The sequence below is a fragment of the Agathobacter sp. genome (genome assembly GCF_977054825.1).
Genome location: NZ_CDRTEH010000014.1, coordinates 1 through 57671 on the forward strand (window position 1 = coordinate 1; position 57671 = coordinate 57671).

General features: G+C 43.7%; 44 protein-coding genes and 1 other RNA gene (1 of these 45 running past the window's edge). 2 read left to right on the top strand and 43 right to left on the bottom strand.

Annotated features, from left to right (window positions below; all coding sequences use genetic code 11):
* Window positions 1–175: 175 nt before the first annotated feature.
* The 26 genes from ACW6PM_RS10430 to pyrB form a co-directional block, all read right to left on the bottom strand.
* Complete coding sequence (locus ACW6PM_RS10430; RefSeq protein ID WP_368200118.1) at window positions 176–604, bottom strand: hypothetical protein; 429 nt, start codon at window positions 602–604, stop codon at window positions 176–178.
* A gap of 61 nt (window positions 605–665) precedes the next feature.
* Window positions 666–1565: an NAD-dependent epimerase/dehydratase family protein gene (locus ACW6PM_RS10435; RefSeq protein WP_055238462.1), complete on the bottom strand. Its 900-nt coding sequence runs from the start codon at window positions 1563–1565 to the stop codon at window positions 666–668.
* A 140-nt stretch (window positions 1566–1705) separates the two neighbouring features.
* Window positions 1706–1828 carry a hypothetical protein gene (locus ACW6PM_RS10440; RefSeq protein WP_418917265.1) on the bottom strand — a complete coding sequence of 41 codons (123 nt, stop codon included), beginning with the start codon at window positions 1826–1828 and terminating at the stop codon, window positions 1706–1708.
* 65 nt (window positions 1829–1893) lie between these two features.
* On the bottom strand, window positions 1894–3648 hold the full coding sequence (locus tag ACW6PM_RS10445) for an ABC transporter ATP-binding protein (protein WP_456057111.1): 1755 nt from the start codon (window positions 3646–3648) through the stop codon (window positions 1894–1896).
* 3 nt (window positions 3649–3651) lie between these two features.
* Entirely contained in the window at window positions 3652–5400 is a 1749-nt protein-coding gene (locus ACW6PM_RS10450; RefSeq protein ID WP_456057112.1) for an ABC transporter ATP-binding protein, read from the bottom strand.
* 207 nt (window positions 5401–5607) lie between these two features.
* Window positions 5608–5973 (bottom strand): metal-dependent transcriptional regulator, encoded by a 366-nt coding sequence (locus ACW6PM_RS10455; protein WP_308657621.1) that lies wholly within the window; start codon window positions 5971–5973, stop codon window positions 5608–5610.
* Window positions 5974–6281: 308 nt separating this feature from the next.
* The gene (locus tag ACW6PM_RS10460) at window positions 6282–7430 is read right to left on the bottom strand and encodes a MalY/PatB family protein (protein ID WP_456057113.1); all 1149 of its coding nucleotides are present in this window, start codon (window positions 7428–7430) and stop codon (window positions 6282–6284) included.
* Between the two features lie 3 nt (window positions 7431–7433).
* Window positions 7434–8285 carry a DUF3737 family protein gene (locus ACW6PM_RS10465; RefSeq protein WP_456057114.1) on the bottom strand — a complete coding sequence of 284 codons (852 nt, stop codon included), beginning with the start codon at window positions 8283–8285 and terminating at the stop codon, window positions 7434–7436.
* A 176-nt stretch (window positions 8286–8461) separates the two neighbouring features.
* Window positions 8462–9433 carry an L-lactate dehydrogenase gene (locus ACW6PM_RS10470; protein WP_448754509.1) on the bottom strand — a complete coding sequence of 324 codons (972 nt, stop codon included), beginning with the start codon at window positions 9431–9433 and terminating at the stop codon, window positions 8462–8464.
* Window positions 9434–9598: 165 nt separating this feature from the next.
* A complete protein-coding gene (locus ACW6PM_RS10475; protein ID WP_448754510.1) occupies window positions 9599–11593 on the bottom strand; it encodes a 2-isopropylmalate synthase in 1995 nt (664 codons plus the stop codon).
* A 167-nt stretch (window positions 11594–11760) separates the two neighbouring features.
* Window positions 11761–12648: a DegV family protein gene (locus tag ACW6PM_RS10480; protein ID WP_448754511.1), complete on the bottom strand. Its 888-nt coding sequence runs from the start codon at window positions 12646–12648 to the stop codon at window positions 11761–11763.
* 33 nt (window positions 12649–12681) lie between these two features.
* Window positions 12682–13908, bottom strand: a complete 1227-nt coding sequence (locus tag ACW6PM_RS10485; RefSeq protein WP_448754512.1) for a GNAT family N-acetyltransferase — start codon at window positions 13906–13908, stop codon at window positions 12682–12684.
* On the bottom strand, window positions 13895–17215 hold the full coding sequence (locus ACW6PM_RS10490; protein ID WP_448754513.1) for a diguanylate cyclase: 3321 nt from the start codon (window positions 17213–17215) through the stop codon (window positions 13895–13897). The genes ACW6PM_RS10485 and ACW6PM_RS10490 overlap by 14 nt, the downstream gene beginning before the upstream one ends.
* 109 nt (window positions 17216–17324) lie before the next feature.
* Entirely contained in the window at window positions 17325–17969 is a 645-nt protein-coding gene (locus ACW6PM_RS10495; RefSeq protein ID WP_456057115.1) for a thiamine diphosphokinase, read from the bottom strand.
* A gap of 37 nt (window positions 17970–18006) precedes the next feature.
* Entirely contained in the window at window positions 18007–18657 is a 651-nt protein-coding gene (rpe, locus tag ACW6PM_RS10500; protein ID WP_443595000.1) for a ribulose-phosphate 3-epimerase, read from the bottom strand.
* A gap of 28 nt (window positions 18658–18685) precedes the next feature.
* The gene (gene rsgA / locus ACW6PM_RS10505; protein ID WP_448754516.1) at window positions 18686–19594 is read right to left on the bottom strand and encodes a ribosome small subunit-dependent GTPase A; all 909 of its coding nucleotides are present in this window, start codon (window positions 19592–19594) and stop codon (window positions 18686–18688) included.
* 397 nt (window positions 19595–19991) lie between these two features.
* The gene (pknB, locus tag ACW6PM_RS10510; protein ID WP_448754517.1) at window positions 19992–22145 is read right to left on the bottom strand and encodes a Stk1 family PASTA domain-containing Ser/Thr kinase; all 2154 of its coding nucleotides are present in this window, start codon (window positions 22143–22145) and stop codon (window positions 19992–19994) included.
* A gap of 16 nt (window positions 22146–22161) precedes the next feature.
* Window positions 22162–22890 carry a Stp1/IreP family PP2C-type Ser/Thr phosphatase gene (locus ACW6PM_RS10515; RefSeq protein ID WP_308651754.1) on the bottom strand — a complete coding sequence of 243 codons (729 nt, stop codon included), beginning with the start codon at window positions 22888–22890 and terminating at the stop codon, window positions 22162–22164.
* Entirely contained in the window at window positions 22891–23958 is a 1068-nt protein-coding gene (rlmN, locus tag ACW6PM_RS10520) for a 23S rRNA (adenine(2503)-C(2))-methyltransferase RlmN (protein ID WP_448754518.1), read from the bottom strand.
* 68 nt (window positions 23959–24026) lie between these two features.
* A complete protein-coding gene (gene rsmB / locus ACW6PM_RS10525; protein WP_456057116.1) occupies window positions 24027–25436 on the bottom strand; it encodes a 16S rRNA (cytosine(967)-C(5))-methyltransferase RsmB in 1410 nt (469 codons plus the stop codon).
* 105 nt (window positions 25437–25541) lie between these two features.
* On the bottom strand, window positions 25542–26246 hold the full coding sequence (locus ACW6PM_RS10530) for a zinc metallopeptidase (protein WP_109258142.1): 705 nt from the start codon (window positions 26244–26246) through the stop codon (window positions 25542–25544).
* An 89-nt stretch (window positions 26247–26335) separates the two neighbouring features.
* Window positions 26336–27268 carry a methionyl-tRNA formyltransferase gene (gene fmt / locus ACW6PM_RS10535; protein WP_456057117.1) on the bottom strand — a complete coding sequence of 311 codons (933 nt, stop codon included), beginning with the start codon at window positions 27266–27268 and terminating at the stop codon, window positions 26336–26338.
* 55 nt (window positions 27269–27323) lie between these two features.
* Window positions 27324–27800 carry a peptide deformylase gene (gene def / locus ACW6PM_RS10540; RefSeq protein WP_308499496.1) on the bottom strand — a complete coding sequence of 159 codons (477 nt, stop codon included), beginning with the start codon at window positions 27798–27800 and terminating at the stop codon, window positions 27324–27326.
* Window positions 27801–27821: 21 nt separating this feature from the next.
* Window positions 27822–30083, bottom strand: coding sequence for a replication restart helicase PriA (gene priA / locus ACW6PM_RS10545; RefSeq protein WP_456057118.1), 2262 nt, complete (start codon window positions 30081–30083; stop codon window positions 27822–27824).
* Window positions 30084–30091: 8 nt separating this feature from the next.
* Window positions 30092–30523 carry an aspartate carbamoyltransferase regulatory subunit gene (locus ACW6PM_RS10550; RefSeq protein WP_308499498.1) on the bottom strand — a complete coding sequence of 144 codons (432 nt, stop codon included), beginning with the start codon at window positions 30521–30523 and terminating at the stop codon, window positions 30092–30094.
* A gap of 11 nt (window positions 30524–30534) precedes the next feature.
* Window positions 30535–31455, bottom strand: a complete 921-nt coding sequence (gene pyrB / locus ACW6PM_RS10555; protein WP_308651720.1) for an aspartate carbamoyltransferase — start codon at window positions 31453–31455, stop codon at window positions 30535–30537.
* Between the two features lie 200 nt (window positions 31456–31655).
* Between pyrB and ACW6PM_RS10560 the strand changes: the two genes are divergently transcribed.
* Window positions 31656–32117: a PH domain-containing protein gene (locus ACW6PM_RS10560; RefSeq protein ID WP_456057119.1), complete on the top strand. Its 462-nt coding sequence runs from the start codon at window positions 31656–31658 to the stop codon at window positions 32115–32117.
* A 69-nt stretch (window positions 32118–32186) separates the two neighbouring features.
* Here the strand turns inward: ACW6PM_RS10560 and ACW6PM_RS10565 are convergent, their stop codons facing one another.
* From ACW6PM_RS10565 to ACW6PM_RS10620, 12 genes are all read right to left on the bottom strand, one after another.
* Window positions 32187–33191 (bottom strand): type II TA system antitoxin MqsA family protein, encoded by a 1005-nt coding sequence (locus ACW6PM_RS10565; RefSeq protein ID WP_456057120.1) that lies wholly within the window; start codon window positions 33189–33191, stop codon window positions 32187–32189.
* A 19-nt stretch (window positions 33192–33210) separates the two neighbouring features.
* On the bottom strand, window positions 33211–33555 hold the full coding sequence (locus tag ACW6PM_RS10570) for a hypothetical protein (protein WP_456057121.1): 345 nt from the start codon (window positions 33553–33555) through the stop codon (window positions 33211–33213).
* Between the two features lie 88 nt (window positions 33556–33643).
* Window positions 33644–36235, bottom strand: a complete 2592-nt coding sequence (locus tag ACW6PM_RS10575) for a transglutaminase-like domain-containing protein (protein WP_456057122.1) — start codon at window positions 36233–36235, stop codon at window positions 33644–33646.
* Window positions 36223–37317 (bottom strand): DUF58 domain-containing protein, encoded by a 1095-nt coding sequence (locus tag ACW6PM_RS10580; RefSeq protein WP_456057123.1) that lies wholly within the window; start codon window positions 37315–37317, stop codon window positions 36223–36225. Before ACW6PM_RS10580 ends, ACW6PM_RS10575 begins: the two co-directional genes overlap by 13 nt.
* Before the next feature lie 27 nt (window positions 37318–37344).
* Entirely contained in the window at window positions 37345–38292 is a 948-nt protein-coding gene (locus tag ACW6PM_RS10585; RefSeq protein WP_456057124.1) for an AAA family ATPase, read from the bottom strand.
* A gap of 3 nt (window positions 38293–38295) precedes the next feature.
* The gene (locus ACW6PM_RS10590) at window positions 38296–39141 is read right to left on the bottom strand and encodes a class C sortase (protein ID WP_456057125.1); all 846 of its coding nucleotides are present in this window, start codon (window positions 39139–39141) and stop codon (window positions 38296–38298) included.
* A gap of 263 nt (window positions 39142–39404) precedes the next feature.
* Window positions 39405–41507 (bottom strand): SpaH/EbpB family LPXTG-anchored major pilin, encoded by a 2103-nt coding sequence (locus tag ACW6PM_RS10595; protein ID WP_456057126.1) that lies wholly within the window; start codon window positions 41505–41507, stop codon window positions 39405–39407.
* A gap of 59 nt (window positions 41508–41566) precedes the next feature.
* On the bottom strand, window positions 41567–47230 hold the full coding sequence (locus tag ACW6PM_RS10600; RefSeq protein ID WP_456057127.1) for a SpaA isopeptide-forming pilin-related protein: 5664 nt from the start codon (window positions 47228–47230) through the stop codon (window positions 41567–41569).
* Window positions 47231–47711: 481 nt separating this feature from the next.
* Window positions 47712–49262 carry a response regulator transcription factor gene (locus tag ACW6PM_RS10605; protein WP_456057128.1) on the bottom strand — a complete coding sequence of 517 codons (1551 nt, stop codon included), beginning with the start codon at window positions 49260–49262 and terminating at the stop codon, window positions 47712–47714.
* A 198-nt stretch (window positions 49263–49460) separates the two neighbouring features.
* Complete coding sequence (locus ACW6PM_RS10610; protein WP_456057129.1) at window positions 49461–50189, bottom strand: DnaJ domain-containing protein; 729 nt, start codon at window positions 50187–50189, stop codon at window positions 49461–49463.
* The gene (locus tag ACW6PM_RS10615) at window positions 50186–51037 is read right to left on the bottom strand and encodes a DUF5685 family protein (protein WP_456057130.1); all 852 of its coding nucleotides are present in this window, start codon (window positions 51035–51037) and stop codon (window positions 50186–50188) included. Before ACW6PM_RS10615 ends, ACW6PM_RS10610 begins: the two co-directional genes overlap by 4 nt.
* Window positions 51038–51077: 40 nt before the next feature.
* The gene (locus tag ACW6PM_RS10620; RefSeq protein WP_306783021.1) at window positions 51078–51473 is read right to left on the bottom strand and encodes a hypothetical protein; all 396 of its coding nucleotides are present in this window, start codon (window positions 51471–51473) and stop codon (window positions 51078–51080) included.
* Window positions 51474–51697: 224 nt separating this feature from the next.
* Here ACW6PM_RS10620 and rnpB point away from each other — a divergent pair.
* Window positions 51698–52043: RNase P RNA component class A (gene rnpB / locus ACW6PM_RS10625), an RNA gene on the top strand.
* 159 nt (window positions 52044–52202) lie between these two features.
* Here rnpB and ACW6PM_RS10630 read toward each other — a convergent pair.
* The 5 genes in view from ACW6PM_RS10630 to dnaG are tightly spaced (at most 13 nt apart) and all read right to left on the bottom strand, a layout consistent with a single transcriptional unit that may run on beyond the window.
* A complete protein-coding gene (locus ACW6PM_RS10630; RefSeq protein ID WP_456057131.1) occupies window positions 52203–53015 on the bottom strand; it encodes an alpha/beta hydrolase in 813 nt (270 codons plus the stop codon).
* A complete protein-coding gene (locus ACW6PM_RS10635; RefSeq protein WP_456057132.1) occupies window positions 53008–54747 on the bottom strand; it encodes a nucleoside kinase in 1740 nt (579 codons plus the stop codon). The genes ACW6PM_RS10630 and ACW6PM_RS10635 overlap by 8 nt, the downstream gene beginning before the upstream one ends.
* Window positions 54734–55477 carry a tRNA (adenine(22)-N(1))-methyltransferase gene (locus tag ACW6PM_RS10640; RefSeq protein ID WP_306779884.1) on the bottom strand — a complete coding sequence of 248 codons (744 nt, stop codon included), beginning with the start codon at window positions 55475–55477 and terminating at the stop codon, window positions 54734–54736. The genes ACW6PM_RS10635 and ACW6PM_RS10640 overlap by 14 nt, the downstream gene beginning before the upstream one ends.
* 1 nt (window position 55478) lies before the next feature.
* Entirely contained in the window at window positions 55479–56735 is a 1257-nt protein-coding gene (gene rpoD / locus ACW6PM_RS10645) for an RNA polymerase sigma factor RpoD (protein WP_117686310.1), read from the bottom strand.
* Window positions 56736–56748: 13 nt separating this feature from the next.
* Window positions 56749–57671, bottom strand: the 3' portion of a protein-coding gene (dnaG, locus tag ACW6PM_RS10650) for a DNA primase (RefSeq protein ID WP_308795996.1). The gene runs 850 nt beyond the window's last position; the window shows 923 of its 1773 coding nt (coding positions 851–1773); the start codon falls outside the window, past its right edge; its stop codon occupies window positions 56749–56751.

Sequence of the window (57671 nt, forward strand, 5' to 3'; positions counted from 1 at the left end):
CAATGTTCTCCATATCGTGGATGAGATGTCAATCCTAATATGCATGGATAATTTTTACCAATAATTGTTCTAATTCTATCTCCCCAACTATATGTATTTGCAGTTACTGTAGTTGGTTTATAGTATTAGTTTGATATTAAATTGTTGTGAGTCCGACAAACTTGAATCTGTCGCTTTAATACCCGTGGTCAACATGTTCCCAATTTCCACTGTCATTCCTAATTAGAATCCATTTCCAATCATCATATGTTGAATCCGGATTAAGCGAACCATTCCCGCCTGATGAGTCTACATCGAAAGATGATAATATTACGATTGCTTCATCCGCGTCATATTGTTCAGCCCATTCATAAAATTCATCGGCGTATGTATCTCCGGGATAGGTCAGTTTTGTCAGTGTGCAGCCGTCAAATTCGTTGCCGAAATAGTCTTTTACTGTTTGGAAAGCCGCCTCAATATCACTGTCTGAATATATTTCCGATGGTTTCCAATCAGGAATTTGAACATTGTCAATATTCCCACCACTATTCTTTCCACCACAGCCGGCAAGAACAAAAATCATTATCAAAGCTGTCAGAAAACAGAATATAGTTTTCCTATTCATTTTTCGATACCTCCTACGAATTCAAAGTTTCTCGTGTTTACCAAAATGGAATTGAATTGACTTAACACAAAGTGTTGTCTATGTACTCGATAAGAGGCTTTCTATTTACCTTATCCTTATTGTGGATATACCAAGCATAGGCTTCTTCCAACCCCTGTTCTAATGATTTTACATCGCCCATTAGTTCATACTGCAAGGAAACATCCAAGCAATACTCATACTCATAAAAACTAAAATAATTCCTTTGTTCAATATCTTGATGAATTTCTACAAATGTAGCTTGTTTTCCAACAACAGCGTAGCATAACTCTACCCACTTACGAATCGAAACACCTTCCTTATTTCCTACGTTAAAGATACGCTGTGACGGTTTTACTTTCAACAGAACATCAATGAACCTACATAAATCATGAACATGGAAGAATTGCAACTTCATATCACCAGCTTTAGGTAAATAGAATTTTCGGTCAGCCAATGCACAATCAAAAACAAACGCTTCTCTATATACATTGTTCATTGGACCATATAAGTATGGAGGTCTAAGAATATATGCGTTTGGATTTCGTTTTAGCAAAACAGTTTCTGCATCTATTTTATCTGTTCCATACTTGCCCCAATACTTGTTGATAGAAAGATGAGCATATTCCTTGAATGGTTGTGGAGCATATTCTGGATATACGGCACTTGAACTGATAAGAATATAGTTTTCATAGTCTCCCAAAGCGTTAAGCAACAGTTCTACATCATCACCAGTATATGCCGTATCTATTACTGTATCAAAACGATATTCGCGAAGGGTCTCACCAAGATTATGCCTGTCAGCTTCAATAAGTGTTACGCCCTTTGACTGTTCTTTAGTGTTTCGATTAAGCACGTATACATCGTAGCCTTTAGTAACATAATACTCTGCAATATACCGACTAACAAATACCGTTCCACCTGTTACAAGTATCTTTTTCATATCTGCATTCTCCTTCAACTTCAAATTCGTCACATCACTTTCATTGGAACTATTTTCCCAAATTAGAACATTGTAATTTAATTGCCTGTATAGAAGTGCGCTCTTAGCTTTGCTAAAAGAATTATGCCGTATCCGGCGTGTTATCTTTTTTCGATTTCTTCTACTTTCTTCTGATAAAGTTTCATCAATTCTGCAACACAGGCTGCTTCGCTTTTATACGCTTCACTGCCTTTTGTAAATTCGTATGCCTGCATGACTGCCATATCATTCTGGTGATGTGCTTTTCTCAACTCCGGCGGCTTATGCCCCGTATTTCTATAGCCCTATACTATGCAAACTGGCTATTGTAGAGGTTCGCATAAAATCCGTCCGCTGCAAGTAGGCTCTCATGATTGCCCTGTTCTATAATCTTTCCGTCTTTCATAACAAGGATAATATCCGCTTCCCTGATGGTGGACAGACGATGAGCCACTATAAAGCTTGTCCTGCCCTGCATCATGGTAAGGAACGCTTTTTGAATCTTAATCTCTGTACGTGTATCAATCGATGATGTAGCCTCATCCAATATCAGCATAGGCGGTAAGCAGAGCATGACTCTTGTGATGCATAATAGCTGCTTCTGTCCCTGTGACAGGATGCCGCCGTCCTCACCGATTTCAGTGTCATAGCCCTTCGGCAGACGTCTGATAAAGCTGTGTGCATGAGATGCCTTTGCTGCTGCAATGATTTCCTCATCTGTAGCATCAGGCTTTCCCATTATGATATTGTCACGGATTGTACCCTTCTTGAGCCATGTCTCCTGAAGCACCATACCATAGTTGTCACGAAGACTCTCTCGTGTGATTTTTCTGATATCGTGTCCGCTCACCTTAATTGTTCCACTGTTTACATCATAAAACCTCATAAGCAGATTGATTATAGTAGTCTTTCCACAGCCTGTCGGACCTACGATAGCCACGCGCTGTCCCGGCTTTACATGGAGGTTGAAATCCTCAATAAGCTTTTTATCCGGCACATATGAGAAATAAACATCCTCTATGTCCACGCGTCCGTCTGCCTCACCAAGTGTTACCGCATCCGAAGCATCCGGTAGCTCCTTTTCCTCTTCAATAAGCTCAAAGATACGCGCAGCACAGGCAAGTGCGTTCTGAAGCTCTGTGATGACACCTGATATCTCGTTGAACGGCTTGGTGTACTGGTTGGCATATGATAAGAAGCATGAAAGCTGTCCTACTGTGATTCCGCCGGTGAGTGCACTCATGGCGCCAAAGATTCCGACTCCGGCATACACGAGACTGTTCACAAAACGTGTACTCGGATTTGTAAGACTTGAGAAAAATGTTGCCCGCAGTGAGCATTTCTGTAATCTGTCATTTATCTCGTCAAACTGCTCCAGAGCCTCATCCTCATGATTGAAGGCCTGTACTACCTTTTCATTTCCCACTATCTCGTCGATGAGTGATGTCTGCTCTCCCCTTGTTCTGGTCTGCAGCTGAAACATGGAATATGTCTTTTTAGTGATAAAGCTTGCCACAAAAAGCGACAAAGGTGTGATGAGCACTACAATGCATGATATCTTCACATCTATCGTGAGCATGAAAATAAGCGTGCCTGCTATTGTTGCAATTCCTGTAAAGAGCTGTGTGAAGCCCATCAGAAGTCCCTCTGAAAATGTATCTACATCGGCGATGATACGGCTGACCATATCACCGTGTGAGTGGCTGTCAATATAGGACAGCGGCATTTTTTCAATGTTTAAAAATGCATCATGCCTTATGTCCCTCACTATGTTGTAGGTCATCTTGTTGTTGCAGATATTTGTAAGCCACTGAGCTGCTGCCGCTATGACTACTATTATCGCTGCCCTTGTAAGGATGGCTGTCATAGCCGAAAAATCAACCTTTCCTTTTCCTACAATCAAATCAATAGCGCGTCCTGTGAGGATTGGAAAATAAAGCGTAAGCGCCACTGTAACAACAGACAGGGCAAGAGAAATCACAAGCAAAGGGATATATCTTTTCATGTAGCTTAGTACCTTGCGCATTGTGCCAGCTTTATTCATCTTCGCATTATCCGTAGCCATTCTCTACACCTCCTTTTGTTTAGTCATATCCGACTCTTTTTTAAACTGTGAATCATATATCTCTTTGTAGGTCTCGCATGTCTCAAGCAGCTTTTCATGCGGTCCGAAGCCAACCATCTGTCCGTCGTCAAGCACTATGATATTGTCCGCAAACTGGATAGATGAGGTACGCTGTGACACGATAAATATTGTCTTGTCACCATGCATATCCTTTAATGCCGCGCGAAGGCTCGCATCTGTAGCAAAATCAAGTGCCGATGCACTGTCGTCAAGTATCAGTATATCAGGATCCTTTACAACCGCCCTGGCAATTGTAAGACGCTGCTTCTGACCGCCTGATAGGTTCTTGCCGCCCTGCTCTATCATGTAGTCAAGACCGCCCTCTTTGCCCTTTACAACCTCTGTGGCCTGTGCTATATCAAGCGCCTTCCACATTTCCTCCTCTGTGGCATCATTTTTGCCCCAGCGCAGGTTGTCGGCTATCGTTCCTGCAAAAAGCACTGCCTTTTGCATTACGACACCGATTTTGTCGCGAAGCTGCACTGCATCGTAATCATTTATATCATTTCCCTGAATCCTTATAGTGCCCTTTGTGGCATCATAAAACCTCGGAATGAGATTTACAAGGCTTGATTTTCCTGAGCCTGTACCACCGATGATACCGATCGTCTGCCCCTTTTGCACTGTAAAGCTTATATCTGTGAGTGTCTCATCGGCTGCCCCCTCATAGGTCATGCAGACATGGTCAAACTCAACCTCAGCAGCCCCTTCCTTTGCATCAATAAGCTTAGGATTTTTCTCAGGAAGCTTGGATGGTATGGAAAGCACATCCGCTATACGGTTGCCGCACGCCACAGCCTTTGTCACCTGTACGATGAGGTTTGCAAGCTTTATCAGCTCGACAAGTATCTGTGACATATAGTTTACAAGTGCCACAACCTCGCCCTGCGTGAGTATTCCTGCGTATACCTGCTTGCCGCCCAATACGATAACCGCGATTGTTGCAATATTTATAATGATAAATGTAAGAGGATTGGTGAGTGCTGAGATTCTTCCTACAACCTGCTGCATATTGGTTAAAAGCTTATTGTCCCTGTTGAAGCTGTCAATCTCATCATTTTGCTTGTTGAACGCTCTTATAACCCTGGTTCCCTCTAAATTCTCCCTGGTGTGCGAAAGCACTGTATCAAGAGAGCTCTGCACCTTTTTGTAAAGCGGAAGACTTGCAACCATGACTGAGAATACCACTATTGAAAGCAGAGGTATAGTAACTACAAAAACCATTGCCGCTCTTACATTTACTGTAAAAGCCATCGCCATAGCTCCAAACACAATAAATGGCGAGCGAAGGAAGAGGCGAAGCACCAGATTGACTCCTGACTGTACCTGGTTTATATCGCTTGTCATCCTCGTGATAAGTGTCGATGTGCCCACTGTATCCATCTTTGAGAATGACAGTGACTCTATCTTTTCAAACAATATATGGCGAAGCTTTGTTGAAAAACCAACTGCCGCCTTGGCCGCAAAATACTGCGCTGTGACTGAGCTTATCAGGCCGACTGCCGCAAGCAGCACCAGCACGCCTCCCATCTTCCATATATATGGCTTGTCCGAAGCCGCAATTCCGTTATCAATGATTGCCGCCATAACAAGCGGTACTATAAGCTCGAAGGATGCCTCGAGCAGCTTAAACAGCGGAGCACAGATGCATTCCTTTTTGTACTCCTTCAAATATTTTAATATCTGTTTCATCTTTTCCCCTTCCAGATTTTATGTTACCGTTTACGACTCTGTATAACAGACAACGTTAACAGCTTCACTATTATAGATTATTTTTCTCATATATACAAGCAAAACGATACACAAAAAAACCAGTGCCCTGCGGTACTGGTTTCATTCGCCAAATCGTTTGCCACACCCAAATGTAACAAATAACGATTACAGTTAAAATAAATTATTCTAACACTTATGTATATGCTTCTTGATTGCTTCAAAGCTCTCAGGGCTTATGACATGCTCTATACGACATGCGTCCTCTGCGGCAATCTCCTTATCTACACCAAGCTTCTCTAGACACTCTGACAAAAGCTCATGTCTTTCGTATATCATCTCTGCTATCTGTCTTCCTGACTCTGTGAGTGTGATAAAGCCTGCATCACTTACTGTGATATTGTTCTTTTCCCTAAGGTTCTTCATGGCTATACTCACGCTGGATTTCTTAAATCCAAGCTCGTTTGCTATATCAACTGAGCGTACCACAGGAAGCTTCTTGCTGAGAATAAGTATGGTCTCTAAATAGTTTTCTGATGATTCGTTGTTTCGCATTTCGAATACCCCCGTGAGTTTATTTTCGTTCGTTTTCATTCAGTTATATTATTATAACATACATTTTATTGTTTGCAAAACTTTTCTTTTTGATTTGTACGTGATTTATGAAAATCCGAAAAAATCACAAAAATCCGCTTTTGTTATTGACTTCTAATTTATGTTAGTGTATACTAACTATCGAATCAGAAAACAAACGTATGCATGATATATTTCTAAATCTTGTATGCCATAAATGTTTAATTATACCAGATAAGACCGGCCGATCACCGGTCTTATTTATTTTATAAAAAAGGTAACTATTTAGCTCATGCGAGAGCTCTCTTTAGCCTTTCCAGACCTTCCATAAGCACTGACCTAGGGCATGCGATATTTAATCGCACAAAGTACCTGCCGTTGCCTCCAAACTCGGCTCCCTCCGACAGATAAAGACCTGTTTTTTCGCGAATCATCTGCGTAAATGCCACAGAATCATCTGTGAGTGCGCTGCAGTCAAGCCACATGAGGTATGTCGCATCGGCATCCACTATGTGTATCTGCGGCAGGTTTTCTTCCACAAAGTCACATACTTTTTTGCGGTTTTCCCAGAGATATGTTCGAAGCTCCTCAAGCCACGGCTCACCCTTTGTGAACGCCGCAACTGCTGCAGTAATTGCAAATGCATTTGGCTCTGCCACCTCGTCTGTATTTAATGCTCGCCATATCTTGTGACGCAGAAGCTTATTTGGCACCATCACTGCCGCAGTCTGTAAGCCTGCCATATTGAAGCACTTGGTCGGTGCCATGCAGGTGATGCTGATATCGGCGCAGTCCTCTGATGCTGCAGCAAACGGCACGTAGGACTTTCCCGGTGCTGTGATGTCACAGTGTATCTCGTCGGAAATGACTGTCACATTGTGCTTCTTGCAGAGTGCTCCTATTTTCGCAAGCTCCTCCCTTGTCCAGATGATGCCACATGGATTGTGAGGGTTGCAAAATATCATAAGCGTGGTCTGTGGATTGGAAAGGTCATGCTCGAACCTGTCATAGTCCACGAAATACCTTCCGTTTTCGTACCCAAGCGGGCTTTCTTGCACATTTACGCCGTTATTGAATATGGAATTAAAAAATATATTGTATACAGGTGTCATGATAAGCACATTCTCACCGGGTGTGGTGAGCTTTCGCACTGTAGATGATATGGCCGGTACGACTCCTGTGCAAAAAATCAGGCTGTCCCTTTCGATTTTAAGCCCATGGCGTCGGTCCCACCACGAAATATACGCATCATTCCACTCATCCGGAATGATGGAATAGCCAAACACTCCGTGAGAAACACGCGCTGAAATTGCATCTATTATCTGCGGTGCTGTCTTAAAATCCATATCTGCCACCCACATCGGGAGCTCATTTTCCGCCACATCCCACTTTAGTGAGCCTGTATTTCTTCTGTCTACAACGGTATCAAAATCATACATAGATTATTTTCCCTCACATATTATCTTTGTCTTTGATGGGTCAACCTTGTCCTTTTCGATAGTCAGTGTGCCAATCTCCTTAGCCCTTATCACTCCGCTTGTCGGATTCAAAACACTGTCCACCCTGCTGCAAATCTCCGCATCTACCGATGAATACTCAAAGGCAAGCGTAGTGTTTATCAGCTTGCAGTTTTTCATGACGAGATTGTCGATGTAGCAAAGCCCCTGCAAGCTCTCGATTGTACAGTTTATCAGTGTCAGATTCTTTGCATTCCAGCCAAGGTATTCGCCTGTGATAAATGAATCATAGACTGTGACATTTTCCGTATTCCAGAAAGCATCCTTTGAGATAAGCTTTGAATCGTGCACCTCTACATTTCTTGAGCCGTCAAACGAATAGTTGCCGACAAGCTGAAAATTCTTCATGGAAAGATTATTTGTATTCATACCAAAATAATCTCCCTTTGCCGAAACATTCTCGATATCGACATGATCACAGCTCCAGAGTGTCTCCTGGGCATTCGGAAACGTCACATTTTTAAGCTTTAAATTATTGCAGCGCCTGAAATTCTTAGGTGCCTCAACTATTGAATCTGTGACTGAGATATTGTCTGTATACCAGACTCCCGCACGCGCCATGTCAAACCATGTACAGTCCTTTACTTCTATGTCACTGCAATACCACAGCGGATATTTCCAACGGAAAAAGCAGCCTGTCAGACTAATGCCATGGCTCTCCTTAAGAGGTGACTCTCCATCATCAAAAATTGTATCATATATATCCATGTCGTTGCTTGCAAACAGTGCTCTTTCGCCTGTCAGAAACTCCTGATGGATTTGTTTTCTTTCGCTCATTATATATACTCCTTTTGCTCTAAGTTGTCCTAAAGTTATCTGTCATTAACTAAAAGAACTGCCAGGCACATAAGAATATGCAGCCCGACAGTTCTTTATTATACCCCAAATCCTACTTGATTCATAGTATTTTATATAAGTTTAATATTATAAAATTAATATTAAAAGCCTGATATTTACAGCTCAAGCCCATCGATAATATTCTTGAGTGCATCAGCAGACTCCTTGAGCTTTAAAGCCTCCTCACCGTTTAACTCGATCGGGATATCGCTCTCCACTCCGTTTGCTCCAACGATTGCAGGCATTGAGAGAACCACATCATCGATGCCGTACTGTCCGTGCATCATGTGTGAAACAGGAAGAATCGACTTCTCATCGCGCATAATCACCTCGCAGATACGTCTGACAGACATTGCGATACCGTAATATGTCGCATGCTTTCTGTTGATTATCTCGTAAGCACTGTTCTTTACGTTTGCAGCGATTTCCTCTGTATTCTCCTTGTGCTTGTAATGACCTCTCATCTCGCACATCTTGTGAAGCTCTACTCCGGAAACATTGGCTGATGACCATGCAACCACCTCACTGTCTCCATGCTCACCTACGATGAATGCATGTACGCTTCGGCTGTCCACCTCAAGGTGCTCTCCGAGCGCATACTTAAGTCTTGCACTGTCAAGCACTGTGCCCGAACCGATGACACGCTCCTCAGGAAGCCCTGAAAGCTTCTGCGCTACCTGTGTCAAAATATCTACAGGGTTTGCTACGATAAGTAAGATTCCACCGAAGTTTCTCTTTGCAATCTCCGGAATGATGCTCTTGAAGATTGCAACATTTTTATTTACCAGATCAAGCCTTGTCTCGCCCGGCTTTTGTCCTGCGCCTGCAGAAACAACAATGATAGCAGCATCTGCCACATCATCATAGCCACCTGCATATATCTTCATAGGTCTGGCAAAAGGAATACCGTGGCTTATATCCATAGCCTCTCCCTCTGCCTTATCCTTATCAGCGTCAATAAGAACTATCTCAGAAAAAAGACCGCTCTGCATAAGTGCAAAAACCGATGCCGAACCAACGAATCCACATCCGATCATGACAGCCTTTCTTGGGTTTGTCTTAACAACTGCGCTAGTTTTATTGCTCATGTTAGTTCCTCTCTTTCTAAAACTGTAATTAAAATAGTTGCTTTTCTTTTATTTATATTATACCCGCATTGTACAGATAATCCGTTGTAAAAACAACAAATTACTTGATAAAATACAATCAATAGCCCATTGTTCCTATTTTTATACAATTTTAGCTGCAGCAGCTTATTTTGTGCTTGAATTTCTGTACTCAAGCGGTGTCATTCCATACAGCTTCTTGAACTGTCTGTTAAAATGCTCCACATTCTGATATCCTGCCTCGATTGCGATATTCTCAACAGTTGTAATGCTGTTTCTAAGCAGTGTGCGTGCCTTCTTCATCTTGGCATTGGTGACCAGCTCTCCGAAGGTCTTGCCTGACTTCTCCTTTATGTACTTGGAGATATAAGGCTCTGTCAGGTTGAACTGTGCAGCCATATCTGCAAGCGATACTGTCTTGTAGTTGGCCTGGATGAAGTTGAGCATGGCGATATAGCGCTCATCCTTCACATGGCTGTCAGCCTTGGTGGCAAGGTAATGGTTTACTGCAACAACAAGCGCTCCGATTGATGCCTTGATGATATCCTCATCCACACCTGCGCCCCAGAACATCTTGCCGTCAACTGTGATACCCACGTATGCCATAGCCTTTGATGAAGAGCCGTGTGAAAGCGCATGCTCCTCGTATACGGTAAGCTCAAAGCTGATGTCAAAATACTGCTTTATAATATTGCTGACTGCATCGAGACGGCCGTTTCCGTTGGCATCTACCTTTCTGGTGCTGTCATTGTGTAAAATGACTGCCTCTGCAAAAATACCGTTCACCTGCTTAAAGTGGCACTCCGGTATAGTGAAATATGGATGGAAATCCACATAATTGTCTGTAAAGATACTGTGTACCCAATCAGGTGAAAGCTCCTTGTGCTCCTCGTCAGATACCTGCTTGACCATGTATCCTACCTGCTCTCTCATCTGCTGTGGCACATTGATACCGAAGCTCTGCTTAAGGATATAAGCCACTCCGCCCTTTCCTGACTGGCTGTTGATACGGATAACATCGGCCTCATATGTCCTGCCGACATCCTTTGGATCTATAGGCAGATATGGAACTGTCCACTTATCAAGCTTCTTTTCCTCTCTCCATGCCATGCCCTTTGAGATAGCATCCTGATGTGAGCCTGAAAATGCAGAGAATACAAGGTCTCCCACATATGGCTGTCTCTCGCCTACCTTCATTCTGGTATATGTCTCATACTTCTCCCTGATCTCAGGCAGATTTGAAAAATCAAGCTGTGGATCCACTCCGTGTGAGTAAAGATTCATGGCAAGTGTCACTATATCGACATTTCCTGTTCTCTCACCGTTTCCAAACAGTGTACCCTCTATCTCCTCAGCTCCTGCAAGCACGCCAAGCTCTGATGTGGCAACACCGCAGCCTCTGTCATTATGAGGATGTAAGCACAGCACTACTCCGTCTCTGTACTTAAGATGCTTGTCGATATACTCTATCTGTGTGGCAAAAACATGTGGCATAGCATTCTCTACCGTGGTAGGGATATTGATGATGGCCTTATTATCAGCCTTTGGCTGCCATACATCAAGCACTGCGTTGCACACATCAACCGCATAATCCACCTCAGTGCCCGAAAAGCTCTCCGGTGAATACTGGAAGCGGAAATTACCGTCAGTCGCAGCCGCAAGGTCTCTCAGTAAGATGGCACCGTCAACCGCAAGCTGCTTTATCTCTTCCTTTGACTTCTTAAACACCTGCTCACGCTGTGCAACAGATGTGGAATTGTACAGATGTACAACCGCTCTCGGTGCTCCCTCAAGTGCCTTGAAGGTCTTCTTGATGATATGCTCTCTGGCCTGTGTCAGCACATGTATAGTGACATCATCCGGAATCATATCCCTCTCAATAAGAGCTCTTGTGAAATTGAACTCTGTCTCAGAGGCTGCCGGGAAACCTACCTCGATTTCCTTAAAGCCTATATCTACAAGCATCTTAAAGAAGTCAAGCTTCTCCTCAAGGCTCATCGGCTCGATAAGAGCCTGGTTGCCATCACGTAAATCAACCGAACACCACAGTGGTGCTTTATCTATATAATCCTTCTTAACCCAGTCATAAGTGCATTCAGGAGGCAGAAAATAACTGCGCTCGTATTTTTCATATCCTTTCATCTTAAAACCTCTTTTCGTTTGAACTGATATAATTGTAACACATAAGCGCAGTTATTGGAATGATTATATTTAATCACTTTGGTTGATGTAATTTAACTTTTTATAAAAATATAATCAACTTTATTGATTTTGATTATTCTAATCAGATATTTTGGTCAAAAATCTGACTAATCCTCTCTCTTATTGCCCCAGAAAAACAATGCAACTGTTCCGGGACCGGTGTGGCTTCCTATTGTCGTACCGATATCATTTATCTCTACCTTGCCATTCATCTTAGGAAAGGCAGCCTCTATCAGATCAGCTACGGCTTTAGCATCCTCATAGCATGCGGAATTTGATATGTAGACCTTATCTGAATAATCGGCACCGTCCTTGCAGAGTGCCTGCATCTTCACAAGCATCTCCTTTATCGCCTTCTTTTTGGTACGGATTTTCTCACGCACAATAAGCTTTCCCTCATTGCTCACATTCATGAAAGGACAGATATTCAGCACATTTCCCACGAAGCCCGCGGTCTTTGAGATACGGCCTCCCCTGATAAAAAATGTAAGGTCTGATGAGAAGAACCAGTGATTCACCTCAAGTCTGTGCTCCATAGTCCAATTTGCCAGTGTATCGATATCCATGCCGCTATCCCTAAAGTCAGCGAGCTTATCCATCAAAAGGCCAAAGCCAGACGATGCTGCCAGCGAATCAATCACATATATCTTTCTGTCAGGGTATTCCTCCTCCAAAGCCTCCTTTGCAAGCCTTGCTGAGTTGACTGTACCTGATATACCGGAGCTTAGTGCGCAGTGAAGCACATCATATCCCTCATCCAGAAACTGTCTGAAGTACTCCATGTACTCCTCCTGATTGATCTGCGAGGTCTTTGTCATGGCACCGGCTTCCATTGCCTTGTAGAAATCCGGCAGTGGCATGGACTGTCCTAAATCATCCATATATTCTTTGCCGTCGAGCTCATAGTGAAAGCACGCGTACTTAATGTCTCTCTCAAGCATATGTTCTTTTGTAAGGTCTGCTGTCGAGCAGCAGCTAATCACATAATTTGACATATTATTTTCCTTTATTTTAGTTATTGTTTTTTATTATATATAGTCAGACACATATGGTATCTCATGGTACAAAATATCATCAAGCTTTGCAACAGCATCATATGTAGTCTGTATTTTGCCCATCTGCAAAAGCTTCTCAGCACTCTTGTAGCCTAGAAGCAGTGTGGTAAATGTGCCAATAGACATGTTAAGGCGATACTGCGGCTTTTTGTCGGTGAGAGCACAGTGCCCTTTCTCAAAATCAATGACGAATGTGCCATTGTTCCACGGCAGAAGCTCATCCTCTATCTCGAAGCTAAAGCAGCCGCTTGGACCATCCGGGTCACAGTTGTACTGTGAAATAAACTGCGCCACATCGATGATTCTGCCCATGGCGTATGGTCTGATCGTCTCCTTTATATCACTATCGTCGAGCTCAAAAGCGATAGGCTCGCTGTAATAGTTGTTGCCTCTGACCTCATCTATCATGGAATCGTGGGCATGAATGTATTCCCACAGGCCAAGCTGTGCCTCACGGTTTAAGTAGATGAGCTCCTTGATGTGCATGACATCGGAGCTGATAAGATACACCATATAGCCACACGGTTCATCATCCTCGTTGTAGTAGATGGCGACCATCGTATCGTCCTCATCCCAGCGGAAGTACTCCTCCCAAGCCAGATTATTTCTGTACAGACAACCGTGCGTCTTTGCGGCAAAGTGAGTATGAAGCTTCTTAAACTGCTCGTCATCCCACTGCACACGGCGCACATAGCCGGGCTCCTTAAGCTTTGTTGGAATCTGTCTGTCCTTTATCACATATGTCATCTTGTTTGAGATAATCTCCCAGCCAAGCCCTCTGTAAAGAGGTATGGAGTATGGGTACAAAAGAGCAAACGACTTGTTGCTGTCGCGCATTCTCGTAAGACTCTTTCTCATGAGCTTTTTCATGAGACCATGACCGGTATACTCAGGATACGTGCAAACACTTGTGACAAAGCCCACCTCGTAGCGCTCGCCGTATATATTCATATCGAGCGGATATACCGCAAACTGAGCCACAAGCTCCTCTTTTTTGTCAATGATATTGAAGCAGCCGAGCACATCAGCTCTCTCAAGCACCGGAAACTTCGACTGCTTGATTTCGTCATCCTTCCAGCCTGTCTCGGCAAGATCTGCCTCTGTCACCTGAAAAGCATAACGAAGCAGTGCATTGTACTCCTCCGCATCATCCTTTGTCAGTACTCTTATCTTAAATTCATCTGATTTAAAAGAATGCATAGTGTCCTTTCTCGCCTGTCTTTACTGTATACATCAGATCGTCCGCCTTCTTAATGAGCTCGGTAATCTGACTCTCACTGGTAACATTTCTCTCATATGAAATACCGATGGAACAGGTGATATTCTTCTCCTCATTAAACTCTACGTCATGGTTGAGATATTTCTTTATCTGGCTGCTAAAGCCGTCTGCCTCTGCAATCCTTGCATAAATATCCTTTGCGATATTCTCAAGCTCGTATCTGGCGCATGACTCAATAACTATGATGAACTCATCACCGCCATATCTGCTCACAAAGCCTCTGTCCTTAGCAACTTCCTTGAACACAAAGGCCATCTCCTTAAGTATCAAATCTCCCACATCATGACCATATGTATCATTATAATGCTTGAAATTGTCCAGGTCAATAAACATAAGCCCCACATCCATGCCACCTGATGTCACACTTATGCGCTTTTCAAGCTTTTCAATCTCCTGATACATACCTGCTCTGTTATAGATACCGGTAAGCATGTCAGTGACAGCTGCCTGCTTCAGCTTCTTGTTCATCTCATTAGCCTTCTCATTGGCCTCAATACGGGCAATGGAATACTCAAGCTCTCTGAACAACAGCTTGAAAATGCTCAGATCATCCTCATTGAGCATGTATCGCTCGATTGAGCCATGCCAGTTGTCCTTCATGCGCACATATGCTATGAGCACACTTGAAAGCGCATCATTCTTGATAAAAGGCACTGCGACAAATGAGCATACATCATCCACGCCGAAGTACGAGATGACATTTTCATACTCGTAGAAGCCCTCTCCAATCTTTGATGTGGCAATGCCCTCCGGATAGTCTATCATGATATCACATATACCCTTTATAACCTCATCTGTCATATCACAGCCCGTATCATTATAAAGTACCTGCGGCTCCTTCGCGTGCAGATCTATGATCAGCGCACAGTCAAGACTGAAATGATTGATGAAATTGCTCATGGCATTTTCAATCATGGTGTCCTTCTTCTGGTCATTGACATCGATAATGGTCTGCCATATGGAAATAAACTCCATCTGCCGCTTTGAGCCCTGATAATCCTTTTCGAGCCCATGCTGCTTTACAAGCATATTAATCTGCCGCTCATTGATATGGCCATCACTCAGTGATTCCAGGTTGATATTTTTTAACATGTCAAGCGGAGCTGCCTCTGCTATTTCATGCATCCTTTTATTGTGTGCCTCCAGAAGCATTTTCTCATGCTCTATAAGCTCATTTTTGCCGAGCAGCGCAAACAGCTTCATCCTGCTTTCCCTGTATATCGAATATGCAAAAAATTCATTTCCCTCGGCATTAACGAGATATCTCTCCGCATCCTCAAAACGTAAAAAGGCTTCTTCCTTTTTATCATCGTGCCACAAGAGCATAGCCGATGCAAAGGAGTAAAGGAACATCTCATCATCGCACCTGGAATAGTCATGGACTGCCTCAGTTCTTGTGGTGTCAATTACTCTGTAGATGACATAATTAAGAAACTGCTTGCAGCTGAGCAGATAGCGCTCACAGCTGAATCTGTCACCAGAAAATATAGATGCAAGCGCAAGAAGCGCATATACCTTACTCGTGTTGCACACCCTTAAGCTGTTTAGATGAAGCTTTATAATAGTCTTCATGGCAACTAAAAGTGCATGGACAGCCTCCTTATAATTGCCCTGCATGATATAGTTAAGAGACTTGTTATAATACACCTCAGCTATATCCTCCGGCAGCTTCAGGTAATATAACATATTGATTGCAGCATTGTAATAATCATCAACCAGCTCATTTTTACCCATAGCACTTAAATTGTAGCCTATAGACGTAAGCACTCTCGCAACATATATATTGCCGTGTCCCTTCATGAACTCGTATGTACGGATAACATATAAAAAGGCTATCTCATTGAGACCGCTTGTGCTGGCAAGCATGATAGTCTTCTGATATGCATCATACACAAGCTGCTCATTTCCTATCTCCTTCGCAAGCTCAAGCCCCTTTGTAAAATGCTTTAGTAATGATTCATCATAAAAGGACTGCTTCACCACATCACGGCTATTGTCGTATGCGTAAATATATATATGTGCCAGATGATTCCTGTAGCCGTGCTTTATGAGCTTTTCTATAATTTCATCACTGACAGGTATATCCTGTACACAGAAGAATATATTGTACCAGCCTGACATCTTTATCATGACTGACAAAAGCTCTGCCTTAAATATCAGTATGTCATCCTCTGCCAAAACTGCATAGTCATAGGCACTCTTTGCACTGTTTCCGGCCTTCTCAAGCTTGCCCTGATACATATAGCAGGTGCCCTTCATGAAATAATACAGTGAAAGATAATGCTCACTGTCATTTTCCGGTATCAGCGCTTTGTATTCATTCGTGAGCTCAATCGCTTTGGACATCTCTCCAAGTAAAACACAGGTCCTGGCATAGACCAAATAAAAACGTCTCAGACTCTTTTCATCAATCCATGCATCCTCAAACTTAAGCTTATGCTCTATGATGCGGCAGCCTCTTCTTGCCTGCTCAAAATCCAGAAACTCCATGATATTTGATGCTTCCTGAATGCTCTGCTCAAAGTTTGTAGTGATATACAGCTCATCATCATTCGTGTTTTTTATGTTATTTTTAAGCGATCCGGCACTGCCTATATAGTATATGGCACTCCTGTCCTCAAGCGACTCAACTATACGATCCCACACCTCAACAGTACTGTCAGTACCCTTGACCATGGCATTAACACCTAACACGATACCGATATTGGTACACGGATTGTCAATCAGATACTTGATGGTCTCAATAGAGCTCTTTGACGCCATCTGGAATCTGTTTATCACAATCATCAATGGCCTCACTTCTGAAAGCCTCTTAAGCATATCAACTATAGCCATAGTCATACGTCTCTGCTCGTATGCTACCTCATTTAACAGCACTGTTTCCTCTCTGAAGCACTCACCGGTCTCATAATAGCTGTTTAACACCTGTCTGTGCAGATAGTACACACCGCACTCCTTCTGGAAATCATCAAAGCTTCCGCCTATAAAGCGCCTGTGCATATTGCATATGATGTCCAAAAATGGCTCATAAGCTCCGACCAGCGTATTGTAAGAGAACTCACTGTATGCAAAAAAGACGTTATCCTCATTGCTTTGATAACGTCTTATAACCTCAAGATTTTCAATCGAAAAATCATTGCTATAATTCGCCATTACGATATTTCGAGTCTCTTTTCCTATGCGATTGTAAATCTGCTCGATTACCCCGCTATAATACTTCTCTATCATCTAATTACCCCATCATGTTCCAAAGCCGACACAGTGTATATCAATCCTCCTGTAATCAAGCTTTTCCGAAATAATCCTAAAACCATAGTAGACCAAAACTCCTAAAAAGTCAATCTTTTGACTCAATAATGATAAATTTTCCTCTATGGATATCAATCAGTGCATGATCATCGACTATTTCATTGGATATGCCAAGCGATGTAAACCTGTCAAAGGAATAATCAGTAACAGGATACTTAAAGCCCTTAAGGCTTACCTCATTGTCGTCTGTCAGTGCTATAAGTGAGACAAACCTGCCATACTGTGCTGATTTTTCAATGGTTACAGGCTTATCTGCCATCCTTATGCGGTTGTTTGTATCGATAATGCGGATGTCAGTTCCACTTTCCAGGCCTATTCCCAAAAGTGAAATATTTCCAAGCACATGGTCTATTCTGCTGCCTGTTGCTCCAAGCACCACTATGCTTCGTGCACCCTCGCTTATTGCCAGTCTTATGGCGTACTCTGTATCAGTATCATCCTTTACGGGATTGAGCCTGCGTATCTCAGTCTGTCCCTTTCTCTCAAAATACTCCAATGCATTTGTCTTAGTCGAATCGAAATCACCTACAATTATATCAGGTGTGACACCGTTTTCGTACAGAAAATCCATTCCGCTGTCAGCTGCAATTATGGCATCTATTCCGTCAGTCTTTATCTCGTTTAAGCCAAATTCCTTATCTATTTTTCCACCACATACAATCAGATACCTCATTTTATCCACCCTCTCCTTAATAACATATCCACATCTGCTACATCATAGTGTTGAGAAAACCTGTCACATTTTCTTCTATATCTCCGCTAAACACCGCACTTCCCGCAACAATGATATTGGCACCTGCCGCAAGCAGTGTCTCAACATTCTCCAGATTGACACCACCGTCCACCTCTATATCAGCCTTATTTCCTGTTTTCTCAAGAAGTGCCTTTAAGTCGCGTACCTTGTCTACCGTGTACGGAATAAGCTTTTGTCCTCCGAAGCCCGGATTTACCGTCATGATAAGCACCATGTCCACCTTAGGAAGCACATACTCTATAGCAGACAGCGGAGTAGCCGGATTTAATGCTACGCCTGCCAATATGCCCTTTTCCTTTATTGCCTCGATTGTCCTGTCAAGATGCTTGCACGCCTCCGCATGGACTGTGATGATATCAGCGCCTGCTGCCGCAAAATCATCTATGTATCTGACCGGCTCATCTATCATCAGATGCACATCAAACATGCGCTCTGTGCACTTTCTGATTGTCTTTATGACCGGCAGTCCTATTGATATGCTTGGAACGAAGCTGCCGTCCATAACATCTATATGCACATACTGTGCTCCGGCCTCGTCAAGCTGCTTAAGCTGCTCTCCAAGTATTGAATAATCTGCTGATAAAATTGATGGTGATAAGCAGTTCATGTTTTCCTCCGTTTGATTATGCTTTAAATTAATACTTTTGTCTGTTTTTCAGCTCCTCATACAGAAGCTTATAGTTATCATACCGCACCTGCGATATTTTTCCATCTGAAAGAGCCTCCTTGACACCGCAGTCCGGCTCGTTTATATGACTGCAGCCCTGAAACCTGCAATACGGCTCATATTCTACAAACTCCGGATAACAGGTCCACAGATCCTCCTTTTCAAAGCCCGGCACATCCATCGAGCTAAAGCCCGGTGTATCCATGATATATGTGCCATCCTTTATCGGAATAATCTCAGAATGTCTGGTCGTGTGCTTTCCGCGCTCTATTTTCTCACTTATGTGCCCGGTCTCCATCTGCACATCATCCTGCAGACAGTTGATGATGGATGACTTGCCAACACCTGAGGGGCCTGCAACAGTGGTCGTCCTTCCCTCTAAAATGTGCTTTATCTCATCTATTCCCTCACCCGTTTTCGTGCTAGTAAACATCACTCTGTAGCCCGCCGGCTCGTATATGCTTTTAAGCTCCTGCTGCTTTTGTGGTGTGATTAGATCCTTTTTGTTGAAGCATATGGTGACCGGCACATGCTGATACTCCATCATACACAAAAACCTATCAAGCAGGTTGAAATTGGGATCCGGCTTTGCGGATGCAAAAATAACCAAGGCCATGTCTATATTGGACACAGCCGGCCTGATAAGTTCGTTTTTCCGTGGCAGTATACGCTCGACATTGCCTATGTGCTTTTCCTCGTCGAGGACTGCTATATCGACTGTATCGCCTACCAGTGGCTTTATCTTTTGTTTTCTGAAGGTGCCTTTTGCTTTGCACTCGTAGAGGGTGCCGCCTGTGGCAGTTTCGTTTGCTTCGTTTGCTTCTTCCACGTAGACGTAGTAGAAGCCGGCAATTCCTTTAATAATTTTTCCTGTCATGGTTTTCCTTGTGTGCTTTTGTATTTGAAGGAGTCACGCTTTCGGCGGGGATGCCGCGCTTTGAGGTTGTGAGGTTGCGATGGCAGGCATATATTCCTCTTAAAAAATATGAAGCAAACCCCGGGCTCTCCTACAGACAGTCTATGGCTTACTCTGCCCTGTTCTTTCCTCGGTAGGCTTATGGCACCCCGGGGCAGTTCATATTTTTTCCTCGGAACACATGCCTGCCCCGCTTCCCTAGTTCCTCTCCGCGAGTTCAGGTTTTCGCCCGCGGTGTGACGGAAAACTTGACGTAGCTGCGCTACTGCTCGTTTTCCTTGTGCTGCCCCACGTTATGGCAATATCTACCTCTTTTTTGCTATTCCGGTTTATAATAATTATTTAACTTCTCTTATGCTTATGGCACGCTATACGTTACCGGATCAAGTGTAACTTTTGCAGGATTTCCAGCTTCATCTGTTTCCCCTGTCTGAACTGTCCAAGTAACTACAATACTTCCTGTAGCTTCTTTCATTGTTCCTGAAACTGTAAATGATGACGTATTTTCATATGAACCCTTATCGTATACAGTTCCACTTTTACCTACAAGCTTATACTCTGCTTTTACTACAGTTCCCTCTCCACTATAACTAATTCCTTTACTTACGTTAGTCGATATCTCCTGCTTTCCCTTACTGAGTGTCAGTGTGATTGTGGTGCCTGCAGCTACGGTTTCGCCGGATTTGGTCTGGCTGATTACGTTGCCGGCGGCTACGGTGTCGCTGTACTGGGAGTCAGCGTAGGTGTACTTGAGGCCTGCTCCTGCGAGGGCACTTTCTGCCTGTGACTGTGAATAGCCTACTACGTTTGGCACGGTGATTGGCTTCTGGCCCGGTGAGAGGGTTACTGTTACTGCGCTGCCCTTTGCGGCCTTGTTTTTGGCTGATGGTGACTGTGCTGTTACTACGTCTGCTGCTACACTGTCATTGTAATCTCCGTACTCGAAGGTGACACTAAAGCCGGCTGACTCGAGTGTGCTCTTTGCTGAGCTCTTGGTCTTTCCGATTACACTTGGTACCTTGACCATCTCTGATGTGCTATCACCTTTTCCTGCGATAACTACATTGATCTGTGAGCCACGCTTTACTGTATCTCCGGCCTTTACATCCTGCTCAAGGATTGTGCCGTCCTTTTCATCTGACTGCTTTGTCTCAAATGCAAATACTGTGAGGTCAAGCTTTAAGCGGTCTACTGCCTTCTGAGCATCCTCCACTGACATGCCTCTGATGTCAATCATCTGACCCTCTGTCTCAGTCTGTGTCTCTGACTCTGATTCTGACTCGGTCTGTGTCTGTGACTCTGTCTGCTGTGACTCTGAGTTCTTTTTGCCACCAAACTTAAACACTCCTGCCACTGAAAGTGCAAGATATATGATAACTATTACAATGATTACGGCTGTTACTATACCCATGATTGTGATTGCCTTATCCATCTTTGGATTTAAAAGCTTGCCGTCATCATCATCATCATCATCGTCGTCTTCATCGTCAGCATCGTCGTCTAAGAGTGACTCATCATAATCATCATCGTCTTCATCGTCAGCATACTCATCATCATTATCTGCATCGGTATCATCATCGTTTAAGTCCTCTGCGACACCTCTGCCCTCTTTTATCTTGTCAAGCTCCTCAGGGCTTATAACCTTGGTCTTGCCACCGTCAACGAGTGGTGCTATTGTGACGAAATCCTCATCAGGATGCGCAAGCGAGCGTCTTATGTCTGTGAGAAGCTCCTCTATAGTCTGGTATCTGCGATCCGGTGTCTTTTGTGTACACTTTAAGATGATTTTCTCGAAGCTGATTGGCAGATCCGGTGCGTAGATGCTCGGCTTTGCAATCTCCTCCTGTAAGTGCTGCAGTGCAACTGCCACCGTGGTATCACCGTCAAACGGTACACGGCCTGTAACCATCTCAAACATCACGATTCCCAGTGAGTAAATATCGCTTCTGCCATCAACGAAGCCGTTTCTTGCCTGCTCCGGAGATGCATAGTGTACTGAGCCCATCACATCTGAGCTTATTGTATTTGAAGATGTAGCCTTTGCAATTCCAAAGTCTGTCACCTTTACCTTGCCATCTGTAGAAATAATGATATTCTGAGGCTTGATATCGCGGTGAATTATATTTTTATTGTGAGCAGCCTCTATGCCTCTTGCCACCTGGATTGCAATGCTTGCAGACTCCTTGAATGACAGCTGGCCCTTTTTCTCGATATAAGTCTTAAGTGTAATGCCCTCGACATACTCCATGACAATGTAGTACAAACCATTCTCGCTGCCTACATCATAGATATTTACGATATTCGGATGCTCAAGTCCTGCTGCCGACTGTGCCTCAGCACGAAACTTGGTCACAAATGAACTATCCTCTGAAAACTCCTGCTTTAAAACCTTTATAGCTACAAAACGGCTCAGTATATGGTCCTTTGCCTTGTATACATCGGACATACCGCCTGCGCCAACCTTGCTTAGGATCTCGTATCGATCCGATAAAAAACTTCCTATCTCTAACATCTGTTATTACCTCGTCTTAAAATGGTTTAATGATCATTACAGTGATATTATCGCGGCCACCGTTTGCATTGGCCATGGCGACAAGCTGTGACGCTGCTGTCTCGATATTATCATTTTGCCTAATAGTATCGCATATCTCTTCATCTCTTACCATATTGGTAAGTCCGTCTGTACACAGAAGAATCCTGTCGTCCTCACATAGCTCGACCTCAAAGAAATCTGCCTCCACATGATCCGCTGCCCCGACAGCTCTGGTGATGATATTCTTGTCCGGATGAACTCTCGCCTCATCGGCATTTATCTCACCCAGCCTGACCATCTCATCAACCAGTGAATGATCCCTGGTAATCTGTCTGATCTGCTCTGTGCTGCCTACAATATAAAGCCTGCTGTCGCCTATATTGGCCACAAAAAGCTTGTTTCCTATAATAGTTCCTATGACTAAGGTGGTACCCATTCCACGCTTAGCTTCATCCTCACGAGACTCAGCCACCAAAAGCTCATTGGCCTTGTTGATTGCCTCTTTGATGATGGATACCGGTTCATCCCCGGCATTTCTCGATACCGATGCAACCACACGCTCTATAGTGTATCTGGAAGCATAGTCACCGGCTTTGTGTCCTCCCATTCCATCTGCTACGATGAAAAGATTCGGAAGATTTCCTACTGCAGTGTCAGACGAGAAATAAAAATCCTGATTCATCTCACGAATAGCACCTGCATCCGTAATGGAAAACGTCTTCATCTAGTTTATTCCTCTCTCTTTATCTATATGCTTCTTGCGAAGCTGTCCACAGGCACCGTCTATATCTCTGCCCATTTCCCTTCTAATAGTAACATTAATTCCGTTTTTTTCAAGTCTCTTTTTGAAAGCCTCTATAACATCCTTGTTGGACTGCACGTAGTCGCGCTCCTTTATAGGGTTTACCGGAATCAGATTTATATGACAGTTCATGCCATGCACAAGCGCAGAAAGCTCTGCTGCATCCTCGGCTGTGTCGTTCACTCCGCCGACTAAGCTGTACTCAAAGGTGACTCTGCGGCCGGTCTGTGCAAAATAATACTTGCATGCATCGACCACATCATGTATATCAAAGCTGTTTGCAACAGGCATGAGAGCCTTTCTCTTTTCCTGATTGGAGGCATGCAGTGAAAGCGCCAACGTGATTGAAAGCTTTTCATCTGCAAGCTGTCTCATGCGAGGTACGATACCGCAGGTGGAAACAGTCAGATTGCGCTGGCTGATATTGATACCGTTTTCATCAGTGAGAAGCTCTATAAAGCGCAGCAGATTGTCGTAATTGTCAAGAGGCTCGCCTGTGCCCATGACAACCACATTTGAGATGCGCTCTCCTATGTCCTTGCCTATCCGGTAAATCTGGTCAATCATCTCAGACGGCCTAAGTCCCCTGACGAGTCCGTCAAGAGTGGATGCACAGAATCTGCACCCCATCCTGCAGCCGACCTGCGAAGAGATACACACCGAATTACCGTGCTTGTACTTCATAAGCACACTCTCTATTACATTGCCGTCGTCGAGCGAAAAAAGATATTTTCTCGTGCCATCGAGCTTTGACACCTGCACCTGCTCTTTTTTAAGCGAGATGAGCATTGCATTGTCCTTTAATACCTGTATGAACTTTTTTGAAATATTGGTCATCTCATCAAAGCTGTCCACATGCTTCACATGAATCCACTCATATATCTGCTTCGCACGGAATTTCTTTTCTCCGAGCGATATGATAAACTCTGTGAGCTCGTCCATATTCATTGATTTGATGTCGGTTAGTTGTTCTTTTATTATCTGTTCCATATCACTTTTATTAAATTTACATTTAATTACTGCTCTATAATTATTGTTATTGCTTATTGTTTATTACTTCATGATTTACTTTTTATAAATCTTGCAATAAAGAATCCGTCACTTCCATGCTCACCGGGCAGCATCTGTTTCATTCCGACGCCATCCGCAAAGCTCTTATCCAGCTCAAACTCAGGATGCTTTTCAACAAACCACCTCACATTGCCCTCATTCTCAGACTCATCTATCGTACATGTACTGTACACGAGCACTCCGTTTGGCTTCACATATGTATGCGCGGTATCAAGTATCTGTCTTTGAAGAGCGACAAGCTCATCTACAGACTCAGGTGTCATCTTGTAGCGGATGTCCTTCTTTCTGCCGAGCACTCCAAGCCCTGAGCACGGCAGATCACAGATCAGTATATCTGCCTTTCCTATGGAATCATCGTCAGGCACTGTGGCGTCCCACACCTCTGCAGACATATTGTTAAGGCCATGCCTTTCTATATTTTCCTCAATCATACCAACCTTGGTATCAGTCAGGTCACGCGCCAGCACATGGCCGCTTCCCTGCAAAAGCTCAGCGATGTGGGTGCTCTTGCCCCCCGGTGCTGCGCATACATCTATCACATAGTCGCCCTTCTTTGGAGCTGCAGTCTGTGCAACAAGCATGGAGCTGATATCCTGTACATAGAAAAGTCCGTCTCTGAAGCTCTGCAAGCCATTCAAATAATCAAATCCTGATATAACAAATGCATAGTTAAGTTCATCAACCGCTGTGACCGTCACACCCTCCGCCTCAAGCATCGCGCGAAGCTCATCCGGAGTACACCTGGTCAGGTTTGTCCTGATGCTTATTGTGCTCTTACTGTGAAAGGCCTTGAAAATCTCCTCTGCCTTCTTCTCTCCGTATGCTGATACAAATCTGTCCACTATCCACTGTGGCATGGAGTATCGGATGCTTAAAGTATCAAACTGTACTGAATCTATATTTCTTGCAATATTTCTGAGTACACCGTTTACAAAGCCCGAAAGCTGTGCAAACTTATGCCTCTTTGCAAGCTTCACCGCCTCATTGCATACAGCTGAATCCGGCACCGCGTCCATGTACTTTATCTGGTAAACGCTCATGCGAAGAAGGTTTCTGATGAAGGGCTTCATCTTCCTTACCTTTGTCTTTGAAAAAGAGTCTATGATGTAGTCAAGCTGCAGCATATACTCGATAGTACCGTCAACAAGCCTCGTCATAAAGGCTCTGTCCTGCTTTGACAGATACTGATACTTGTCAAGCACACTGCGAAGCACGATATGTGAAAATGCTCCACGCTCATTAATCTCAATAAGCATCTCAAGGGCAAGCTCACGCGTATCTACAGAGTGCTCATTATGCGCTGCCACGTTTGATTTTGCCGGTCTGCCCGGTATATTATTTTTGTTTATTTGGCTATTTTTATTATTATGATTATTTTTACTATGATTATTTATCATGATGATGTTTCCGAATAGTTACATATACATTTAATTTTCTAACTAATATATCCAATTTGAACTGCCACCCTGTAAAATCACAGGCAAACAGAATCTAAAACAATATCAGTCGTCACGCCTGCGTCCGTTTGTGATAAGTATTATACGAAGGAGCTGTAAAATAGCAGCCGCCGCACTGGCCACATAGGTAAGTGCCGCTGACTTGAGCACCCTTCTTGTGTACTTAAGCTCATCATCTGCAAGTATGCCCTGTGTACGAAGCATGACAAGCGCACGTCTTGAAGCATCAAACTCTACCGGCAATGTCACGAGCTGGAAAAGCACTGCTGCCGAAAACAGCAATATGCCTATATCAATAATAAGCCCTGACGAGCGTGTGTTAAATAATAAGCCGATAAGTATGACCGGCCATGCAAGCATTGAGCCAAAATTAGCTATAGGCACAAGTGCACTCCTGATTGAAAGAGGTGCATAGCTTTTTGCATGCTGTATAGCGTGTCCACACTCATGGGCTGCTACGCCAAGTGCTGCGACCGATGTGGCATTGTACACAGGATCAGATAAATTCACTGTTTTGGTGCGCGGATCGTAGTGGTCCGTCAGACTACCTGACACATGACGCACCTGCACATCATATATGCCTGCCGCCTGAAGCACTCTCTGAGCCACCTGCGCACCATTCATGCCTGACATGCTTCTTAGCTGTGAGTATTTATTAAATGTACCTTTAACTCTTGCCGATGCAATCATACATATCACTGCACCTATCACAACTAATATATATGTCGGATCCCAGTAATAATATCCCATGTATCATCTCTCCTTGCTTTTATTGTAACTATTCATCCCCGCCTCATCAGCTTTTTGGTTCTCAGTGATTCTGAATAGTTATCTTATATTTATAATGTGAAGAATGAGCCCTCTTCCACATGACAGCCTCTCAAAAATGAACCTGTATCCATGCGCTTCTTGCCCTGGAGCTGTACCTCTACTAAAGATAATGCTCCTTTTCCTGTCTGTACATACATATCATTTTTTCCGATATGATAAATACAGCCCGGCTCGTAATCATCGCTGCCGTCAATCACCCTAGCGCTCCACACCTTAAAGGTCTTGCCGTTTAAATGTGTATATGCGCTCGGCCATGGATTGAGGCCTCTTATAAGCCTCTCAAGCTCAACAGCAGGCTTTGTCCAGTCGATAAAGCCAAGCTCCTTGCTGATCATTGATGTATGTGTGGCTTCCTCACTGTTTTGAGGAGTGTACTCTGCAGTGCCATCCTCTATCATCTTCATGGTCTCCACGCACAGCTTTGCTCCCTCTGCCGAGAGCTTTTCAAACAGGCTGCCGCCCGTCTCATCAGGTGCGAGCCTGACTGTGCTCTTTGCAATCATATCGCCGGTATCTACACCCTCATCCATCCTCATGGTAGTGACACCGGTAAACTCATCACCGTTAATCACAGCCCACTGGATAGGCGCCGCACCTCTGTACTTTGGCAGAAGTGAAGCATGCACATTGATACAGCCGTAGCGCGGCATATCAAGAATACTCTTTGACAGAATCTGTCCAAAAGCAACCACAATTATTATATCTGCATTAAACTTTCTGAGGTACTCTATATTGGCAGACTCTCTTATTTTAACCGGCTGGAATACCTCAATGCCATGCGAAAGTGCACACTCCTTGACCGGTGTGTACTGCATTGCCTTGCCGCGCCCCTTTGGCTTGTCCGGCTGTGTGACAACCAGTGCCACCTCATGCCCTGCCTCTATAATTGCCTCAAGTGTTCCCACCGAAAAATCCGGTGTTCCCATGAAAATTACTCTCATATTACTGCCTCCCAGATATTTTTAAAAGCCCGGATAACAAATGTCATCTTAAGGATTACTCCTGTGGATCCTCATAGGTCACATCGTGAAGTGCTCCCTCAACCTTCTCCACATAGAGATGTCCGTCGAGATGGTCAAGCTCGTGGCAGATGCATCTGGCCAAAAGCTCCTCTCCCTCTATCTCATACTCATTCATATCCTCGCCCATAAAGCGGGCCTTTACATGATTCGGGCGTGTTACCTGTCCGGCCTTTCCCGGTACTGAAAGACAGCCCTCATCGCCGGTCTGCTCTCCGTCAGACTCGATAATTTCAGGATTGATCATCACGATTGGACCCTCGCCCACATCGATAACAACAATTCTCTTAAGTATGCCGACCTGCGGTGCAGCAAGTCCTACACCATTAGCCTCATACATGGTCTCGAGCATATCATCAATAAGTGTTACTATCTTTGGAGTCACCTCCGTAACCTCTCTGCATACCTTGCCAAGTACAGGGTCTCCCTCCACTCTAATAGTTCTAAGTGCCATAATTGCCTCCTTCTATATCTGTCAAAATCCACTCATCGGATTAAAATCAAATGAGATATTTGCATTTTTCATTGCCGTATCAGCCTTCACAGCCTGCTCTATGCCATCCTTTACGGAAATGAGCGCTGCATAGGCAGATGTCTTCATGTAAATCACCTTGCGGTATATGTCATTTACCTTTGCGATGGTCGCATCCGCAGGGCCTATGAGCTGAATCTGATGCCTATCATCCGGGCTCTGACTCTTCTCTATATGTGATATCATCTGTGCCGCTGTATCGTGCACTCTCTGCGCCACGTTGCCGCACTCACTCTCATCAGGTGATGTGACATGGATTAAAAGCATATTCCATACAGGCGGATAGTTCATAAGCCTCCTGTACTCTATCTCCTTATCGTAAAAAGCCTCATAATCCTGCTCTTTGGCAGTCTGAATGGCGTAGTGGTCAGGGTCGTAGGTCTGTATGACCACATTGCCGGGCAGCTTTCCTCTTCCGGCGCGCCCTGCCGCCTGTGTCAGCAGCGCAAATGTGCGCTCCGCCGCGTGAAAATCATTCACATGCAGTGACATATCCGCCGCCAGCACTCCAACCAGCGTGACATTTGAAAAATCATGCCCCTTCACAATCATCTGCGTGCCGATAAGTATATCAGCCTCATGATTGGAAAAAGCCTGCAGAATCTTCTCATACGAATCCTTTGCCCTCGTGGTGTCATAATCCATGCGCAGTATACGCGCCTGTGGAAAACGCTTTGCCACCATCGCCTCTATCTTCTGCGTGCCTGCCTTAAAGCCGCTGATGTACTTTGAGCCACAGCTCGGACACACCTTTGGCACCGGCTGTCTGTAGCCGCAGTAGTGACAGACCATCACTCCGCCGCTATGCTCACTGAGTGATACATCGCAATGAGGACATTTTACCACAAAACCGCACGCTCTGCACGACATAAATGCCGATTTGCCTCTTCTATTTAAAAAAAGCATGGTCTGCTGACCATTTTGAAGCCTCTCCTCCATGAGCTCCTGAAGCCTGGTGGAAAGAATCGAGCGGTTTCCCTCACGAAGCTCCTGCCTCAAATCAACAATCTCACACTTTGGAAGAGGTCTGTCGTCCACACGCGTATCAAGCTCCAAAAGCCTGTAAACGCCTGTCTTTGCCTTGTAGTAGCTGTCCACGGACGGTGTTGCAGAGCCAAGCACCACAATAGCATCGGACATGCGCGCGTACTCTATCGCCACCTCTCTGGCGTGATAGCGCGGCACCGACTCACTCTTGTATGAATTCTCATGCTCTTCATCTATTATGATAAGTCCTAAATTTGAAAAAGGTGTGAACAGCGCCGACCGCGGGCCAATCATGATGTCAATATCACCATTTTTAGCTCTCTCAAACTGGTCATAACGCTCACCATTTGAAAGTCTTGAATTGATTATTGAAACCCTGTTCCCAAATCTGGAAAAAAAGCGCATCACTGTCTGGTAAGTAAGTGCAATCTCGGGAATCAGCACAATCGCCTGACGCCCGGACTGTATACAGTGTGCGATAAGCTCCATGTACACCTCTGTCTTGCCACTTCCGGTGACACCCTTAATCAGATAAGTATTTCTAAGGCCAGAGGCAATATCACCTTGTATCTCATCAACCACACTCTGCTGCGCAGCGTTCAGCACCTTATCATAGGTATCCACACTCATATGCTCCACAGGATTTCTGTAGCCGGTCTGTGTGATGACCTCGATAAAGCCGCTCTGCTCAAGCGTCCTTATAGTAGCAGCTGACACCGACAGCTTGCCTGTCACAAAGGAATACTCAAGGCTCGCCCCATCATCTGCATCGATCAGGGCACGAAAAAGCCTTGCCTTTGCCTTTTGTTTTTTTGCCTCGCAAAGCGCAAGCTGCGCCCTCGCCCTTACCTTGTCTATTTTCAGTGCAATGCTGCGGCTCACCTGCTCCTTAGCCTGCTTCTTTACAGGTATAACAGTCTTAAGCGCCTGATTCATGGTAGAGCCGTAGTTGCGCCGTATCCATGCCGCAAGCGCGATGAGTTTTGCCTCAACAGCCACAGAGTGCGCCTTTATCCCGATAAGAGGCTTTGTCCTTGCCGGGTCGTACTCAGGCTCATCCGTGACCTCAATCACATAGCCTGTGATAGTGCGGCTGCCAAATGGAATATCCACGCACACACCCGGGCGGATGTCGCATAAAAGCTCATCCGGGATGCTGTACTGAAATGTCTTATCCAGTTTTTCGTGGGATATATCCACAATCACGTTGGCATACATAACTGATACTATTTAACTCCTTCGTATTTCTCCTCGCAGTACTTGCAGCGGTAAACTTCGTTTTTCTCATCGGAAAGCACGAAAATCTGGTCAAGCTCCTGCTCAATTGAAGTGATGCATCTTGGGTTTTTGCACTTGATGACATTTTTCACCTGATGAGGCAGCTTAAGCTCCATCTTGTCCACAATCTTGTCACCCTTTATCACATTTACAGTGATGTTGTGGTCGATAAATCCAAGGATATCGAGGTCTAATGACTCTATCGGGCACTCTACCTTGATGATATCCTTCTTGCCCATCTTGCTGCTCTTTGCATTCTTTATGATTGCAACCGTGCAGTCAAGCTTGTCAAGCTTTAAATCCCTGTAAATCTGAAGACTCATACCTGCCTTGATATGATCGAGCACAAAGCCCTCATGTATTCCACTAATATTCAGCATATTATCCTCCTTTAGTCCTCAGCCAGTCCAAGCAGTGTCAGAATCAGCGCCATACGCACGTAAACCGCATACTGCGCCTGCCTGAAATAGCATGCTCTCGGGTCGTCATCCACATCAACAGAAATCTCATTCACACGTGGGAGCGGATGAAGTACAATCATATCATCCTTTGCAAGCTCCATCTTCTCCTTGGTCAGAATGTAGAAATCCTTCAGACGCACGTAGTCCTCCTCGTTGAAGAAACGCTCCTTCTGGACACGTGTCATGTAGAGCACATCAAGCTCTCCCATGGCATCCTCGAGCTTTTCTACCTCCTTGAACTCGATATTGTTGGCACGAAGCACATCATCGCGCACATAGTCAGGCACCTTAAGCTCCTCAGGCGAGATAAGCACAACCCTCACATTGTCATATCTGATAAGTGCATTGATCAGTGAATGCACGGTACGTCCAAACTTTAAATCTCCACAAAAGCCGATTGTGATATTATTCAATCTGCCCTTGATGGAACGGATCGTAAGGAGATCAGCAAGTGTCTGGGTAGGATGCTGATGACCGCCATCGCCTGCATTGATTACAGGAATACGCGATTTCTCCGAAGCTACAAGCGGTGCACCCTCCTTAGGATGACGCATGGCACAGATATCTGCATAGCAGGAAATAACCCTGATAGTATCTGAAACGCTCTCGCCCTTTGAAGCAGATGACGAATCAGCACTGTGGAAGCCCAACACCGAGCCTCCCAGATTAAGCATGGCAGCCTCAAAGCTAAGCCTGGTTCTCGTGCTTGGCTCGTAAAAACAGGTTGCAAGCTTCTTTCCATCGCACTTATGTGCATATTTCTCAGGATGAGCCTCTATATCATTTGCAAGATCAAGAAGCTTGTCCAACTCTTCTACAGAAAAATCCAACGGACTCATTAAGTGACGCATAATTTGCCTCCATTCTTTTTCGCGTAACATTATTTTTTACATTTTTTCTATCATATAATATCTCAGCGCAATATTCAAGTTGGCTTTTACACTTTTTTGTTGTAGAATATATGTCAGAATATAACTGTTCTGAACGCTTAGCAATTGTATTGAAGTTTTCATACAATTACGACAATTTCAACATCAAAAAGGAGAATAATATGTCAGTAAATGAATCACAAATCAAAAACACCACAGCAGGCGCCATCGATGATGACGATGCCGTAATCTTTAAGGAGAGAAAGAGACTGCTGTTTCTCGGTCTGCCGTGGACCTTCACGAAGTACACCATCACACCATCCTTTATCACTGTAGAGTCCGGACTCTTAAGCACCACAGAGGATGACTGCTACATGTACAAGGTAGCTGATGTAAAGCTCACCACATCACTGATGGAGCGCATTTTCAGGCTCGGCACCATAGTCTGCTACACAGGCGATGTCACAAGCCCTGAGCTTAAGCTCGTTCATGTAAAGCACTCACGCGAGATAAAGAGCTATCTGCTCAAGCAGTCTGAGGCTGCAAGGCTAAAAAGACGCACCTTAAACACTGTGGATATCGGTGCACACGGAGCAGACATGGCAGATTTGGACCATGATGGTATTCCGGATTCGCTGGAATAAGATTCGCATATTTAAAGGAAGCAGCTTCCGGTTAGTCCGGAGGCTGCTTCTATTTACATTTCATGCTATCTAATTTAGACAAATATCCTTCGCATATGAATAAGAGATTATTTCTCCCTGCTTAGTAGCAATATAACCTTTTTCTTTATGCGAATAGTTTGATATATCAACTGAACCAAAATCCTTAAATTTCAAATAAATGCGTTCAAGAACATTCTTTTCCTCATCGGATAAAATACCATTTGGCATATCACACTCAGGAATCACCTGATGCTTTTCATATCCATTATCATAAGTCACCTCAATATGAGCCAAATGGTCTGCAGCCATCCTTCCAAAAAGCATATCAAAATTTTCAGGAACCGGGCCATATGGTAAATGCGCATACCTTAACCCTGATATTGAAATACCATTTTCCTTATAAAAAATCATGTCTGAATAATTTAATAGCTTCATCAGCTTTGTCTTTAACAGCTCTGTGCTTTTATTTGCAAAAAATAAAACCATTGCACACAATTTTTCATAATCAAAACCTTTAAATCCATTTTCCTCACATGGAGTTTCGGAGAAAAATTCATCAAAAAACTTTCTATTTTCTCTGTATTCCAAATTCTGCTCAAGTTTTTCTACAATATCAAGCAATTTTGTTTTCTGCTTTTCATCAATGTCTATCTCATTTTCTGTAAGATATGACCTCATATTCTCAGGATTTTTCAAAAAAATCAAAAGACTATTATGAGCCCGGTCCTGTAACGAACCATTCTCGTATCTGCAGATAGTCTTATCTCCCCAATTCAATAATTTTGAAAAGCCTCTCTGGCTTAGTCCATACTGCTGTCTTATTTCTTTAATTTCTTCCGGAAGAAGAAGCTTATGCCTCCTACGATATTCATTATATGCATTGATAAGAGTAGCATTATCTAATTCCTCAGAAAATAATTCCTCTCCGCACTCAGCACATACAAGAACCTGCGCGTTTACATCTATCATCTCTCCGCATACATTATAAGATTCTTTTTTTGTAACTATTGTAGTCTCAACTTCTTTTTTGCATTCTTCACAATATCTTTTCATCGACTCCACCTCCTATAGCCTATGCGAAATCATCCTCATGAAAACCGAGACACTTTAGAATGTCTGTTCCATTTTCCTGCGTAATTTTTAGCTTTATGTAAAACAATCTTCCGGCAATATATTTTTTAAATTCCCATATATCCCCCGGCTTATCCGGATTAAAGTCCTGCTTTGGGCCCTTATAATAATCACTCACGACAAGTTCCAAAAGCTCTGCCTTTGCATCAGTGATTGTTAAACCGTGCTGTGCAAGAGACTGCATATTATTTCTCCTTGGAACAAAATCATATCTGCCTGCTGAAATAAGCGCTTTTGCATTTTCAAGAAATATGGCTATATCCGATATGTTAGCTATATTATTCACTCCCCCCACCTCCATATATATGATATATTATTTGTTCTCATATGTCAAGAAAAATGCGGTCATATGACCGCATTTTATCATTCAATAATTAAAAATATCCTCTTACCACAGCCTTTCGCGCCACAAGCTTCTTAAGCCTCTTATACATCACGACTGCAAACTCACAATCCTCTGTATCAAGCTTATCCGGTCCGTAATTGGCCATAAGCACAAGCTCCATAAACCTCTCAAAATCGCTCCTTACAAGCTCAGGGTAAGTAGCAATCACCACATCTACAAACTCAGGCCTTGTGGTATCCATACAATTGGTATCCTCACAAGCACCCTCATTAGCAGCCAGCCTGCCATCCCTCTCAAGCAGCTCATAAAAGCTCCTAAATATGATTCTGACTCTATCGCCAGGCGAAAGCCTCTTATCGAGCGCAAGCGTACGTCTCTTCACATACCATATACGAAGTAAAAGCACAATAATAACAATCAAGCTGCCGCAGACTGCGCCAAGCACCAGCTTAATCTGCCTGATGCGTTTCATATCGGCCCCGGTATCCGCTGTATTCTCTCCGTCACGGTCAGCATCCTTGTCCTTTTTGTCTGCAATGCTTTCAGTGTCCTCTGTGTCAGCCTCAGGCATATCGAGATTGGCAATAGTGCCGGCAAAGCCCGGTGTCGTCTCCACAGGAGTCCAGCCGCAGTCAGGCATGTAAATCTCCACCCACGCGTGCGCATTGTCATCCTGAAGCACAGCCATATACGAGCCGTCAGCCTGTCCCGAAAACAGATTGGCAGGAGCCGCATAGCCCACCACATAGCGAGCCGGGATGCCGCAGGAGCGGAACATCACAACAGCCGCCGAAGCAAAGGCAGTGGAATCACCCTTCTTTTTTTCAAACATAAAGCGCTCTACGTAGTCCTCATCATCAGAAATCCTTGAAGCATATTTGGAGAACTCACACCTCTCCCACAAAGTCCTCACAACAAAATTCTTCACATCATCAATTTTTTCATATGACAGGTCCTGCTTTTGCGTATCGCTCAGATTTCCCTCAAGCTTCTTGTCCCACTCCTTTTTCTTCTTTTTGCAAAGCTTCTCGATGCGCTTTTGGCTCTCAGGCACATCGGTATAGTGGGTATTCACATACGACTCGTATGAAGCCTCAAGCTCATCAAGCATATTCTGATGATTGTACGAGCCCAGCGCACCTGCTGAGTCACCGCCATCAGAACCTGCCGCACCACTGCCTGAGCCTACTGTGTCACCGCCATCAGAACCGGAAGCATCCACATCCATCCACTTCTTCATCGTATCGATGTATGCGCTGCTTTCAAAGTACTCATACCGGTCATCCTGTGCGGTCTGCCCCTGCACCGAGCAGTCACCACCTAGGATATCATAATAATCATTCAGGTAAGCCTGATAAGGCACATAGGTGTACGCAGTATTCGCATTGAGCCTCTCGACGGAAATCGTGCGTGAGGACACAGCATCCTCACCTCCCACGGCATCAGAGCCATCCCATTCACCGGCACCATCCATACGGCTCTGCACATACATCATCCGAAGGAATGGCATATTCCGGATATAAAGGAGCGAATCACCATCCGTCTTCCAGTTTAAAGCCGCATCTGTCAGACTGTCTGCATCGCCCATGCTCCACCTGTTTTGCGTATAGTCTGCACCCACATAGCCCTTTAAATAAAGAATCTCTGTAGGCTTCTCACTGACAGTCACCTTAAGCGACTCCACCTCATCATAAGCCGTACCGTCCACATCGCCAAGCACACCGTCAGACACGCCTCCTCCCACGCCCTCGAGCGAGAGATTGAGCCTGCCGCCTGAAACCTGCGGCAAAAACCTATACAGAAACTGTAACCCGCTGCTCTTCACAGGAGCAGTCACATCCGACACCACGGAAAGCGGAGCATTTACAGCCGGCCGCACCACAAAAAAAGCTAAAAGCACCACAACCGCACCAAAGCCTGCACAAAAAGCCGCAAGCATATTGGCGATGCGTCTGGCTTCCTTCACATTCGTATCAAACACAGCCTCATCGCCCTTGCCCCAGAGCCTTCTTCTCACGCGCACAGACGAGCCTGCATATGTGCCTAAAAAACAAAGGAGCAATACAAAATAAGCTCCCTTTGAAATCCTTCCTCCACTAAGCAGTGAGCATATCACCACAGGAAAAGCTACAAACAAAAACATAGCTCCATCCTGCCTCTTAATCACAGCCTCAGCCATCAACCAGGCAACCATAAAAAACAAAAAGATAAAAAAAATGGTTGCCCCGGTTCCGGCATCTGAAATGAGAGTTATGCCACTTTGATATGTCCGGTTCATCTGACCGGCAACACAATTAAAGGTATATAGTAAGCCCTTCTTAAAAACATCCTGCGCAAGCAAAATGCCAAAGCACCACAGCATAATGCTTAAAAGAAGGACGAAAAAGCGATATCTGTCCCATGCCCTATATTCAAATATAAATGTAAACCACACACAAAGGGCTGCCCCGACAGCCGCAAGCACCGGGTAACTTACAGACACTGAAAACGCATACAGAAAAATCCTAAAAAGCGCCATCACCGAAAAAAAGCACATGGCCGTCATAGGCCATATAGCATGTGTCCCCTTATTCCCGGGCTTCGTGAGCAGTGTGGCTCCTACAAGCTCTAAATCTCCCATACTGCAAGCTCCTCATCCACCTTGTCACAGTCAAAGTGCTTCACGCACACACCGTTGTGATAAAAGCTGCCATCCATGCCAAGCCGCATCGTATTGCTGTCAGCCGCAATCTCCCTGTTCTCATAGAGCGCCTCCACATCCACAGACTCCTCATACATGCCCGACTCACAAAGCTGCTCGAGCATAGAGTATGTATCAGACTCACTCGCAACAAACCGACTCATGATGCGCTTCTCCTTATCATCCCACCAGATAACATGATGCTTCATAGAGGCTTCTGCCATAGACCACGACACAGAGCCGAGAATCTCAAGAAAGGCATCCATCACACTGACACGTTCATCGCCGGTGCCTTTATATGACATATCGGCAAAGATAAATGCAGTCTCATTCATCGGCAGACTGTACTCCTTCACCATGAAATCATCAATCTTTGCGGAAAGCTTCCAGTGAAAGCTGTGGAGAGAATCGCCTCTCCTGTACTGTCTGATATCAAACACCTCAGACGAATCCTCACCATGACGCAGCTTTGAAAAAAGCTCACCGTCCACCGACTCCGAAAGCCCAAGCACGCGCGCCATATCAAGCATATGAATCCTCGGCAGCACAAACACAGACGAGCTATGCTCCGAAACGCTGCACTCGCGCGTAAAGAGGCTCAGGTAATCCTTCACTGCGACCTTTCCTATATTGAAATACAGCTTGCCGCAGTAGCCGGTACGCAGGTAAAAGCAAAGCGAAGAGCCTGAGCCCGGCGTAACAAAGGCGTCGCGCGTATAGGCACTCTCCCTGCTTGAAAGCCTGCTGTGACACTCAAGTGTAACCGGCACCGTGCTCATCGGAAGCACAGAAGCATTTGAGACATGCACATCCACCTCAAACCTCTCTCCCTTTGGCACATATCTGTCCGGCACTACTAAGGACGCACTCAGATTTCGCTCCAGATAAACGGAAAGCATAAACAGGCACGGCACAAGCAAAAGCTCAAACGAAAGCAGTGTGCGCGCTATATCATTGTCCCAGAACAGTGCAACTGCGAGTGTACATATAATTAAAGCTATGTAAGAAACCTTTTTCTTCATCAATACCTCCGAAAATCAGACAGGCTATCAGCCTATTGTCTGCGGTGCCGGCTGCTTCACCGACGCCAAAATCTCAGCAAGAATATCCTGCGCAGACTCATTGTACATCCTGCCCTGCGCACTCAGCACAATCCTGTGACGCGCCACATTGATAAACACAGAAGCCACATCACGCGGCAGCACATACTCACGCCCCTCAACATAAGCAGCCGCCTTGCTCATCCTCGCAAGTGCAAGCGCACCACGCGGGCTGACTCCCAGCTCTATCCTGTCATTATTTCTCGTGGCCTCCACCAGGCTCACGATATACTCATAAACCGTCCTGTGGACAAATACACCCTCCACTTCCTTTTGTATCGCAACGAGCTCATCAGTGAGAATGGACGGCATGATATCCTCCATAGGATTGCCATGGTCACGGCTCATCAGAATATCAAGCTCATCTGCCCTGTCTGGGTATCCCATGCTGATGCTTATCATAAAACGGTCAAGCTGTGACTCCGGCAGCATCTGCGTACCGGCAGAGCCGATAGGGTTCTCCGTAGCGATAACGTGAAACGGTCTTGGCACCGGATGAGTCACACCATCCACCGTCACCGTGCGCTCCTCCATCACCTCAAGAAGCGCGGACTGTGTCTTTGGCGATGTACGGTTTATCTCATCAGCCAGAAACAGATTGCACATGACAGCGCCCTCCTCATAGTCAAACCTGCCAAGCTCCTTCCTGTAGATGGAAAAGCCTGTGATATCCGTAGGCAGTACATCAGGTGTAAACTGCACACGGCTCTGCTTCATATCCAAAACCTTCGCAAACGCAAGCGCCATGCTCGTCTTGCCCACTCCCGGAATATCCTCAATCAGTATATGCCCGTTTGCAAGAATAGCCTCCATGATGGCAAGCACACAGTCATCTTTTCCTATAATCACCTGTTTCACAGATTGTATAGCCTGAGCGGCCTTCTCATAACCCTTCATATATTACTCGTTCCTCTCTCTTCTTCTGCGCCTTACAATTATAATAAAAATCACAGTCTCAAGTGTACCTGCCACAGCAAGCGCCACAAGCATCCACGGCCACACATCCACTATTCGCTTCGTGAGTGCGCCCGACTGCATCTGATTCTTTGTCTCACTCTTCTTCTCGCCTGTGTACTCAGTACGCTCACCGCGCACCAAGAGACGGTGCGAATTAATCGCATACGGTGTACAGGTGACGAGTGTACAGTAATCCTTCCCCTCCACTATATCAAGGTCTCCCGACTCGTTAGGCTCAACTACCTTAATCTGATCCACCTTGTATGCAAGAATCTCATCAAGCACATGCAGGTAAAACTCATCACCCATCTCAAGCTTATCAAGATTCGTAAAAAGCACTGCACTCGGAAGACCTCTGTGGCCTGTCAGCACGCAGTGAGTACTCTCGCCACCGAGCGGATAGCTGGACTGCTCCATATGGCCAACACCCTTTGCGAGCACATCATCACTCGTGCCGCTATATATAGGCAGATTCACATCAATCTTTGGAATAGTGATATATCCAAGCGACTCTCCGACATCCACAAGATCTGCATAGCTGACCGCACTGCTCTCACTCTCTGTGCTCTCAGCCGACACCACAGTACTCAGCTGGTCATTGTACTTGGTCGCCGCCTCCTTTAAGGCATCCACCTTTTCCTCGTCCAGCTGCTTCACCTCACTGTCGTATGTGGTGATAGCAGAGCTTGCATGCTTTTCATTTATACGGTTACTGATATATGGGTAGAGCGCAATCGACATTCCGGTGAGGAAGAGGATAGCGCAAAAGATTATTCGCAGTTTCTTCATAGCTTGTATTCCTATAGCTTTTCCTATACCTAAGGCTTCTGATAGCACTTATTCAAATCCACAACAGCCTAAGCTGCATGCCTGTCTGATTGCAGGTTTGAATAAATGTTAGCATATCGCTTCAAAAATGTAAAATAGAATGGTAACCTCCGCACACGCAGACCTGTAAGTCTGTATGTACGAAGGTTAGTCATCCCTTTGCTCTGTAAGAGCACTTTATTTGGTTAAATCTTATCTAAACTCTCTTTGGCTATTGCCATTGGTTAGGCTCTCTTTCTTCCTCTGAGCATGATATATACTGCAGCGAGCATTCCACCAATACCAATGATAAGGAACATTGCAGTTCCGATGTCACCGGTTTTTGGGAGAGTGAAGCCCTTGCGGTTTTCGATTGTTACGCTGTAGGTACCAGCGTTAGTTGCATCTCCACCTGTGAATTTGGTTGAAGTAACTGTTGTCTTTGTACCAATTAAGTTACTATTTTCATCATACCACTTATCAGTAGTCTTTTTTACTACATAATCAACATTTAAGTTCACTTCTACAGGTGCTTTCAATAAGTTATAACCACCTGCGGCTTTTGTCTCAACAAGGAAATATCTTCCATTTTTAAGACCTTTCAAACCATTCTCTGTAATCTTGCCATCTGTTCCAGTTGTTAAATTAGTTTTGATGGCAGTTGCATTTTGTTTTAATTGCTCTTCAGTAGGATTTGTCTCTTTTCCTGTATATCTGTATAAATCAAATTGTACACCCGAAAGCTTGGTTTCATTGTTATTTCCATCTACCTTTGTCATATCAATGGCAAAAGAATATACTATTGCCTGATCCTTGATATGATCCTCACCAGGGGTTTTACCATCATTAGGATTAGTTGGATCTACTGAAGGATAAATTGCATTTGAGTAATCAAGCTGTGCATCGTTGAGGTTACCTGCACTACCTATATTTGCATTTTCATTTAACTTTGTTTTGAAAGTTACTTCAATTGAATCAATAGCTGCTGCTTTAAGTTTAGTCTTACCTGCACTAGTAAATTCGATTGTCCATGAACCACCTGCTTCGTCATCAGTTGGCTTTGTTAATTTATAATCACCTGTTTCTCCCTCTGTAAGAGTAAGGCTAGGTACTTCTACTTTATTTGATTTATAAGTCAATTTAAGTTCTGCTTTATCGTCTACCCATGTAAGAGCACTTGACATTGTATCAGTGATTGAATATTTCTTTAACTGGTCTACATTTGATGGTACAGATGCAGACACTTTCCACTCTACCATATCACCGATTGAGGCATCTGCTGCATTTGCATATGTATCACCTTTTTTTACCTCTTTCTTGAGGTCTGGCTTTTCGTTGTCTGCGGTGATAACAATACTATCGCCTGTTTTTCCGTCGTATGTGATTTTTTTATCAGTTCCTACTGTAAACACATATGGGGTTCCGTTTAAGATATATCCATGGTTTGTCTCGCCTATTCCTAAGCTTGTCTCGATAAATCTGTACTTATCCGGAGCAAGTCCATCAACTGTTATCTGACCTACTGTTCCAGCTTCACTACTTGTAGTATAAATGCCATCTATATGGTCAGCAGTTGTAACCAACTCCCACTTATTTGATGTCGTATTATATCTTTGCAAAGCAAACTGTACTCCACTGAGAGCTGTTGGAGTACCTTTTGTGCCATCAGCATTTATTGTTGTACCAGTCTTTTTAAGTGTTATTCCTGAATAAACTGCTGCATTCTTAGGCTCTGCAACTACATCATAGTTCCAAGCTGTACCAGCCTCATTTGTCATAGGAACTGAAACTAAAAAGTTTGCTGTTTTATTTACAATCTGTGAAGGAGCCTTTGTCTCCTGTACGAGATAAAGTCCTAATTCAAGGTTTGTAAATTTAGCAGATGCTTTACCTGTTGTGTCATCTATTACTGTGGTTGCTGTTATTCCATTAGCTAATGTACCATTTTCAACTTCCTTATTAGTATTAAGTTTATTTAATACTTTGGTATATATCTCATCAGTATATTCCTTTGGATCTGTCTTTGTAGATTCAAAATCACTGGCCTCAAGTGCCGTCATTGTATTCACCGGTGTATATTTAAATCCCACCTTTGACACAACCGACGTATCCTGATCAATATCTGCCACTTTCCAAATTGTAAATTCAACACCTGCTAATGGTTTATCCTTTGACACGTCTGCATCTGTACCCTCATACTTATTGATTGTCAACATACCTTTCTGAGCTGTATCAATAGTAGGTAAAGTATTTCTTGTAGCACTATCCGCCCAGGCCGGTGTGCCGAATAATGTCAGCACCATGGCTGCGCCAAGGAGACCAGCCAACATTTTTTTAATTTTTTTCATGCTTTTTTCCTCTCTTATATCTTTTTCATTGTTATCGAGTTACGTGCGACCGGCAGGTGTTATTTGCCAATCGCGTTTCTTCCTTGTCTCTTAAGTCTGGAGTATTGTACCTCCTTTCTAAGAGTAATCAAGAAAAATATCAAGCAGCCTAGCGTTGCAAGCGCCATTCCGCATAATATGAATAACATTGCTCCATAACCACCGGTTTTTGGTATAAGGAACTTCATACGGTTGCTTATCTGGAGGCTGATGGTGTTTTTTGTATCATCAGTATCTCCAAATGTGTAGTTATGTTTACTTTCATCATAACTCTCACCCTCGCTGCGCACGATTGTTGTTCCTGTTCTATCTATTACAATGATTATTGGATCCTTTAATAAGCTGTAGCCCGCTTTGGCTTTCGTCTCTGTCAGGCGATATCTTCCATCCGGAAGATCTTTGAATTCTGCTATACCAAGAGGAGTATTTAAGTTATCTGTGCTATTTCCACTTGTTTCAGCAATCATTTTTCCATTTGTTCCAAAACTTGTATCTGCCTCATAGCTCTCACTACCAGCAGAAACTGGTATCAATTTTTCAAGTGTAAATTGTACGTCATTTAGCTTTACATCAGAGTTAGACGCATCCACCTTGGTTATTTTGATATTAGTTTTTGGGCTGTATACATTAGTGATTGTATATGTCCTGTCTACCTTAGTTGAAATTTCGGATGAATCAACCGACACATTAGTACCATTATTATATGACTGCACTTTAAAGCAATCATCAAAATAGTCTCCCGTACTCAGCTCCTTATATGTTTCTCCGGCTTTGACTACCTCAACAACACGATACTCATATGGATTCTCTTGCGATGTTGTATAATCAGGATATCTGTCAAGGTTTTTAAAAACATATTTCCAGCTATTGGCTGTATTTTGATTATCAGGCCTAAGCGTAATAACAGTTATTTCATTACCTTCGCTATCAGTAACTGACACATCCTCCCATGTCGCTTCAGTAGTTGATTTCACTCTTCTTTGCAGCTTAACTGTTACACTATCCGGGATTTTTGTAAATGTATTGCCATTTTTATCAACCCACTTCTTTTCAACAGTCAGGTTAATAACAGGTTTTTTCGTATTTTGGAAAGTAAATACAGTATTCTCTGCCGTTGAGTCTGCTTTGATTTTGCCATGTATAACCCAGTTTCCGTTACTATCCTTTACCTTGGTGGCTGTATACTTTGAGTCATCGCCACTGTAAGCAAGCTGATTAATTACTATATCATTGAGCGATGAGTCATCGTCCGGCAATATCTCTGAGATAGTATATTCAGTTCCTGCCGGAATACCTGTAATATCATAATGTTCTCCCCATTTCAGTTTATATGTATATTCATATTTCTTTCCATTCTCAAGAGCCATTCCTGCAATATTGGTAAAAGTAACCTTAATCTGATATTCCCCATTAAGGTTTTCAGCAGTATCGCTTAAATATGCTCCTGCTTTTGCTATCCTGATTGCACCGGTTTTGACTTTGTTTGTGTATTTTACTTTCAGCTTTGTAGCGGTTGTTGAGCTATCAGGATCCGTGAATGACCTAAACACTATTGTGTTTTTCTCATCCCTGTTAGCATCAGAGCTTGTAGTACCATTTTTCTTAGCCCATCCAGTAGTTGTATAACCGCTATTAGATTGTTCCTGACCATCTGAATCAGTACCACTAACATGTTTTTCCTGTCGTCCATCCTTAATGGCTTGTCCATCCTGAGTTGGAAGTGTAACCTCTTCAGCCTGCTTAACAGTTGTTGAATTCGCTGGTACAGTATTTTTTACCTCTTCTCCATTTTCATATAATGTCCACGATGGCGCAAAAACCTCTGTATCCACATCCTCACTCAGCGCTATATAACTGCCTCGCCTGAACTGATCCGCAAATGTAGCAGTCTCTCCATTTGCCAGTGTAAACGTTCCATCTGCACCCAGTAAATTTGTTGTGGATGAAGTTCCTGACGATACTGTATATACTGCATTTACCGGATACATCAACGTTCCCGATGCTACAGAGCCATAATCCGGTATATCGTACTGTTTAGTAACAAAGCCTGTTGGCTGTGTCACCTCCGTCGATGGTATAAAGGTAAAATCATCGAGATACATATCCCTGCTTAAGTTATAGTCAAATTTGATATTTACAATCTTTGAAAAATCAAACTTCGTTGTAGCTTTACTCAGCTTGTCCAAATCTATTGTAATTGTATTCCATTTTCCTTTTTTCAGATTCAGACTGTTATATGTATTACCTGCCGAAAGGAATCCACCTATTGTATTGTTACTACTATCTTCCAGCTCTACATACATATTGTTAAGTGAAGGTGTTTCGGTTACAACTCCATCATACAGACTAAACTGCAGATACTTATAATGATTTGTAGTGCTTTTGCCTATTGTATATGTAGCATTGAATGCTTCTCTTTTTCCGGTCGAAGGGTAAATAATGCCCCACCTTAATTCCTTGTATTGACCAGCCTCGTCTGATAATTCAGCCTTCCAATGAACCACATCGCTCTTTGCGGCTCCTTTATCAGCTTCATCCTTGCATGTTTCTAAATATTCAAACGTATTAGTTTCTAATACTTTGGAAATGGTATCACCCTTAAATTCATTATTAAAGGTTATATTTTCAATTTTCTTTCCACCGGTGGCTTCTTTTGCAGCATAGTGCGTTGCCTGATTTAATATAGTAAATGGGAATGCTGATACATCGTCAAAGCATGATTTAAAATCTTCAGCAACACCAGTTGTATCCACATTCTTCTCCACCTGGAATTCGTTCTCATCCGGGAAGTTGAATGATATAGACATATTTGACTCCCAAAGACCGCGCTCCATGTAGAACATGGTGAGGGTGTGCTCTTTGGTGTTGTCTTCTTCTTTAATTGCATCAAATTTTTTTGCTGTTCCATTTGTATCAGCACCACCACCCGTAGGGTTCTTTATACCTGATACGGTTACGGTTTTATCTCTAAAATTTATCGTTCCTGAAACCTTACCATGTCCTCCACCTACATCAAGCACCAGCTTACCATCAATATATACCCATACGTCATCATCTCCGGAGAAGTTGAACTCAATCGGTACCTTCGCATTCTCACTTGTAGTAACTGTTCCATCAGACGACAGCCTAAACTTCAAATCAAACTTCTGGCCAAAACCATAATTAAGCTTTGCAGCCGTTCCTGATTGATTATTATTATTAAATGGAAAATAGTTTTTACCGCTTTTACCATCAGCTGCTGTCGTAGGGAAACCAGAATCCGCTGTCTGTCCATATACTTCATTGTTTGTTGGGTTAAGGAAATATCCATCTGCCTCACTGTGCTGAAGCTCCAAATTTCCATTTTTAGCACTCTTAGCGCTATCGAATGTCCAGTACTCTACAGTTCCTGCTGCACTGCTATCAGACTTACTAGCCATATTTTCTTTTACAAACGGAAATGTAACACCCTTATATACTTTGCCAAGCACAGTATTCTTTGAGTTATTACCAGTAAGGAATGACTCATCAAAGTAAGGCGCTTTAACGGTTCCACTTGACGTTTTAATCATCAGATTGTTCTCTGACAGTGTATCTGACACAAGTCCCTGAGTGGCGTTATTACCATTTGATAATTGTCCGGATTTATTTGGACTTGGACACGTTGCTGGCACATTGCTACCCCACATTGAGTTATTATTAAATATGAACTTGCTCCAATCACTACTACCATACAAATTCAAGGTTTTCGAAATCTCGCTATATGGGTTTCCATCATAGTTTTGGAAGTTTCCCCAATATATAGGTGACGTAGCGTTATTATCACTATAATATGTACTCAATGCCTGATCAAACTGTCTGAATGGCTGGTACATAAATTGCAGTTTTCCATTTTTAGCTGCGGTAACTAAATCTGTGTTAGAATAATTATCTCTGTTATATCCATTCAGCTCATAATCGGAATAGTAGTCATACAAGGTTGTATTGACATAGAGCATGTCACTATCCCTGGTGAGGGTTCCCTCCGGTATATCAACTACTTGTTGATCCTGTCGGGCATTTCCAGTACCTGTTATTGTACCATTATTATAAATGTTATATGTTCCATCTTTCTTCTTGCCATCAGCATCTCTTACCCTGCCTACTTCATCCCAATAACCTGAACGTAATGGTGTAGCAATTGAAGTAGATGCAGCGGTATAAATACTATCATCACTTGTATCCGCATAAAAGCAAGGATTGTTGTACAAATTCCATGGAATGGTCAAATCACATGTTTTACTTGAGTTATCATCTACAGCTTTATTATTGTCATTCGGAAGTATCTGACTTGAAGCACTATAAAATAATATGTTTGTATATGTGTTACTTAAATCAGCTTTATATACAGTTCCTTTTATATCATTTCCACTAGTAGCATCAACTTTTGTAAGTTGCCCTCCAGCAGCCTCATAACCATCTCCCCATGCATAATAATAAATATTTTCACTAGGTCTTGGCAGAGAATTATCCGTTGTATCACCATTATAAGAAAGCTCTGACAACGTCGCATCAAAATATACTGTATATGTACCACTAGGGTTATTTCTATATATACTTAATCCAGCATTTCCTTCACTATCTATAGTAACCAAACTCAGATTTCCATTTGGATAAAATCTATAGCTAGTATTACCTTTTTTCACTTCTATAATAGTGTCTGATGATAATGTTTTTCCAGTGAGGTCATAGCTTAGGATTGTATTATCTTCTGTATCTACACTAGCATCTGCATAATCAACAGTTCCTATTTTCACTTTGATGTTATCTTTTTCAATAGTTGGAAAATCACTTCTATCAAAATACAGCTTGGTAATTGTCGGTGCAGATGAATTTTTCTTATCTTTACTCCATACTGACTTTATTCCATCAGAATCCGTTCTGATTCCATAGTATAGTATGCTTCCATTATTAATAGCATCTTCAATTTTTGTAGATGCAAGAAGCTCAGTATTATCATTATTTTTAATAAACTTGACATACTGATATGGATATACACCATTTTCAGGTATTGTCACCTTATTACCTGTCATGTCTATAGCATTAGCATTATCAAAATTAGAACCATCTGTACTAAATAAAGCCTTTATGCCAATGCCTGAGCCAGTCATATCTACAACTGATAAAGTCTTGCCTGCATATGATGGAAGCTCTTTTAATGCATAGACATTATGTTTATCTATTTGAGTATCATTTATTCCATTCTGTACAAATACTTTTCCACCAATAGATGAGACTTCCATTGTGTATTCAGCTGTTCTATAGTAATCATTCTGTTTTATTTTGCCGTCCCAGTCATTTGAATATGTAAAAAAGAAATTCACCGTACCACTCGATGGTAAATTTAAATTTTCAATTTTCCACTTCCATAATTTGGCACTCGAATCATACTCACCGTCTTTTACAGCATAATTGCTTTGTACTATTCCAAAATATACTTTATCTTGACCTTCTGTCCAATCATACCAGTGCGAATTGTTATTTAAATTCATTCCCTCAGGATTCAGATAAATATAGCCACTATCTAATGATGTTGTACCACTCTGTGCCTGCTCCTGCGCTTCCTCCGCAAACGCACTTACCCCATAAACTGCTATTCCTAATATAACAAGCACTGCCATCACAATGCTGACTTTTCTTTTGAGTATTTTTTTCATTACTCTCATAATCAACTCTCCATACGATTCTACTCTTAGACTATTTTCGTTATATATAATTATATACTTTAGAGACTTTTCGTAAATATAAATATTATCAGATTTGTATCACTATTTTCATATCTTTTCATTTTTAACTTAAAAACATCACTATTTAAATGGTATTTTGTTCCTAATTTTAGTGCTTTTTGTCGATTTTTGCCTCTCGGTTTACATTCTGCCGCAGCGAGAGGGGCTTCATCCCCTGAGACTGGCTGGGGCACGCTCTCTCGCATGAGCGAATAGCGAAGCTGCCTAGATACTGTTGAATTATGCACACGCTACACAGAAATGCCCTGCCACGGATGGCAGGGCAAGGAGAACCGCGCCACGGACGGCGCGTTTCGACGGTTTCGTCAAGCATAATAAATCTGCAAGGCATAATTCATACAGTATCTTGGCTGCGTAGCGTAGCTCAAGCGAGAGAGTGTGCACCAGTCGTTTCTTGGGATTAAGCCCCGCCACCGAATTTTTTGCGCTTTCTGTACTCGCTTGGACTCATTCCACAGATCATCTTAAACTGCTGTCCAAAATACGATACATTATCAATGCCCACCTTCTCACAAATCTGGTTTACCTTCATATTGGTGGTCTCAAGCAGCCTCTTTGCTTCCTCTATACGCTGGGAGATAATGTAATGACTGACTGTATCCCCTGTCGACTGCTTGAAAATGAGACTCAAATACCCCGGTGAAAGAAAGACCATATCGGCAAGGCTCTCCAGATTTATCTTCTCTGACAGATGTGCCTTGATATAGCTCTTAACCAGTGCAATATCCTTTCGGATCTGCTTGTCATCTGTAGAGATATTTTCCTCGTAAATACAGAGATTTTCTTCTATAATATTGTATAAATCACTTAGCTGTTCTGCTTCAAAAAGCTTCTCGACCTGTTTCTTGCCCTGTCCATAGACACTTCCATGAGCTGCATTATACAGCTCGAGTGCAATCTCTGAAAAAACGAACTTCACAAAAGTCTCTGAATCCGATTTATTCTGAAACATCATGTGCTTCAAGTGCCCATACTCTTTTCTGACAAGCTCGATATCTCTCTTTCTGATGTACATAAGCAGCCTGTTTATGCACTCCGTTCTCTCAGACTCATCGCGCTCAACAAGCTCATCATCATCGTGGTAGATGCCATTGTTGTCAGCAAAAAATCTGTTTTCCATAAGCTTTAGAAGCCTCTTACAGCTATCGTGTATCTCATAGATATCACTTATACCGGAGCCCACGGCTATATAGCATTGCTGTCCATATACCTCAGTAAGCATATAGTATATACCCTCAGCCATATAGCTGGACCTGCTGTAATTATTCTCCCCAAGCAGGATGAGCACATAGTTGCCACCCAGACTGACCGCCTCTGCTCTTGAAGCAAATCTTTCTTTTATTCTGCCGATGACCCTATCTGCATTTTCCTTCCAAAATGCACTGTCTATCCACAAAAGCAGGATATTGCTCACAAACTCTACAGTATTTAGTTCATTCCTTTGTGCAAAGCTGATAAGCTCATCCATATACCGTCTGTTTCCTGTTGCGATATATTGCGACAACAAAAATCCACACACACAAACGGCCATTTTGTTTTTTTGCTCTTCATTTTTTCTGCTATCATGTATCTCACAAATCATCTGTGCCATACACGATACAATCTCCGTTGGTGCAACCGGCTTTAAGATGTACCTCTCCACACCACGCTCTATGGCCATTCGGGCGCTCTCAAAATCACGCTGTCTGCTCACTATCACTATATGTATATGAGGATTGATGGCTTTTTCTCTAGCATACTCTATGATATCAGTCCCGGTCTCTGCACTATCAAAAAGCTCCGTAAACATGATATCTATCCTGCGCTCACCAAGCAATTGTGCGGCTTTTTGTGGATTTGCCGCCTCCATTATCTCGTATATAAAATCAGAGTCTACGCTCTCGATTGTTGTCCTTAGTTCCTGCCTGTCCTCATTGTTGCTATCCAGGATTAGTATATTCAACTTCTCCATTTTTGCCCCCTAAACTAACCAATATAATGTCGATGCAACCTATAAATCTAGTACTATTATATTGCATTTCAGTATCTTTTTCAATTTAAAAAATAATATAATCAGCATTAGATACGCCACTGCATAATGACAAATAACAGCCCATGTCTCATTGAGCCACAGGCTGTTATCATTTGTACAGTTATTTTAAAATATATACTAGCAGCAGAACATCTGCCAGCAAAGGAATGTGGCAAGCAAGCTGCAGCACTCGCTGCCCCTGCCACTAGGGCGTCCGTATATGTCTCCCATATCCGAATACCATGAGCCGCCGTTTTCAAGTATCTGCATAAACTGGCGGTACTGCATGTTGTTTGGCTCAAGCGACACTGCACGCTGTATGTGCTCTATGGCTGTTGCTGTGTTGCCGAGCTTTTGGTTGGCAACAGCACTGTAGTAGTACCATCTGCCGCGTCTCTCAGCAAAAGGCACCTCCTCAAGCACCTTCAGTGCCTCATTGTAGTAGCCGTTGCTGATGAAATTGCCTGCTGCACGCACCTTCGGATTGTCATCCTGTGCACTGCTTCCTGCATTATTGTAGGTATAGCGGCCATAGAAGCCACCGAACGGTCCGCCTGCTCCAAACGGATCACCTGCGCCCTGTCCACTACCATACGCCCCACCATAGGAGCTGCCACCGTACGAGCTGCTTCCCGCACTGCCATATCCACCGGCTCCGTAAGCACCTGTTGCACCGGACTGCTTTTCCTTCATTATCTGGTCATATGCCTGCTGCACCTGCTTAAACTTTTCCTCTGCCTGATCCTTGTTGGGATTGTTGATATTGGCATCAGGGTGATACTTCCTGCTTAAGCTTCTGTAGGCCTTTTTTATTTCATCGTCACTTGCACTACGGCTGACACCGAGCACCTGATATGGATCTATCATTTATGTTTCTTCCTTTTCTTCATCTGAATATACTCATACTTGCTCCACACACCGGAGTATAGAACATTTCTGATTATATCCGCATGCAAGAGAATTGGCAACCTCTCAAATATTTTTGCTGCCTCTGAAAGCATAGATGTCATCATAAGCCGACAGGATTTGTCAAATTTTTCGCTGTCATTATTGCAGCAATGCATGAGCTGTATAAGTGGATTGTATGACTTCTTTTTTATATCATCCTCAATATCCTCATATGCATCCATTATATAAATAAATTTGCCCATATAACGGCCAAACTCCTTCATATCCTTCTGCCACTCATTCTGCTTCCACGCAAAAAGCGTACCGAGCATCTCCCCTGTCAGCCCCGCCACAGTATCGATATTGGTATCATTGCTCCTCTCGCACTCTGCAAGCCTTGCAATGTAGTCCTCTATTGCCTTTGCCTGTATCGGATAGCTTTTTTTTGCCTTCTCGAAGTCCTTTTTAAGCATCTCTGCATAGGTCTTCTTTGTCAGGCTCTTGTCATCCTTCCAGTCATCTATCAGATTGTAGTATGCAAGCAGTATGTTCATTGCTGCCGCATACTCTGTAATCTCGTTTGTGCGAAGTGTGCGCTTCTTTGTGGGATGCACGCTGCATACAAATCCATCCCTCGTCACACTATCCGGCTCGTACAAACCTGTCAGAAGCACTATGAGAAAAGTCATGTCATAGTTTAGTGCCATCTGTGCACGCCTGCCATACTGCGATTTCATAGTCTGGCACAGCCCACAGTAGTAGCTTTGATATATTTTTTTATTTTCCTCGGACAAGGTGTCCTTATTGACAGTTATATATCCAAACATTTCTTTTCTCCATGCTCTTATGTAAGCTAAAAATTATATATTAGCTGCGTCTCACGAACTGCTCACGGCACTTCGGACAGGTAATGCAGATCTTGCCATGTCCTCTTGGCACCCTGACATCCTGCTTGCACATAGGGCACTTGAAGAACTTGTACTGCTTTCTCTGTGCAAAGCGCTTTTTCCTGCGCTCTGCCTTTACGGTCCACTCATACCTGGCATTTAAAAACTTCTGATTCTCTGCATAGCGCTTGTTTACATTCCTCGAAAATACACGAAAATACATATGTATCATCAGTCCTATAGCCAGTATATCAAGTATCGCCGACCTTGTAAATATTGAAACCAAAAGTAATATCATTACTACCCATGACTCAGCCCTTGCAAGCTCGTCCATCCCGTTTCTTCCATTCATAAATCTGATAAATTTTTCTCTCATAATTACCGCCTCGCCCTATATTTTCATTATAGCCAAATTCTTACCTCATACAGTGTCCACGCTAAGAATTTGAGGTTTTAAATCGCTCTTTACATTATTAAGATAATATTGAAGATAAAAACCGTCAATAGACCTATCGTCTTTTAAGAAACATTTTATATTTCGTTTATTAAAGTTGGTAAAAAGGCTTGATTTTTGGAAAAATGCTTGGTATATTAAATAAATATGCAGGACAGGTGATCGCGGCTGCAGGTGTCGAAAGACCGCAGGTGAGGAAAGTCCGGGCTTCATAGGGCAGGATGCCGGTTAACGGCCGGTGGAGGAAACTCTAAGGACAGTGCAACAGAAATATACCGCCACTTTTGTGGTAAGGGTGGAATGGCAGTGTAAGAGACTACCGCCTCACTGGTAACAGGGAGGGCACATGTAAACCCCATCCGAAGCAAGACCGAAACAAAGCTTTGACGTGGCCCGCCAGCTTTAGGTAGGTCGCTTGAGGCGTCTGGCAACAGGCGTCCTAGATAGATGATCACTCAACGACATAACCCGGCTTATCGTCCTGCGTATTTTAATAATCTAAAGCCTATTGGCGTTTCGTAAAATAACTTATTAGTAACGTGCGCCGCAAGGTGCACCATTAAAAATGCAACTGAGATATCTCAGTTGCATTTTATTATTTACCGGTAACTATCATTTGCTATTGTATATGATGCAGTCTACCGGTAGCTATTATTTGCTGTTGTATGTAATAAAGTCTACCGCCATCTCTATCTGCTCCTCGAAAGCCACATCAGGTGTACCGTCTCCCTTTTGCAGACCATAGCTTCCAAAATAAGAATGGCACCCGCCATCAATGACATACTCATATGTATCCTCCGGCAGGTTTGAGCGGTATTTGCGGTATTTGTCCATATCAAGCACACCATCCTCTGAGCCATACACACTAAAAACCCTCAGATCTGAATCCGACAGGTCAGCGGTCGAATATGCTGCAAAAAGATATAGTCCGTCAAACTCATCTACATGCTTTGACACATATTCCGCAGCCATGGCTCCGCCTAAAGAGTGGCCTCCCATGTACCATTCCTGTATGGATGGGTATATTTCCTTGTATTTTTCAATGATACCGTCTGCTGCATTCTGGTCCAATACTGCGAGGTTGCCCGGCATATGTACAAGTATGCACACGAAATTATTCTTTGCAAGCTCATGCATCAGCGGCGCATACGCCGTATACTGCACCCTGCCTCCCGGATAAAAAATCAATGCCTTTGTGGCTTTTTCCTTATCCTGCGGTGCAAAGGTTATCGTATAATTCTTAAGCTTTAAGTCGTACTGGGTGGCCTGTATACGCTTGTCCTTCTTTTCAATGGTAACCGCAACCTCTCTGTCTGAATCGATTGCAGCCTCCGCAATTGAATCTGCGCGATAATAATTTCCCACATAACAATTTACGGCAATACCGCCAATAGCCATGACTGCAATTGCCACAAGCAGTATTCTATACACAGCCGGAATGCGGGATTTTTTAGTTTTAAACATTAAAGCAGCTTCCTCCTACAAACTCACGAAGCAGTGAATTGTTTGGTATGCCGTCAGCCGGCATCGGAAGAAAGTAGTCTAAGAGCTTAAGCAGCCTCTTTGCCTCGAGATACTCCGGGCAGTCTCTTTCTATGCCAAAAAGCAACGGCTCCGCATACACCTTGAGTACCGCAAGCTCATACACAAGTGCAGAGTTGAACATCACATCAGCCTGTTCCTGGAAAGGAAAGATATTCTCCCTTTCACCCTTTCTGACAGACGGCCACATAGCGATGGTCTCCATGGCATTGGTACCTCGTGTACGCGCATCACGCACAATCCGGCGTATAAGTCTTTCATCTGTGGTGGAAAGAGGATTGTGCTCGTCAATATTGAGCTGTGTAAGCGCTGAAATATAGATTTTGAACTTGTGCTCAGGTGGGATAAGCTGTGAAAGCCTGTCATTTAGGCCGTGGATTCCTTCTATGACAAGTATATCATCAGCTCCCAGCGTCAGCTTTCTTCCGCGGTACTCTCTCTTTCCTGTCTTAAAATTGAAGAAAGGCATATCAACAGCCTCTCCTTTAAGAAGCCTGTTCATATCCTCATTGAACAGCTTTACATCAATAGATTCAAGGCACTCAAAATCAAAGCTTCCGTCCGGATGCTTCGGGCAAAACTCCCTGTCCACATAGTAGTCATCCAGACTTAACGGATGTGGCTTTCTGCCCTTTGCGATAAGCTGGATTGAGAGTCTGTTGGCAAACGATGTCTTGCCTGATGATGAAGGACCTGCTATCATGACAAATTTCTTTTTGTCATCCGAAGCAATCTGCGCTGCAAGATTTCCTATCTTCTGCTCCATCAGTGCCTCCTGAAGCAGCATGATTTCCTGTCCCCTGCCGGCTGCAATCGCATCATTTAGTGAGCCTATCGTGCCTATTCCAAGCATCTTGCTCCATTCCCTGGAATCATCCAGCGTGTGAAACAGCTTATTTGATGTCACAAGCGGCTCAACACTCCTGCTGTGAGCACCCGGAAAAAGAAGCACAAAGCCACTCTCATACGGCACTATATCAAAGTATTTGAGCATGCCTGTCGATGGTGCCATAAATCCGTAGAAATAATCCACCACACCATCCAGCTCATAGAGATTGACTCTGGAGCTTCTCCTGTAGTGCAATAGCCTCTCCTTATCATGCAGCCCTTTTTCCTTGAAAATCTGCTCCGCATACTGTGTTTTTGCACTGTGCTTGGTAATTGGGAGGTCTTTTTCCACAAATGAGTACATGCTGCATACTATCCTGTCGATATCATGCTCTGTCACGCTTTTCTCACTGTTTTCTCTGTTGCCTTGGTCTGTATCTTCATTATATTTTTCCTGTTGGCTGTCTGCACACTCTACTGCTTTCTCAAGCTGACAATAATAGCCTTCTCCGAGCGAATGCATCACATGAAGCTGTGTCATGCTGCCATATACATCGTATATAGCCCTCTGCAAAAGCAGCACAACACTTCTTCTGTATGTACGCCTGCCATCCCTGTCAGCTGTCGTCACAAAGCTAAGCTCACAGTCACTTTTTATTTTCTTATTCAGTTCACGAAGCCTGCCGTTTACAATTCCAAGGATTATGTCATCCTCATAATAATCCTTGAATCTGTCTGCTACGGCTTCTAAAGTATCACTTTCTGATGCTGTCACTGCCATGACCTGTCCATCCGGCAAGGTCACCTTCACACTATATTCCTGCATTTCTTATTGCCCCCATAGTCGAATATGCTGCCTCATTGTATGCCATCATCTCGTTTATCTGCTCGATTCTGTCCATGATGGAATCACTCATCTCCTGTGTCCTTAGCTGCTGCATGATGGCAGCCAGCTTGTGGTGTTCCCTGACAAGGAACTTCCGAAGCACCGGATTACCGTTTTTGATAAGTACAGGTCCGTACAAATCGCATACAGTAACCGTCGTCTCGTCCATATTGTCCCATGCGGAATTGTCCGCACACGGCACACACCTGAACATCGGATAGTATTTTCCGTCCTCCAAAATCATATCCTCATCAACTATCTTATAGCCTGTGTTCCTTACATATTCACGGACTTTGCTCACTTCCGACTGTGGCTGCAGAATCAGCTCCTTTGCCGACCTGCACACAGTCTCCCCTGCGGTTAAAATGTGAATAACAAGCTCTCCTCCCATTCCTGCTATGACAATAGAGTCAACCTCTCCGTCGTGTATCGCTTCAAGCCCATTGGAAAGCCTTGTGGTAATCTGCTCTGTCAGACCGTTTGCCCGTATATGCTCATTGGCGCGTTCAAGCGGTCCCTTATTTATATCAACAGCAATTGCTTTCGGTATTATATTACCCTGCACCAGGGCAATAGGCACATAGCCATGGTCGGTTCCCACATCACACAGCGTGTAGCCGGCCGTGACCATTGATGCCACTGCCTTCATTCTTCTGGATAGCCTAATCATCTTACTCTAAGTAGTCCTTTAGCTTTCTACTTCTGCTTGGATGACGAAGCTTTCTTAGCGCCTTTGCCTCAATCTGACGGATACGCTCACGAGTGACGTTGAACTCCTTACCTACCTCTTCAAGTGTTCTGGCTCTGCCGTCCTCTAAGCCAAAGCGGAGTGTGAGTACCTTCTGCTCTCTCTCTGTAAGAGTGCCAAGCACCTCCTCAAGCTGCTCCTTAAGGAGTGTGAATGCTGCCGCATCAGCAGGAACCGGTACATTATCATCCTTGATGAAATCACCAAGATGTGAATCCTCCTCCTCACCGATTGGAGTCTCAAGTGAAACAGGCTCCTGTGATATCTTGAGTATCTCACGCACACGCTCTACCGGCATGTTCATCTCCTTGGCAATTTCCTCCGGTGAAGGCTCTCTGCCAAGCTCCTGAAGGAGCTGTCTTGACACACGGATGAGCTTGTTGATTGTCTCAACCATATGCACAGGAATACGGATTGTTCTGGCCTGATCAGCTATGGCTCTTGTGATAGCCTGGCGAATCCACCATGTGGCATATGTAGAGAATTTGTAGCCCTTCTTGTAGTCGAACTTCTCAACTGCCTTGATAAGACCTAGGTTTCCCTCCTGAATCAGGTCAAGGAAAAGCATTCCTCTTCCCACATATCTCTTTGCGATGCTGACAACAAGACGCAGATTTGCTTCTGCAAGACGCTTTTTGGCATCTGCTCCCTTGTCCACATCCCTCTGCAGTGTCTTTATTTCTTCCTTTATCTCAGCCTTTTCCTCTTCCGATGCACCATCAAGGCGGCCCTTTAGTACATTAATCTTCTCGATTGCTACCGCTCCGTCCTCCATATTCTGGGCGAGCTCAATCTCCTCATCTGCTGAGAGAAGAGGTACCTTACCGATTTCCTTAAGATACATACGGACAGGATCCTCGACGCTGACTCCCTCCGGTACTGAGAGGTCAATCTTTTCAACCTCTACCTCATCCTCATCGTCGAGTATGATATCATCATCCACGTCATCATCATTGCTGATTTTAAGCACGTCTATGCCGTTTTGCTCGAGATAATCAATTACCATCTCAAACTTCTCCGGATCCAGATTTAAGTCCTTGAAAAAATCTGCAATTTCCTGATATTCGAGCATATTCTTTTTCTTTTTTCCAAGCTCAAGAATCTCAATAAGCTTCTGCTGGAATTTCAGTTTCTGCTCCTGCTCCTGTGCCATGTCTTTTTGTTCCTTTTTCTTTGCCATTTTATTTTCCTCTTTATTCTGGTATTTTTTGCAATTCTTCGAGTGCTCGCTTATCCTCAATAATCCTCATCATGCCCTCCATATCTGTAGGTGCCAGATGCTTTGAGCGATAGTCTATGCTGTTTTGCTTGATACGGACAACGGTTTCCCTGAGTGCGGTTGCCTTGTCATTTTTGCCCTCCACCTGATGGATTGTGGCATTGAAAAGCCCTGCCACCTCACGCTGTTCGTCCTCATCGGTAAACATGCTTACTATCCTGGCCGGATTTACTGTATGCGTAGTCTCGTACTGTGAAAAAACCTCATTAGCCACCTTGTGGTACAGCTCTTCGGTAAAGTCATCTGCACTGATACGCCCCTTTATCCTGTCAAAAAGTGAATTATCCTCTATGAGCCATGTGAGGAGAAGCTTCTGCGACTGCTTCATGCCATCCTCCTTTTTATTTTTCTCATTGATTCCACTTTTAAGCTTTGTCTGGGGCTTTACGATACCGCCCTTCATTGCCATACTGTTTACGAGCTTTCTTAAGTCGTCGTATGGTATGCTGTACTCTCTGGACACTGCCTGCGTATAGTTTGTCCGCTCAAGCTCCTCGGTAAAACCAAGCAGCTTCTTTGCGATTTCATTATAAAATGCGGTTTTTGACTCGGGATCGTCCATATCATAGCCTGCCTGCATGATCCGTATCTGAAACATAAAGCTGTTTTCAGCCTTTTTGATACGCTCCTCATACTCCTGTGCGCCAAGCGCCTTGATAAACTCATCCGGGTCCTTGTACGGCCGCATATTAATGACCTTTGTTGTGATGCCTACCTCCTTGAGTATCGGAATCGCACGCAGCGCTGCCTTTACCCCGGCGCCATCACTGTCATATGTCAGATACACCTCATTGGTGTATCTCTTTAATAGTGAGGCATGTCCGCTCGTGAGCGCCG

Bases quoted from the DNA above. Each gene is read 5' to 3' on its own strand.
- ACW6PM_RS10430 (WP_368200118.1), bottom strand. From the start codon at position 604: ATGAATAGGAAAACTATATTCTGTTTTCTGACAGCTTTGATAATGATT.
- ACW6PM_RS10435 (WP_055238462.1), bottom strand. From the start codon at position 1,565: ATGAAAAAGATACTTGTAACAGGTGGAACGGTATTTGTTAGTCGGTAT.
- ACW6PM_RS10440 (WP_418917265.1), bottom strand. From the start codon at position 1,828: ATGGCAGTCATGCAGGCATACGAATTTACAAAAGGCAGTGAAGCGTAT.
- ACW6PM_RS10445 (WP_456057111.1), bottom strand. From the start codon at position 3,648: ATGGCTACGGATAATGCGAAGATGAATAAAGCTGGCACAATGCGCAAG.
- ACW6PM_RS10450 (WP_456057112.1), bottom strand. From the start codon at position 5,400: ATGAAACAGATATTAAAATATTTGAAGGAGTACAAAAAGGAATGCATC.
- ACW6PM_RS10455 (WP_308657621.1), bottom strand. From the start codon at position 5,973: ATGCGAAACAACGAATCATCAGAAAACTATTTAGAGACCATACTTATT.
- ACW6PM_RS10460 (WP_456057113.1), bottom strand. From the start codon at position 7,430: ATGTATGATTTTGATACCGTTGTAGACAGAAGAAATACAGGCTCACTA.
- ACW6PM_RS10465 (WP_456057114.1), bottom strand. From the start codon at position 8,285: ATGAGCGAAAGAAAACAAATCCATCAGGAGTTTCTGACAGGCGAAAGA.
- ACW6PM_RS10470 (WP_448754509.1), bottom strand. From the start codon at position 9,433: ATGAGCAATAAAACTAGCGCAGTTGTTAAGACAAACCCAAGAAAGGCT.
- ACW6PM_RS10475 (WP_448754510.1), bottom strand. From the start codon at position 11,593: ATGAAAGGATATGAAAAATACGAGCGCAGTTATTTTCTGCCTCCTGAA.
- ACW6PM_RS10480 (WP_448754511.1), bottom strand. From the start codon at position 12,648: ATGTCAAATTATGTGATTAGCTGCTGCTCGACAGCAGACCTTACAAAA.
- ACW6PM_RS10485 (WP_448754512.1), bottom strand. From the start codon at position 13,908: ATGCATTCTTTTAAATCAGATGAATTTAAGATAAGAGTACTGACAAAG.
- ACW6PM_RS10490 (WP_448754513.1), bottom strand. From the start codon at position 17,215: ATGATAGAGAAGTATTATAGCGGGGTAATCGAGCAGATTTACAATCGC.
- ACW6PM_RS10495 (WP_456057115.1), bottom strand. From the start codon at position 17,969: ATGAGGTATCTGATTGTATGTGGTGGAAAAATAGATAAGGAATTTGGC.
- rpe (WP_443595000.1), bottom strand. From the start codon at position 18,657: ATGAACTGCTTATCACCATCAATTTTATCAGCAGATTATTCAATACTT.
- rsgA (WP_448754516.1), bottom strand. From the start codon at position 19,594: ATGACAGGAAAAATTATTAAAGGAATTGCCGGCTTCTACTACGTCTAC.
- pknB (WP_448754517.1), bottom strand. From the start codon at position 22,145: ATGTTAGAGATAGGAAGTTTTTTATCGGATCGATACGAGATCCTAAGC.
- ACW6PM_RS10515 (WP_308651754.1), bottom strand. From the start codon at position 22,890: ATGAAGACGTTTTCCATTACGGATGCAGGTGCTATTCGTGAGATGAAT.
- rlmN (WP_448754518.1), bottom strand. From the start codon at position 23,958: ATGGAACAGATAATAAAAGAACAACTAACCGACATCAAATCAATGAAT.
- rsmB (WP_456057116.1), bottom strand. From the start codon at position 25,436: ATGATAAATAATCATAGTAAAAATAATCATAATAATAAAAATAGCCAA.
- ACW6PM_RS10530 (WP_109258142.1), bottom strand. From the start codon at position 26,246: ATGGGATATTATTACTGGGATCCGACATATATATTAGTTGTGATAGGT.
- fmt (WP_456057117.1), bottom strand. From the start codon at position 27,268: ATGAGAGTAATTTTCATGGGAACACCGGATTTTTCGGTGGGAACACTT.
- def (WP_308499496.1), bottom strand. From the start codon at position 27,800: ATGGCACTTAGAACTATTAGAGTGGAGGGAGACCCTGTACTTGGCAAG.
- priA (WP_456057118.1), bottom strand. From the start codon at position 30,083: ATGTATGCCAACGTGATTGTGGATATATCCCACGAAAAACTGGATAAG.
- ACW6PM_RS10550 (WP_308499498.1), bottom strand. From the start codon at position 30,523: ATGCTGAATATTAGTGGAATACATGAGGGCTTTGTGCTCGATCATATC.
- pyrB (WP_308651720.1), bottom strand. From the start codon at position 31,455: ATGCGTCACTTAATGAGTCCGTTGGATTTTTCTGTAGAAGAGTTGGAC.
- ACW6PM_RS10560 (WP_456057119.1), top strand. From the start codon at position 31,656: ATGTCAGTAAATGAATCACAAATCAAAAACACCACAGCAGGCGCCATC.
- ACW6PM_RS10565 (WP_456057120.1), bottom strand. From the start codon at position 33,191: ATGAAAAGATATTGTGAAGAATGCAAAAAAGAAGTTGAGACTACAATA.
- ACW6PM_RS10575 (WP_456057122.1), bottom strand. From the start codon at position 36,235: ATGGGAGATTTAGAGCTTGTAGGAGCCACACTGCTCACGAAGCCCGGG.
- ACW6PM_RS10580 (WP_456057123.1), bottom strand. From the start codon at position 37,317: ATGAAGAAAAAGGTTTCTTACATAGCTTTAATTATATGTACACTCGCA.
- ACW6PM_RS10585 (WP_456057124.1), bottom strand. From the start codon at position 38,292: ATGAAGGGTTATGAGAAGGCCGCTCAGGCTATACAATCTGTGAAACAG.
- ACW6PM_RS10590 (WP_456057125.1), bottom strand. From the start codon at position 39,141: ATGAAGAAACTGCGAATAATCTTTTGCGCTATCCTCTTCCTCACCGGA.
- ACW6PM_RS10595 (WP_456057126.1), bottom strand. From the start codon at position 41,507: ATGAAAAAAATTAAAAAAATGTTGGCTGGTCTCCTTGGCGCAGCCATG.
- ACW6PM_RS10600 (WP_456057127.1), bottom strand. From the start codon at position 47,230: ATGAGAGTAATGAAAAAAATACTCAAAAGAAAAGTCAGCATTGTGATG.
- ACW6PM_RS10605 (WP_456057128.1), bottom strand. From the start codon at position 49,262: ATGGAGAAGTTGAATATACTAATCCTGGATAGCAACAATGAGGACAGG.
- ACW6PM_RS10610 (WP_456057129.1), bottom strand. From the start codon at position 50,189: ATGATAGATCCATATCAGGTGCTCGGTGTCAGCCGTAGTGCAAGTGAC.
- ACW6PM_RS10615 (WP_456057130.1), bottom strand. From the start codon at position 51,037: ATGTTTGGATATATAACTGTCAATAAGGACACCTTGTCCGAGGAAAAT.
- ACW6PM_RS10620 (WP_306783021.1), bottom strand. From the start codon at position 51,473: ATGAGAGAAAAATTTATCAGATTTATGAATGGAAGAAACGGGATGGAC.
- ACW6PM_RS10630 (WP_456057131.1), bottom strand. From the start codon at position 53,015: ATGTTTAAAACTAAAAAATCCCGCATTCCGGCTGTGTATAGAATACTG.
- ACW6PM_RS10635 (WP_456057132.1), bottom strand. From the start codon at position 54,747: ATGCAGGAATATAGTGTGAAGGTGACCTTGCCGGATGGACAGGTCATG.
- ACW6PM_RS10640 (WP_306779884.1), bottom strand. From the start codon at position 55,477: ATGATTAGGCTATCCAGAAGAATGAAGGCAGTGGCATCAATGGTCACG.
- rpoD (WP_117686310.1), bottom strand. From the start codon at position 56,735: ATGGCAAAGAAAAAGGAACAAAAAGACATGGCACAGGAGCAGGAGCAG.